Origin of the sequence: Rhizobium sp. S163 (assembly GCF_030380805.1) — a bacterium.
In the GTDB taxonomy this organism is placed as follows: Bacteria; Pseudomonadota; Alphaproteobacteria; order Rhizobiales; family Rhizobiaceae; genus Rhizobium.
The window spans coordinates 285,751-342,039 of sequence record NZ_JAUDSA010000014.1 but is presented as its reverse complement, the minus strand read 5'-3'; the positions used below and the strand labels follow the sequence as shown (position 1 = coordinate 342,039).

Sequence of the window (56,289 nt, the reverse complement as noted above, 5' to 3'; positions counted from 1 at the left end):
GAGCGGTCCGAAGACCTCTTTCGCCATTTCGGAATTCAAATCTTCAATGAGCCGCCACGGCCGCCGATGATTGTCGAGCCGGTCGCGACGCCCACCCCACCGCCGGCGCAACAGGTGAAGATCCCCATTCGCCTGATCAAAGCCCCTGAACCAGAAGTGGCCGCTCAGTTCCTGCGCATGTGGCGGGTGTCCGGGCCGACCGTCTGCAAGGCGTTGCGCGATGCCGGTATCGGGACGAGCGAATGGCGTGCGCCGTCGATGCGCAGCACCAGCCACGAATGCTATTTCCAGCGCATTTATAAAAAGAACGACGTTCGGCCTCTGAACTCGGTATTCCTGAGGGTTAAGGGTAGTTCGAGCGGAGACATCGTGGAAATCAAGGGACGGCTCGTCGGCCCGCCGACGAACGCTGAGGGGCAGCTGGACGTCGGTCATATGAAGATATTCGAGACACTGGTTCGCCAGGCAGGGTGGAGCGATTTTCAAGATGCGCTGGTGCCCATCCGCAGTCTTCGTGATTTCGAACACGAGCGGTTCGGAGCCTATTTCAGCTTCAGGCGCGACACCGAGAGCCAGGACAGCTACAATTTCATGCTTGTCGTTGCCGCCGGTTCAGGGCCGCAAACCCGCACCAAGGCGTACTTCTCGCCGGAGCGGTGGGTCGAGGCGCCGGATCCCGGGATCGCTGAGCTTTCTTTGCCGATGAGCCAGTCAGCATCGAAAAAAGGCGCCGACCACCTGCAGGGCTTGGCGTCCCGCTGATTTTGAGTGGCCGGCGGTTTGCTATAGTCTGCAGATCGCCCGCATCATCCGTATAATCGCTTGATCAAGCGCAGGGTCGACGGGCATCCTCTGTGATGACAGCTTGACGACCACTGTTTCGCTCTGCGGGTCGATCCATATCCACTGGCCGTGAATGCCGATCGCCGCCAGCTCTCCGGCGCCTGTCTCGTACCAGTAATTGCGATAGCTTCCGTCAGGAAACAGGTCCAGCTGGTCGCCCTTCTTCCATGCCTCGCGGCGCCTGCGCGACCAGAGGTCGCCGATGAAGTCAGCGGAAACGATCCCGTTACCGCGCCTGCGGACAAGATCCCCCACCAGTGCGAGATCTCGCGCGGTAGCCGAAATGCCGCCTGCTGCGCGTGCGGTACCGACACGGTCGACGGTTACCATGGCATCCGATTTTGCTCCGGCCGCCTTCCACAGGTGGTCGCTGAGCAGCGCTGCGAATCTTGCCCCGGCGGCCCGCTCCAGAACGATGCCGGCGAGATCGGTGTTCGGGGAGCGATAAGCGTGCCTCTCGCCATGCACTCCGGCACCTTTGCCAATACCGCAAATGAAGCGCTTGAGATCCGGCGCGGGATCGCCGGGTTTCTCAGGGTTCCATCCGGTGGAGCGGCGATAGCGATCGAAGCTGCCCGATGTATCGAGATAACTCTCCACAAAATCGACGCAGATTTCCATATCGAAGAGTTGCTGCACCGTCGCATCGCCGTAAGCTGAACCGGCGACCTCGGGCACATGGCGACTGATTGGGCTTTCGAAGGAGACTATGCCCTTGTCCGCGAGAATTCCGGCGAGCAATCCGGTCAGGGATTTGGAGACCGAGAATATAATGTGTGGGTCAGAAGGATCAGAATGCGGCGCCGACCAGTCGGCGATAACGCGCCCGTCTTTCATGACCACGAGTTCGTCGGTTTCACTCTCCTTTAGAAAATCCCGCAGTGACGAAGTTGCATTTCTTGTACCCGCAAAAGAGATGCTCGATAGCGCATCGAGGCCGATATGCGCGGCGCCTTCTCCGCAGCGCGTGCCTGGAATGATCGCTGAGGGGACGATCTCATTAACATGTTGGAAGGACCAGCGGCTGTAGGGGACGGTGCGCCAGTTGGCGAGCGTCACGTCTGCACGACTGACTTCTGTCACGGGCTTGTCTTCAGACATTCGTACTCAATCCCCGCCAGCAGTTACAGGTCTTCGAACCCGGTGAGTACGCTCACCCCGTTGACCCCGATTTCCGCGACAGCATAGCCGCCCTCCATGACGAACAGCGTCGGAAGACCGAGCCTTGCGATACGCGCACCAATCTTCGGGAAGTCCTCGGTTCTGAGCTTGAATTTGCTGATCGGGTCCTTCTCGAACGTATCGACGCCAAGCGAAACGACCACCACATCTGGCGCGTAGGAAAGCAGTCTGCCGCAAGCGTCCTCCATGGACTGGCTCCAGCTGGTCCAGTCGGTCCCGAAGCGCATGGGGTAGTTGATGTTGAACCCTTCGCCGGCGCCTATGCCGTGTTCATCGGCATGACCAAGAAAATACGGGTATTCCTGCATCGGGTCGGCGTGCAGATTGATGACCTGGACGTCGTCGCGGGCGTAATAGATTTCCTGCGTTCCGTTGCCGTGGTGGTAGTCGACGTCGAGGATCGATACCCGCTTGGCGCCGTTGTCGCGCAGCCATTGCGCTGCCACGGCGGCATTGTTGATATAGCAATATCCGCCCATGAAACCGGCGCCGGCGTGGTGGCCGGGCGGGCGGCAGAGTGCGAAGGCGGCGCGTTCGCCCGATTGCACCAGGCCGGCGGCCGTCAGCGCAACGTCATGCGAGGACTTGATTGCATCCCATGAGCCCTCGACGATGCCGCAGCCGGCGTCGAAGGAGTAGTAACCGAGCAGACCATCGATGAATTCCGGCACGACGTCACCGCGCAGACCCCGTGTTGGCCAAGTAAATGGCAGGGCGGTTCCAGTGCGACCTTCCGCGGTCCAGCGGTTCCAGATCGTCGGCAGGAAATCGAGATAATCCCTACGGTGAACCCGCGCCGCTGTCGTCAAATCATGCTCCGCCGGCTCGATGATCGCACCGAGCTCAACGGCTGCGACACGCGCTGCAATATATTCCGCCCGTGACGTCAACTCGAAGCCGGGTACGATATCGCCCGCCACAAGCTCAAGCTGGTTGGCGTGGCCGCGATGGCGGGGAGAAAAGACGGTCTTCATGCAAACATCCATTCGCTGGAAAATGTGGCACCCCACGCCATCAAGGCCGGGGTGCCGATATCGGGCTTACTTCTGCAGCTCGGTCCAGATCTTTGTATAGAGCGCCTGGACATCAGGCGAGCATGTCTGGGATGGCACGCCGACCGACGAGAATTCCGCCGGGATGGTGATCTCGGGCGCACCCTTCATGTCCTCCGGCATGAACTTGTCGGAGCCGGCGATGCCGTTTGCGTAGCGATGGAAACCGGAATTCATGCCGGCGTTTTCAGGGTCCATCATGAAGTTCTGGAACAGCTTGGCGTTCTCGACGTTCTTGGCGTCCTTGAGCACGGAGAGATTGTCGCTCCAGTTGACGAAGCCCTCCTTGGGATAGCCGAACTTGATCGCGGGGTTCTTGAGGCGCTGGCGGAAAGCCGAGCCGTTCCAGTCGCTAGATGCCGCGAAGTCGCCCGAACCCATCTTCTCGATGGTGCCGTACTCCATCGCCACCCAATCGGGCTTGGCTTTCAATAGTGTGTCGCGCACCTTCTTGAGTACAGCCAGATCGCCGGTGCACTTCTTGCCACCATTGTAGAGGACGGCCGCGTCGATGACGTCGGTCATTTCGGGGACGACGTTGACCTTGCCTTTCAGCTCGGCGGGTGTGTCGAAGATGATGCCCCAGGTGTTGATGTCACCCTTGTAGACGTCGGTATTGACGACGGTGCCGACGATGCCCATCGCCCATGGAACGGTATATTTGCGGCCGGGATCGAAATCGGGGTTGGCCCATTCCTTGGCCACGTTCTTGAAGTTTTCCATCTTGTCCGGATCGGTCTCAAGCAGCAGACCCTCGGAAATCCAGATCGGAATGTAGTTCTGCGAGGGCACGACCATGTCGAAGCCGGAGCCGCCCTGGCGCACCTTGGCGAGCGCCGTGTCGTTGGAATCATAGTCGGTGATCGTCACCTTGACTTTGTACTTATCCTCGAACTTCTTGATCATCTCGGGGCTGGTGTAATTGCCCCAGTTGTAGATGTTGAGCTCGCCCTCGGCGTGAGCAAGGCTGGCTGAGCCAAGAAGTGCCGCCGCCAGGGCGATTGTCGAAGTCATCCGTTTCATGCGCATGTTCCCTCTCTTGTTTTCAGGCACGTTTTCGATTGACGACAAAGAAGATGGAGACGACGAGGATCGACAGGCCGAGAAACAGCGTCGAGATCGCGTTCATTTCAGGCGTGATGGACCGGCGGATTTGGCCGAGCATGTAGGTCGGAAGCGTGTCCTGTCCTGCGGATTTCACGAATTCGGTAATGACGACATCATCGAGCGAGATGACGAAAGCCAGCATGAAGCCGGCGAGGATGCCCGGCCACAGCAGCGGCAGCGTGACATACCTGAACGCATTCCATGGCGTGGCGTAGAGATCCGCGGCCGCCTTTTCCAACGTCAGGTCCATGTTTTCGAGCCGCGCGCGGATTGGCAGGTAGGCAAAGGGGATGCAGAAGGCCGTATGGGCGGCGATCAGGTAGCCGATGCCGGCGTAACCGGTCCAGATCTTGATGCGGGCAAAGAAGATCAGAAGCGCCACTGCGGTGACGATCTCGGGGATCATCAGCGGCTGGTTGATGAAGGCATATTTCATTGTCAGGCCGCGATAGGGCGCGGTCCGTGTGGTCGCCAGTGCCGCCATCGTCGCTGCGATCGTCGAAACGACGGCGGCGATTGCGGCGATCTGCAACGAACGTAGCGATGCGTCGATCACCTGCTTGTTTTCGAAAGCCTTCTGAAACCAGCGGAGCGATATGCCATCAAACGAAGCGAGCGATTCGCCGGCGTTGAACGAATAAAAGACGAGAACGCCGATCGGCAAATAGAGCGCCGCGAAGCAGATCATCGCAATCGTGGTGAAGCCCCGCTGGCGCCTGATGGAGAAGGATCTAGCCATGCCGGTTCTCCTGCCCGCCGGCGTTTCGCACATAAAAGAGCAGGGCGATCATCACGATCATCATCAACGTGATCGACAGTGCCGAGCCGAGCGGCCAGTTACGTCCCTGTCCGAACTGCAGCTCGATCAGGTTTCCAAGCATCAGGTTCTTGCCGCCGCCGAGGATGCTGGGGGTGACGTAGGCACCGAGCGCGGGGATAAAGACGAGGATGGAGCCGGCGATAATGCCCGGCTTGACCAGCGGGATGATGATGCGTCGCAGGACCTTAGACGGCGTGGCGTAGAGGTCGTATCCGGCCTCGACCAGCCGGAAATCGATCTTCTCCATGCTGGCATAGAGCGGCAAAACCATCAGCGGCAGGTACACGTAGACCATGCCTGTCAGGATGGCACCGTCGGTAAAGAGCATCTGGATCGGCTTCGAGATAAGCCCAAAGCGCATCAGCAAGCCGTTGATCAAGCCTTCATTGCGAATGATCTCCAGGATCGCGAAGGTGCGGATCAATAGGTTCGTCCAGAAGGGGATGGTGATCAAAAGCAACCAGAGCTCGCGCGTTGTCTCTCGGCGTGTTGCGATGAAGTAGGCGGTCGGAAAGCCTATGGCGAGCGTAAGCAGCGTGGTGGCAAGCGACAGGACGACCGAGCGGATAAAAATTGAGATATGGGCGTCGGCCATGGATAGCGAACCGTCGAAAATGTCCTGCTGCAGCGCGACGTTGATCCAGCCCTCAATGGATGGCACCCAGACGACATCGCCATAAGGTCCTGGTGTCAGGAAGGAGTAAGCGACGACGATCAGAAGCGGCCCGCTCGCGGCCACGAGGATGATTAGCAGGGCAGGCAGCGAAAGAAGCCAGCGTGTCCGGACGTCCCGGTTCTTTTCCGCTTCGATCACATCCGCCACATGGGTCATGTCAGTTCCTCAGCACCCTGGCGGCATTGGGCTCGATCGCGATGCCGACCCTGTCACCCTGCGCGTAGCGCGCCGCCTGCAGCGGCTTGTTCTGCTCGCGCAACGTGAACATGGTTTCGTTGTCGGCCAGGCGAACATGGTAGTGCGTATCGGTGCCGAAATAGACAATTGTCTCGAGCGTGCCGGTCATCTGGCAGCGTTCATGATCCGTCGGTGTGCAAAGGGAGGCGTGTTCAGGCCGCAGTACCAGGGTGACCTCCCCATCATCGGAAAAATTGCTTGGTATCGTCGCCGAAATGCGGCCTGCAGCGGCGGTTTCCACCTCCGCGATCCCTGAATTCACCGCGCCAATCCGTCCCTTCAAAAAATTCGTCTCGCCGATGAAGTCGGCGACGAAGCGGTCGCTCGGCGCATCGTAGATCTCGCGCGGATTGCCGACCTGCAGGATCTTTCCCGCCGACATCACGGCGATGCGGTCGGACATGGTCAGCGCTTCTTCCTGGTCGTGGGTGACGAAAATGAAGGTTATCCCTGTCTCCGCTTGCAGGCGCTTCAGTTCGATCTGCATGTCCTTGCGCAGCTTGTAGTCGAGCGCCGACAGAGGCTCGTCAAGCAGAAGCACCTTTGGCTGCGGGGCGAGCGCGCGGGCAAGCGCCACGCGCTGCTGCTGACCACCGGAAATCTGGCTTGTTCGGCGGTTGGCAAGCGCTTCCATGCGCACCAGCTTTAGCATCGCCGCGACCCGATCCCGGATCTCCTGCTTGGGGCGCCCAAGCATGGTCAGGCCGAAGCCGATGTTTTCGGCGACCGTCATATGCGGAAAAAGCGCGTAGCTCTGGAAAACAGTGTTGATGGGTCGCTTGAATGGCGGCATCGAAGCGATGTTATCGCCATTGAGCATGATCTCGCCCGACGTGGGGTATTCGAAGCCGGCAATCAGGCGCAAGAGGGTTGTCTTGCCGCAGCCGGACGGCCCAAGAAGGGTGAAAAACTCGTTCTGCCGGATGGCAACAGATGCGTCGTCTACCGCGGAAAATGCATACTCACCAAAGCCGAATACCTTGGAAACACTGCGAATCTCAATCGCGTTCAATCCCGCCATATGCGGCCCACTCGTGGTTGCTGATACTGCTGTTCCCGCCTTTTCGGCTTTTGGCTAGGTGACCACACGCGTTCGGCGTTGACAACCAGATTTTACGCTTACGGTAGAAAATATTTATCAGTCGGAAAAACTAATGTATCCTCCGCAGATCGTCGTGACCGGTTTGATAGTGTCGAGATCATTGGGGTCGATTGCCTCGATGTCGCTATCGAGGATGACGATGTCGGCCAGGTAGCCCTGCCTGATCATGCCCTTGCGATCCTCCTTGAACTCGGCATAGGCGCCTTCGACGCAATAGGCGGCAAGCGCCTCCGACAGTGAGAAGGATTGATCGGGATCGCTGTCGCTCCACCGCTTGCGCGTTACGGCGGCCTTGAGGCCGACGAGCGGATCGATCGGCGAAACCGGCCAATCGGAGGCGAAGCAGATATGGGCTCCGGCGTCTTTCAGCGTGCGCCAGGCGTAGCTAACCGGCCAGCGTTCTTTGCCGATGCGCGATATGGTCGGCTCCAGAGGCAGTCCCGCGCAGCCGGGCGGATGGGGAGGCTGCATGGAGGCGATGACGCCGAGCTCGGCGAAGCGCGTGATATCGTCTGGATGCACAACCTCGATATGTTCAATGCGATGGCGGCTGTCGCGCATGCCGTTTTCGTCACGCGCTGCCGCGTAACCATCAAGCACCGCCCGCACGGCCCCATCTCCGATCGCATGCACGGCGATTTGCAGGCCCCGCCGATCGGCCTCTACTGCGACCGCGCGAAAAGCTTGCGGGGTGAACAGACCCTCGCCACAATCGCCGGGCTTGTCGGCATAGGGCTCGACCATGACGGCGGTGCCGCTTTCGATCACGCCATCGTAGAAGAGTTTGACTAGGCCGGAGGAGAGCCAGTCGCTCTTGAAGCGTGCCGCCATGTTTGAGGCTTTCTCCAGCATGTCGAGAGACATGAAGTTTTTAAAATGAAAAGGGATCTGCACGCGACAGGGCAGATGACCGTCTTCTTTCTCGATCGCCGCGAGGAGCTGCAGCTGATAGAGATTGCCGTCCATGTTTTGAACTGTCGTGATGCCGTGGCGCGCACAATAGGCGAGGCCCGTTCGCATCACGGCAATATCCTGCGCCCACTGTGCGTCATCAGGATAGGGTTCCGGTTCTCCGCCGGTTGAGAGCCCCAGCCGGTATCGATCGAAACCGCCGGCGGCCTGAAGCGGGCTGAAGGCTTCCATCTCCCGCAGTTCACCGGTGGCCAACCCGTCGGCCCCTATCACGACCTCGTTGCCAGGTCTAAGATCTGCGCCGTGGAGAATGCCGACCAGATCAAGGGAAGCGGTGTTTGCCCAGGCCGTATGGTGATCGGGCGCGAAGAGGACAAGCGGTTGATCCGGCAGGATGGAATCAAGATGCTGACGGGTCAGGGGCTCTGCTTGGCCAAGAATATTGTAGTCGACGCCTTGGGCAAAGAGCACCTTCTGCCCACGCCGATGCTGAGCATAGTTCCGGATAGTCTCGGTCAGCGCGGCCAGTCCCAGCACGCCCTTGAGCTGCAGGTGATCCAGTTCGGCTGCGCCGGAGAACAGGTGCATGTGATTTTCCGAAAAGCCTGGCAGGACCGTTTTCTCGCCAGCGTCGATTGTCCGGGTGTATGGTCCGCGATGGGCCTCGATCGCCTCGTTCGTGCCGACGGCGATGATTTGACCAGCGCCGAGCGCCAACGCCTGCGCGCTCGGGTGATCGGGATCTAGCGTGAGGACGCGGGCATTGATTACGATGATGTCGGCCGTCGATGTCATGGGATGCTCGCTTGTGAATATGTTATAGCAAGCTAAGCCGATGCCGAGCACGAATTCAACCGCCATTCGCAAACCGACTGCGGGCAGGCGAACCCCGATGTAGAGTGTCGATTTCCACTAAGAAGCGACCCGGCATTGGAGTGCGCGGCGAGCTTTCAATGCTCAATACGGTACCGCGCACACGGGGATAGGGGCAAAAACCTAGCGAATTCGCGTTGACTGCGTGTGCCCGAAACATGAGCGCGGCACACGCACCACCGTGTCGCAGACAGCGTCAATGCCTTGACGTTAGTTGTTGGAAGCGAGCAGCGCGATCGAACATGCAAGACCAAGAAGAGCCGCACTCAAGCCGAGCATGAACTCAGTGGGGTGGGGTATTTCTAAGCTAAGTTGATCTGTGCTGGGCGACGTACGTTGTCAATGATCGCGACGAGGCAGACTTTTAGGTACGCAAGCGCGTGGGTATCCTCGTACAGCCGGAGCCGGATGTCCGTGCTCAGCACTCATGGAGCTTTCGAACTGTTCCGCTAACAACCAGGTCAAGCTCGTCGAACATCGTCAGATCAGACAAGACGTCCTCCACCGGTCGCTATTGAATGGTCACCTCGATCAATCGAAAAGGAGTATGACGATGAACGCCCGTACACCGCTGGATCAGGATGTCCGCGATGGCAAGGAAACCAACCCTGAGGTCGACGACCTGCTCTTCCTGATTCCCGGAGGACTGCCCGATAACGTTCTCGACGAGGACCTCGATGAGGCTTTGCAGGAGACGTTTCCTAGGAGCAGGGGGCAGCGGGCCATAGCATTCCGACTTGCGGGGCGAGTCGCCGGCGATTGAGGGCCGCCATCTTTTCGCTGTCTACTTTCTATGGGGTTTGGCCGCCTCTGAAACGGAAAATTAGTGCTATAAAAATACAGGAAATTAGTGCTATAAAAATACAGGAAATTAGTGCCATAAAAATGCACTAACTTAGTGTTATAAAAATGCAGAGAATTAGTGCAGAGGTGCAAGTCCTCTAAAGGACGGCGATACGATGCGAACTGGGAACACCCCAAACGAACTTCTAGCTTCATCACTGAAACAATTGAGGGGGATCACCGAACAGGGAACGATCTCAGTACTTCGCAGCGAGAGCTTGTCCCGTGTGCATAAAGATCGGTTGGTGGAGGCCGGATTTATAGAGCCGATCATGAATGGATGGCTCGCCGTAAACTCGCGCCCTTCGGATCGCCGGCGCGTCGACGTAGCGTGGAGTACTATCTACTGGGAATTTTTAAAAAGGTATCTCAACGATCGATTTGGCGACCAATGGGTATTATCAGCGGAGACATCAACCGCGGTTTGGGCAGAAAACTTTTCTGTTGCGAAGCAGGTTGTTGTCCGTAGCCCTGAAGCCAACAATCAAACCACCAACATGCCCGGCGATACCTCATTCTTTATGCTCAGAATACCTGTGCCTGATCCTGTCGTGCTACATGATGGGATAAGGATTATGCCTAAGGAAGAGGCAATCATCAATCTTGCAAAGAACAGCTGGACGTCATTGGCCACTGACGTGATCGCGGTTCTCGGCTCGATCCGGGGAAGCAACTCGCTCCTCCGGGTTCTACTAAGCAATAACAGAAGCTCAATTGCTGGTCGGGTGGCCGGTGCGCTTCGTCATCTTGGACGAGCGAAGGATGCTGACCAAATCTTGGCGGGAATGAAATCTGCCGGCTACATGACCAATGAGGAAAATCCCTTCGACAACACAGCTCATATAGTCCTCGACGAAAAGAGGACCGCTGCACCAGCTGCCACCAGAATTAAGGCTCTTTGGGCAAAGATGAGCCAGACCGCGTTGAGCGGCACTAATATCGAGACCAAGGCGTTCAACGATATCGATTCTTACATGGACGAGATCGAAGAACGCTATGTAGCTGATGCGCTGAACTCCTTGTCGATCGAAGGCTACCACGTTTCGGAGGAACTGATCGAAAGGGTTCAATCCGGAGATTGGAACCCTGAGCAACATGCTGGGGATGCAGACGCTCGCAATGCGCTTGCGGCCAAAGGGTATCGCTTGGCTTTCGAAGAGGTCAAAATCGATATCAGGAAAATTCTTAATGGTGCGAACTCGGGCGAACTATTGTCTGTTCGACACCAAGATTGGTTTCGAGCGATGTTCAGCCCGTCTGTACAGGCCGGTTTGATCGAGGCCTATAAGTTGGCGGGCTACCGAAACCACAATGTATATTTGCGTGGTTCGTCGCATGTACCGCTCCCGCCCCACGCCATCGCTGATGCAATGGACGCGTTGTTCGAGTGTATAGAGAGCGAGCCAAATCCGATCGCGAAGGCAATCGTTGCTCCATTCCTGTTTACATATATCCACCCTTTTCCGGACGGAAACGGGAGAACCGGACGTTTTCTAATGAACGCGCTGATGGCCGAAGCACGCTTGCCATGGACGGTGGTGCCAGTCGAGGCACGGGACAGGTACATGGAATGTCTGGAAGCAGCGAGCCAGAATGAGGACATCGCACCACTAGCGAAATTCATCAGCGAGCTCGTGGCGGCTCCACCGCCTCCACGCCCCGCGTCCACGTATCACTGAGAAAACCAAAGCTCTCACGCAAATCTCTCGGCACTTCGGAGGCGGAATCTCGGTCGAGAACTTCGAATGCCGCTTCACCCCGTACCTCCTGCAGCCGAGCCATTCGAGAGAGAATGGAAATCGCCTGAAGCACCGTGCAGACATTGTCGAGCTGGGGGCGGAAGAAATAGCTGTCGAGAGGATATTCAACGACGGGGTGCGTCTTGATCACACCAGGAGCCAAAGAATATGCGATGCGGTCCCGCAGCACATCGGACAGAGGAACATAGCTGTAAATGATGTCGGCGTCCCAAAGGTCCAAGAACCTCCAATCGTGAACCGCGATTGCTGCGCCATCCGATGTTATAACAGGTGTCCGCCCACCACCCCAGCGTGACATCGCCTCGTTAAACACCGCATCTAGCAGGTGATGGTTTGGTTCAAGCGGTGTCAGATCGGCAACGCGGAGCGGGCGAGGGGTTACGTGCGCTCTACGGGTTTTGGTGGTTGTCCACATGCTTGGCGATCCATTGGTGCGAGTCGTACGACGATAGATCGGCCAGGACGGACGTGGAAGGTGAGGGCTATCTTGCCTGTCAAGCCGCCTTCAACATATCAGCGCTGACTGGCATCCCCAAGTGGAACCCCTGGACGCGATCTATTCGGAGATCTTTGAGGAGCGACATCTGGGCTGCAGTTTCCACCCCTTCAACCAAGATCGAATTGCCCCGGTTGCGGATGAGTGCGATCATGTCTTGAAGCATGGTAAGCCCACGCGGATTCGAGCAGTCATGCAGAAATGTTCTGTCGACTTTGACCGTTTGGAACTCGATCGCACGTAGCCAAGATAGGCCGGCAAATCCTGAGCCAAAATCGTCCAGCCATATTTCGACACCGAGCGCCCGCAGGTCGGCAATGCACCTGAATACCTCCGACTGCATTTCCATATCCAGCCCTTCCGTGATCTCCAGCGCCAGACGTGACCCAGATATCCCGCACTCTTTCAGAATATCCGACACGTTCGATGCGAAGTCAGCTGACTTTAGCTGGACGGGGGAGACGTTCACGCTGACTGTTGCCATTCGGTCAGTCATCAAAATGTCCCTGCAGGCCGTTTCAATCGCCCAGCGACCCAGTTCCAGGATCGCCCCCGTTTGTTCTGCAACCGGGATGAAAATCTTTGGCGAAACAGCCGTGCCATCTGGCATCTTGAAGCGCATCAACGCTTCGACCGCTCGCGCAACGCCATCGACATCGAAGATCGGCTGATAAACCAGGGAGACGAGATTGCGGTCAATTGCTGCGGCAAGAAGCGGGACAAGCTTCCCGACGCTGTCATCTGGACGAGGAAGCGACGGATCGAACACGCGAACGCAGTTGCGTCCGGTCGCTTTGGCTGCGTAGAGAGCCAAATCCGCCTCTCGAACAATTCGCTCGACTTTATCGCCACTTTGTTGCCGCGTAACCGCGACGCCGACGCTCACGGTCACCACTGAACGATCGTCAGGGCGCTCCGTGTGAGCGATCGCCAAGTCCTCGACTTCACGTCTTATCCGGTTTGCCATCACCTTCGCCATTTCTGGCGAGTCGATAGGCATGACCACGATGAACTCCTCGCCGCCGTACCTGCCGATCGTACCGTGCGAGCGTGAAACGACATCTCTGAGCGACGTGGCGATGACGGTGAGGCAGCGATCGCCTTCCTGGTGGCCATACTGATCGTTGAAACGTTTAAAAAAGTCCACGTCGATCAAGATCACTGCAAATACGCGACGATGTTTCTTCCAGCCTTCCCAGCATTCATCGAGCCGTCTGTCCAACGCTCTGCGGTTTTCGATGCCGGTCAGGTAGTCGGTGTTGGATAGCTCGAGAAGTTCCAACCCTCGCTCTGTCGCAGCCCATTGCTGATAGCGGGCCTCCGCAGCATTCAGCAGGACGTTGCTTCGTTCGACGTTCAATCGCCAATTCACGAATGACGTGAACAGGAAGCAGGAGATATAAAATAGGCCGAACGCCAAGCGATAGGTGGGAGTCGTCGGGAAGACCCAGTAAATGGAAATGAAAAATGCGAGGAGCACGATCCCCGAGGTAGCGACCGATAGCCGGAACGAGAAGCTGAAAAACAGGTTCGCGCCCATCATGAAGATAGCACCGAATATCATGTAGTAGGACATAGCTGTCGTGTCATGACTTGCCACTGCTGGCCAAAGCCAACCGATGTATCCGACGACTAAGGCCGAAGCGCAGGTGACGTCCAGCCAGATGGTCCGTGCATTGGCAATCCGCAGCACCTCGAACGCCAGCAGTGCTGCGAACGCGATGACGAGGCGGGCAGCAATTGTCGTTGGCGCAACGTCAGGGATAAGCCAACTGTCCGGAGCCGCGAAACCTACATAAACGCCGACTGCCACCCACAAGCCGTGGCGAGACCAACGACGCCGGATAGCATCTTTTTCGGTTTCCAACGATCTGCGCGCGTCTGCGAATGAGTACGCCATGTTTAGGTCGTGCGCCGGCACGTTCGCCGCAGTCACACTCACGCAAACCGACCGTAGTTATCGGTGGATATATGCACGCAATAGTTGATCATTAGTGTGCGCCCTTCAAACGTTACTGTCGGCTACTCGCGTTCAGCTAATTAAGAATTCGACGAATTTGCTAAATTAGAATCACAATCACAACGGCAAAATTACCCTCAGCGCGTGTGGAATCCAGTCGCTTTCTTTCTGGGCGGTGTTTATGATTAACCATACATCAATGAGGGTTCAAAATGGCACATAGCTTCGCGTTCGATGGGGAAAGCTTGATCACGGACGCGCAGTTCCGAGGGGGAAATGGATCTGCCACGATCCAGCAACCAGCGGAGTTGGTGGTTGCGAGAGCAGAGCTCGCTCTCATTCTGGAAACTGCACTGCAGCAGTTTCAGGGCGGGCTCGATCCGTCGTCAATCATAGCGCGATTGACTCGAGACCTGCATTCGTTGCGCCGTCGCTCGCACGTCGGCGTCTGGAACGAAATCACATTGATCGCTCAATCCCACCCGGTTGCCGATTTTCTGCATCAAGATCCCCTTACGCGGTGGTCGTTTGAGAAGCCCCGCGGATACTCGGGCGATGCACATCTCCTAGATTTCATCTATGGCACGGGAGACAGTTCAGCTGCGGTTGCCGCATCTTCTGATCTTGGCAAAGCGATCTACAGCCACACCAGAAATGCATCGTCGTCCATCGCGGTTCGCGATCGCCGTGACATACTTGCCGAACGTGTTGATAGCATCTCCAAGAAGTCCCCAGGGCCAATCGACGTGCTATCGATTGCGTCTGGACATCTGCGCGAGGCGGCAAAGTCCAAGGCGCTGAATGAAGGGGGGGTAAGGCGATGGGTCGCTTTCGATCAGGACCCGATCAGTGTCGGTACCGTCGCACGTGATTATAGGGGCACTGCCGTCGAAGCCGTGAACGGATCGGTCAAATCGTTGCTTGGCAACCGCCACGATTTGACGGCGTTCGATTTTGTCTATGCCGCTGGGCTTTACGACTATCTGCCCGCGCAGGTCGGCGTGAGGTTGACCCGAAAATGCTTGAGTATGCTGAAGCCTGGCGGGAGCTTCTTGTTTGCAAATTTCTCTGATGAGACCGCGGTGGACGGCTACATGGAGACGTTCATGAATTGGCCACTGCTGCTAAGATCAGAAGACGACATGTGGAAAATCGCCGGCGAAAGTGCGCACGGCGTCGATGTCGGAACGCGGGTTTGGTTCGGTGACAACCGTGATATCGTTTATTGCGAGATCACGAAACGAGATTAGATGAGGGTCAAGGCTGAGCGCTTGTCCTGATCGATGCCATCGTTGCCAAGGTGGGGTTCTAACCTGCCGCCTATGGTGCTGGATATCTACGAGGATGAGCGGTTGTAACGCAGCAACCTCTTGGTCGCGTCTCATGGTTGGCCGCAGGCATTTTAATGAAGAGCGGCTTCATTCGGAGAACGCTAGAGTAAGATCGGTAGTCCGATAAATGGGCGTTCTCCCGCGCTTACGACATATTTTTGATCTTGGGGCATGTGAATGGGTTCGCCGAAGTCGGAAATAAGTGCTGGCGATGACAATGCCTGTGATGCTAAATTCCAAGTGAAATCATGCGACGGATTCATGGATGAAGCGCGACGAACTCGGAGACCTTGCTGCTTTCCTCATCGTGGCTGAAGAGCGAAGCTTCACCCGTGCGGCAGCACAGCTTGGCACATCGCAATCCTCTCTCAGCCATACGGTACGCCGTCTCGAAGAGCGCATGGGTGTGCGGCTCTTGACCAGGACGACGCGCAATGTCTCGCCGACGGACGCCGGCGAAAAGCTGGTTGAGACGCTGCGGCCCGCCTTCAACGATATCCGCGGGCGCATCGAGGCTCTGAGCGCAATGCAGCAGAAGCCTGCAGGGACGATCCGCATCACCTCCAGCCGGCACGCTGCCGAAACCATTCTCATGCCGGCGGCCAAACGCCTGATGGCTGAGTATCCGGACATCAGCATTGAGATTTCGATCGAGCAGAGGCTGATTGATCTTGTCGCCGAGCGTTACGATGCCGGCGTCCGGCTGGGGGAGCGGGTCGAAAAGGACATGATCGCAGTCAAGATCGGGCCGCAATTGCGAATGGTGGTTGCCGGATCGCCTGATTATTTCAAGCGCCACCCAAAGCCTGACACGCCGCATGATTTGACACACCACACCTGCATCAACCTGCGGCTGCCCACTCTCGGTGGCCTATATGCCTGGGAGTTCGAGAAGGACGGGCGACCGCTCAACGTGCGCGTCGACGGCCAGTTCATCTGCAATGACGTGCCCATGATCATAGATGCTGCCATAAGCGGCCTGGGGCTGACATGCCTGCCGGACGACCATTTGGGTCCATTGGTTCAAGATGGAAAACTCATCGAAGTTTTGAAAGACTGGTCGCCGCCATTCCCCGGCTATCATCTTTACTACCCCAGCCGCCGGCTTGCCTCGCCCGCTTTCGCACTTTTGGTGGATGCGCTGCGCCATAGGTGACGCGCGCGACAGCGGCTCATGAAACGCGCATATAACACCATGCGCTCCGAGGCACCTAGTCGTGGATGGTTGGCTGGCCTATTTCGCTCAATGGAACGTCAACCAAAACGCTCACAGGAGTTCGACAGTGGATATTACGGCAAGTGGCGCGCAGGCATCGTCGAAGGGGCCGGATGACTATTTCACCGGTGCGGTACGCCTTGATGGGCGATTTAGTGGTAGTGGAAACCTGAGCGGAGCGACCGTTACTTTTGAGCCCGGTGCCCGGACCGCATGGCACACGCATCCTCTGGGGCAAACATTGATCGTATTGTCGGGGTCGGGCTTGGTTCAGCGCGAGGGCGGAGTGATCGAGGAAATTCGCCCCGGCGATATCGTCTGGTTCGAGCCTGGCGAAAGACACTGGCATGGAGCCTCGTCCAAATGCGCCATGAGCCATCTCGCGATTGCGGAAATGAAAGATGGGTCCGCGGTCACCTGGATGGAGAAGGTTACGGATCAGGATTACGCGGGGCCCGACGCATCATGAGACCACACGTCATCTGTCACATGATCACCTCGCTCGACGGCGGCCTTCATCCGAGCCGCTGGACGGCTAGCCCAGATGGCGATCGCGCCGGATGGTCGGCAACTTATGAGGCCATGCACAAGACGTTTGACGCCGACGGCTGGCTGGTTGGCCGCGTCACCATGGCCGAAATGTCAAAGGCCGGTCCGCATCCGCCGGAGGGACATTTTGACGTCGATCGATCGCTGCATATCGCCAACCCGAAAGCCAAGAGCTTTGCGATTGCTGTCGATCAGCATGGAAAGCTGCATTTCAACAGCGGTGATTTCGACGGCGATCATGTGATCGTTTTGCTCGGCAAGGATGTCTCCGATCTGCACCTCGCTGAACTCGTTGCCGACCGCGTGTCTTACATCGTCTCCGACAATCAAGAGATGGATCTTGCAAGCTTGCTGGAAATACTCGAACGCGAATTCAGTATCCGCCGGCTGCTTCTGGAAGGCGGAGCTGGTGTCAATGGCTCGTTCTTCGCGGCCGGATTGGTTGATGAACTGAGCCTGCTCGTGGCGCCAGCAATCGATGCGCGCAAGGGAAGCGACCGCGTCATCGAGTACGGAAACGATGGCCTGGCGGGAAAGTGCGAGCTTTCGCTGCTCTCGTGCGACAGACTGGACGACGGTCTACTGCATCTGAAATACGCCGTAATGGCTTCGGCCTAGCCTTCAGTGAGAGCGTTGCGCCGAGCTAGGCGCAACGCTCTCACTTTCCGAGGTCTGGATCACTTCAGCGCTTCAGCCATAAACGCACCCGCCCGTGCAGCGCCGTCAGCCGAAATCGTATGGCCGAGCCCGGGAACGATGATCGTTTCTACGTTCATGCCAAACGTCTGAAGAGCCGCGGCGGCACGCGTCGTTTCAGTCGCCGGAATGACCGGATCGGCGCTGCCATGCACCAAGAGTACCGGCGTCTTGACCGCGGGCGCGAGCGGAAGCGGCGAGGCGAGGCGACCGGAGAAGCCGACGACGGCGCCGACTGGCCAGCGCCCGGACGCCACGGCGTCGAGCGCCATGATGGTGCCCTGCGAGAAGCCGACCAGAACGACGCGCTCGAGCCGATCGGCGAAGCCGTTTTCCTTGATGATCGCCGAGATAGTGTCGTCAAAAGCCTGGCGCGCCTCCTTGATACGTCCGCTTCTGTTGTCCTCGGTCACACCCGACACGCTGAACCACTGGTAGCCCGCGCCGAAACTCGATGGGCTCGGCGCATTCGGTGAAGCGAACACCGCACTTGGAAGTGTGTCTTTCCAGGCATTGGCTAAGGGCGCAAGATCGGCGCCGCTCGAACCAACGCCATGGAGCATGATAACAAGCATATGCGATGCAATCGTCGACACGGCCATTTCCTCTCAGATCACGAATGGAAGCTGCGGGCCGACAGGCACGATGCCCGTCGGGTTCAGCGCCTTGATCGAGTAGTAGCCGCGTTTGATATGATCGACGCTGACCGTCTGGCGGATGCCGGGTATCGCAAGCATGTTGTCGACGTAACGGCTGAGGTTGGAATAATCCGCCAGCCGGCGCAAGTTGCACTTGAAGAGCCCGTTATAGGCAGCGTCGAAGCGGATGAGCGTTACGAAGAGGCGGACATCGGCCTCCGTCAGTCGCGTGCCGAAGAGGAATGGTCGCTGTCCTTCGAGGCGCGCCTCCAGTTCGTCGAGCATCGTGAAGACGTCGGCGAAGGCTTCCTCGTAGGCAACTTGTGTGGTCGCGAAGCCGGTGCGATAAACGCCGTTGTTGAGCTGCGGATAGATGCGCCCGTTAAGGGCGTCGATCTCGGTGCGCAGATCTTCCGGGTAGAGATCGATCGCGCGATCGGCAAGCGCGCCGAAGCCGGAATTGAGCATCCGCAGGATATCTGCCGACTCGTTGTTGACGATGGTGCGGCGTTCCTTGTCCCAAAGCACGGGCACGGTAGCGCGGCCGGTGTAATGCGGGTCGGCGCCGGTGTAGATTTCGTGCATATAGGTGGCGCTGTTAAGCTCATCGCGATTGGCGCCCGGATAATCGCCAAAACGCCAGCCCTGATCGGAGAGGGCCGGTTCGACGACCGATACCGAAATCACATCTTCCAGCTTCTTCAGTGCCCGGCCGATCAGCGTGCGCGAGGCCCAGGGGCAGATCAGCGCGACATAGAGATGGTAGCGGCCGGCTTCTGCCTTGAAACCGCCGTCACCGGTCGGCCCGGCACTGCCATCAGGGGTGATCCAGTTTCGAAAACCCGAAATCTGCCGGACGAAGCCGCCCTTAGCGTCAGTTGCCTGCACGGGGTGCCAATCGGCAGACCACTTGCCATCCACGAGCATGATTGAACTCCTGATCTGTTCTTGCGCGGTGTTGGAGTTTGATATGACACAATTCCAGATCGCTGATTATCCACTCATGAAGAGAATAATTCATTCCAAAATGGAAGCAATCACGACCAGCCCTTGTCCCATGCTGGTTGCCCGCGAAAGGCGTCGGCCAGGAAATCAACGAGCACCCTGACTTTAAGTGCCAGATGTCGGGCAGGAGGATAGACCACGTAAAGACCGCGCGGCTCATCCTCGAAATCGGACAGCAAGGGGCGCACCGCCTGAAGACGAAGTCGCGCGCCGGCAACGAAGCTTGGCACACGTGCGATCCCCAAGCCCGCTTCGGCTGCGGCAACGCAGGCCTCAGCATTCGAAAACTGAATGCGTCCCCGGACTTCGGCCAACAGCGGCTCCGAACCGGGCTTGTTGCGGAACCGCCAGGTAAGCGGATCGCGAAAGTTGGTATCGATGATGCAATCGTGAGCCGTGAGATCCGCCGGCGTCAGGGGTACGCCGCGTTCGTCGAGATATGAGGAGGCGGCGACGAGGACGATGCGCGCGGCGCAAAGCTTGCGCGCGATCAGACTGCTATCTTCGGGGCGCCCGATGCGCACGGCGGCATCAAATCCTTCGTCGACAAGATTGACCGTCCGGTCAGAGAAACTGAGGTCGAGGTTGATGTCGGGGAAAGCCATCGCGAACTGATTGAGGATGGGCGTGAGCTGCGTCGTGCCGAAAGTGATTGGCGCGGTAATCCGCAACCGGCCCGATGGTGCACGCGAGGCGTTGCGCACGGAGGCATCAAGCGCGTCGAATTCTTCAAGAAGCGATTTCACGCGCTCGTAATAGGAGCGTCCGGCCTCGGAAAGGGAAAGCGCGCGCGTCGTCCGCATGATAAGCTGTACGCCCAGGCTTGCTTCGAGGCGCGAAACCAGCTTTGAAGCCTGGCCGCTGCTGGTGCCGAGACGCACCGCTGCAGCAGCAAAGCTTCCCGTGTCGATGACGGCAACGAACATGCGGTCGCATTCGAGACGATCCAAGTAGCTGTCTCCCTGTCAACTCACCCACCCAACAGCCGTTCCCGACCAGGCAGAGAAGCCGGCGGCGCATGGCGCCGCCGGAACTAAGTATCAGCCGAAGACTTTGAAGCGATCGCTGTCGTCCATGAACGCCTTTTCGCCGAAGGCGGCTGAGTTGGCGCCGAACGGCATCTGCGCGCGCAGCTTCCACGAGGAAGGGATGTTCCAGGCGGCTGCAATTTCAGCGTCGGCCAACGGATTGTAGTGCTGCAGGCTGGCGCCAATGTCGGATCCGGCAAGCGCTGCCCAAACGGCAAACTGCGCCATGCCGCTCGACTGTTCTGACCAGATCGGGAAATTGTCGGCGTAAAGCGCAAACTTTTCCTGCAGGCCCTTCACGACGTCCTGGTCTTCGAAAAAGAGAACGGTGCCGGCGCCGGCGGCAAAACTGTTGATGCGCTTTTCGGTCGATTCAAACGCGTCGGCAGGAACGATCTTGCGAAGTGCGTCCATCACGAAGCCCCAGAGCTTGTCGCTTTCTGCGCCGTAGAGAACCAGAACACGCGAGCTCTGCGAATTGAAGGAAGACGGCGTGTGCTTGACGGCTTCCTGGATCAGCTTGGTGGTTTCTTCCTGGGAAATCGGCAGTGTCTTGCCGAGAGCATACTGACTGCGGCGCTTCTTGATGGATTCAATAAGAGTGTTGGTCATGTGGGGCGCTATCCTTTTTCATGTATACGGCCACCCTACCGCTGGGAGGAGCAGTCAAATGCGGCCGGAAACAAGGGATAGTCCATAGGAAGGGAGATGCATATTGCAATGCATCACACCCAAGAGATTTTTTTGCTCCCTCTCTGTCCAGTCGGCATCTCTCTCAGCATTTGTTGGGACGGATACAAATTATGCTTTGCGCACGAAATGCTTGCTGCTCAATCTTGGATGCCGGCAATCTGCGACGAGGTCTGCCTGAGACTAGGACTTCAGCGGCAGTTCGTCGCGTGCCAGTCGCGCCAATTCGTTTTCGTCTTGTACGCCAAACTCAAACCAATCAATCAGCGCCTTGGCTGTCGCCTGTCCACGGTCGCTGTTCGCGTCGCAATTCTGTTCGACGCACCAATGCGTGAGTATGCGATCCAGCATTTCCAGCGCTTCCGATGTCAGTGCTTCTTTCGGCCAGACTGTCTTTGTCATTATATTCGCCCCCGTTTCGCACCACCGTAACGCGAATCGACCGGGGCGCTATGACCGGCGAAGCACAGTTGCTTAAAATCTTCTTTGGTTGTCCGGCATCAACGCTGACGTTGAAATATTGGAACGACACAACCACACGTGCGTTAACCGATATCGGAGGTATTGCGTTATGGACCCGAAACGGTGGAGCCGGCCGATCTACTTCCAAGCGAGCAGATACGGCGAATTTCGAACGGTAACGAACACAAGCGAAGCTGCGACCGCGTTGAATACGGCGTGGCCGATCGATCGCGGGCGAAGTCTAAAAACCGCAAAACGCACCTGCCAGCAGGTTCTAAGCGGCAAGAGACCGCCCTCGGAGGCACGAAATGCGTTCATTGCAGCTGCGGTCGAGGCCAATGTCTACGTGAAGGAGCGGTAGCCGGAAGAAAAATGAGGAGAGCCTTATTTAGATAGAGTGCAAAGATAGAAGTTTAATGATGCATTCAATCCGATTTGAACAAGAGCATGCCACTATGGGTTTCGTAATCTCGAGTGGGACAATCATGCTGACGCTGCAGAACGCCATTCTTGAAATGATCGCCAAAGGCGAACCGCTGAGCGCAGTCATCCATGCGCTGTGTGTACGCGTGGAGGCAGCGATCCCCTGGACGGTTTGTTCGGTGCTGGCGGTTAAGGATGGCCACATGCATCCGCTCGCCGGACCATCGCTGCCCCCGGCCTATTCTCAAACGATCGATAATCTGGCCATTGGTCCTCTCGCCGGCTCCTGCGGAACGGCCGCCTATCATGGCGTGCCGGTTACGGTGACCGACATCGAAAACGATGCCAGGTGGCAGGATTTCAAGGCTCTGGTTTTGCCACTCGGCTTCAAGGCCTGCTGGTCGACGCCGATCATGAGCGGCGATTGCGTTCTGGCGACCTTCGCGTTTTATTTTCGCGAGAAGCGGGGTCCCAGCCAACTCGAGCGCGATGTCGTCGACGCATGCGTCCATCTTTGCGCGATTGCCCTGGAAAGAAACGAGCGCGCGCTCGAGCGTGAAGCGCTCACCTATACCGATGCGCTGACCGGGCTGCCCAATCGTGCGCGATTTAACGAGGTTCTCAAACAGCAGCACCGATCCGCAGATCGGAGCTGGGGCATGTTGCTTGTTGATGTCGACAATCTCAAATTGGTCAACGATACATTCGGCCACGGAGCAGGGGATGCACTCATCCAGGTCGTCGCGCGCCGAATGGCGGCCACCATGCCTAGCGAAGCGACTTTCCGATTGGGCGGCGATGAGTTCGCCATCATCCTGCATGATGGTCCTGAGCCTGACCTTGCCGCAAAAGCAGAAGACATCGTGCGGGAGATCAAGAGGCCGGCTCAGTGCGATGGTCACGTGGTCTTTCCCGCCGCCAGCGTCGGCGGCGCGATCGCCGAGATCGACGAGACGCCCGAGCAGGTTCGGCACAATGCGGACGTGGCCCTCTATCACGGCAAGGAGCGCAACCGTGGTCAATATACGCCTTACCATACGGGGCTGGGGACTGCACTCACGCGGCGCTTCCGCGCCATTCGCGACGTCAGTGTGGCCCTGGCGCAAAACCGCATCGATGCTCATTATCAGCCAATCCTGCGCCTGGACACCCGCGAGATCGTCGGTTTCGAGGCGCTTTGCCGGATGACGACTGCGGCCGGGGAAGTCGTGTCGGCTGCGAATTTCCATGATGCGACACTGGACGCGCAGGTAGCGTCTGAGTTGACAGAGCGCATGCTGTCACGTGTTGCAGCCGATGTTCGCCACTGGCTCGATTTGGGCTTGCCGTTCCAGCATGTCGGCATCAATCTGTCGGCTGCGGATTTCCATGCCGGCCATCTTCAGGAGCGGCTGTGCAGCGCGTTCGCCGCAGCGGGTATCCCGCTGAAGCATGTCATCATCGAGGTCACCGAATCCGTCTACCTCGGCCAGGGCGATCATGTCGTGGCAAACGAGATCAAGGCCATGCGATCCAGGGGGCTGCGCGTTGCGCTCGACGATTTTGGGACGGGCTTTGCGTCTTTGACTCATCTTTTGACCGTTCCCGTTGACATCATCAAGATTGACAAATCTTTCGTCGATCGGCTCGTGCCCGGTGATGCAGGCGCGGTGATCATCGAAGGCCTAATGGGGATCACGGAGAAGCTCGGCATCCGTGTGGTCGCCGAAGGAATAGAAACCGAGATGCAAGCCGAACATTTGCGGGCGCTCGGCTGCATGCTGGGGCAGGGCTACCTGTTTCACAAGGCGGTCGACCGTCATTCGGCCGCCTGGCTATTGCGGGAGTTTGGTCAGCATTACAAGTCTGACGGGCAGGCGATGTCACGTCTCGCCTAGCAAAGCCTTGGATCAATCCGCGCGCTTGAGATCCTGCCCATGGAAATCGCGAAGGGTCGTCCTGACGTCATCGATTTCCGCTTCTGCGCGTGCCACATCCCAGTCAAGTGCTGCCGCCGCAACCTTAGCCATGTCCTTCAGGCCAGCCATCGTCAAGGCGCCTTCGATCGCGATCGTCGTCCGGCGAAGGACGATATCGGAGAGATGAACCACGAACTCTTTTCTGGCGATCCAGTCGATCTCGAGCAGACTGTAGTGTTCGGCATTCGAGAGCCGCTCGCTGTCGCGATGGGGTGATGTTGCAGCGTGGTCGAGGATCGCGGACGCCGTGGTCCCATATCGCGACAGGAGCGTATCGGCGCGTTTGATATCAATCCCGCTCTTTTGAACTGCGCCGTCAATCCAGGCCCGGCGCTGAGCGGCGTCACCAGGAAACTGCCGTCCGCCCCCGATTGCCAGCTGCTGCGTCGATTGGCGGCGTGGGCGCTGCAGCCGACTGAGCACGAGATCGGCGACTTCCTCGGAGAAGCCACGGAACGTCGTCCATTTTCCTCCGACCAGGGATACAACAGCGAAGGGACGCTCGGCTGTTGCTTCCAACACCGGCGCGGAGTGATCGCGGCTGATAAGGCCCGGCGAGGCGGCATCAGAGGCCGGCAGCGGGCGAATGCCGCTATAGGTGTAGACAACCTGGTCGCGGCTGAAGCGTAGCGAAGGGAGAAGGGAGCGCACGCTCTCGATGAAATATTCTATTTCCGTCTCCTCACACCGGACGTTTTCCGGGTCGCTCGCCGGAATGTCGGTCGAGCCGACCATGGCAAGTCCGAGATAGTCGTAGACAAGGCAGATGCGGCCGTCATCGGCCTCGAAGTAGATCATGTGGCCATTGAGGCTTTTCACCAGTTCGGGGTGGTCGAGCAGGATATGCGAACCTTTGGTGCCGCCGATCAGCTTGGTTGGCGCTTTGAGCGAGGCGTTGGCATGATCGATCCATGGTCCGGCGGCGTTGATGACCAACTTCGGACGAACAGAAAACGTCTCGCCATTGGCGCGCTTGAAGGTCAGCACGCCGTTTTCCGACGAGATCAGCGCCGTGAAGTTGGTCGCCAGCGCGTGCTCGTTGGCCTGCAGGCCGTCCGTCACGAGTTCGTAGACCAGGCGTTCCGGGCGGCTGATCTTGGCGTCGTAATAGATGCCACCCGCGACAATGGCGGGCGTGACATGCGGCATCTCCTTGAGCGCCTTCTTTTTGAGGAGAAAGCGATGGTTCGGCATCACCCGGTTGCGGGCGCCGAAGAAATCGTACATCCGCAGCCCGATCTTCACGAGGACTGCGCCGCGGCTGCGCGGTGCCGTGGTCGAGCCGGTCAACGTCCTGAGCGCCGCCCATATGCCTCGTGTCCATGAAAAAACGGGAATGAAGGTCGGAAGCGGCTCCACGCAATGCGGCGCGTTGCGCAGCAACAGATTGCGCTCCAGCGTCGATTGCGCGACCAGCCCAAACTCGCCGGTCTCGAGATATTTCAATCCGCCATGGATCAGTCGCGACGGGGCCGAGCTCGTGCCGGACCCGAAGTCTGCCTTGTCCACGATCAGGCAATCGATCCCCTGCACGCAAAGATCGCGGAATGTACCCGCGCCGTTGATACCCGCGCCGAGAATGACGACGTCAATGTCCTTGACTGCGCCGAGATCTTGGAAACGAAGCGTATTGGCGGCGGAAATATCGATCATCTGAAATTGTCCTGCTAATGTCATTTGCAAACCGTGCCCGGCGGGCGCGGTTCATATATCAAGCCGTTGGCTTGCCTGCGGTAAGCTTGCTGATCTTCGGCCAGATGGGCGCCATGGCATCGGCGATTTCGCGGAAGAGGTCGTACCGTTCCTGGTAGGCAGCACTTCGCGCAGCATCCGGATAGCAGCGGTGTGCGATGGCCGCCGTGTCGCGTGGATCGTGCCGAGGGCTTGCATAGAGACCGGCGCCAGCGCCGGCGCAAAGGGCAGCACCCCATGCCGCCGCTTCGTCGGTTTCCGTCACGGTCGCCGGCATGGCGAGGATGTCGGCAAACATCTGCACCACGCGCTTGTTGCGCGAGATCCCGCCGGCAAGGCGCGCTTCGCTGAAGGTGAAACCATCACGCAAGGCGTCGACATGAATGCGGTGATTGAAGGCGATGCCCTCCAGCACGGCGCGCAGCATGTCGCCGCGATTGTGCCAGCCGCCAAGGCCGAAGAAACCGGCGCTAGCGGCCGCGCCATAGGGCGAGCCGAAGAGATAGGGGTGAAAGAGTGCTGTCAGAGGACGCTCGAAGGCTGCCTCGATCTCCGGAGCAAGCAGTGCGTGCACCGAACCCCCGGATGCCTCGACGCTCTGGCGTTCGCTGGCGCAGAGCGTATCGAGGAACCAGTCGTAGTTGGCCGTCGACGCCGGGGAGATCGACATGTTGTTCCATTGGCCGGGCTCGATGGCGTTGCGGCAGAACCAGCGGCGGTCCATGCGCGGATGCGACGACAGCGTCTCGTTGATGGAATAGGTGCCGGCAATGACGGCAACCACGTCGTCTGCATAGCCGCCGGAGCCGAGCGCGGAGGCAGTGACATCGTGCAGGCCCGCAACGACGGGTGTCCCGACCGCCAGGCCGGTGCGCGCGGCCGTTTGAGCGGTCACATAGCCGATGATCTCGTCGGAACGCGAAATCGGCGGCAAGGCGGAGGCCATCTCCTCGACGCCGAACAATCGAAGGGCATCGAAATCATAGTCCTGCGTGCGGACATTGGTGAAGGAGGTGCTCGCCTCGGTGCGATCGGTGCCGATCACGCCGCTCAGGCAGAACCGCAGCCAGTCTTTGCACGACAGGACATGGCCGATCTCCTTGTAGCGAGCCGGCTCGTGCTTCTTGATCCAGGCAAGCAGTGCTGATGGCGCCGATACATGCGGAACCTGGCCGGTCAGTTCAAGGGCTTCGTCGGCCAGCGGGCTTTCAAGCCAAGCCTCGACGATATCGACCGACCGGCTGTCGAGCGACAGCAGCGCCCGGCCGAGAGGGGCGTTGGACTTGTCGGTGAGGTAGATGCCGTCGCCATGCGCGGTAGCCGCGATCGCGGCGATGTCGCTGGCCGGGCGTCCGCTGAGTTCGATCGCCTCGCGTATGGCATCGGCCGTCTGTGTCCAGAGTTCGTACATGTCGCGCTCGACATGGCGCGCATGCGGTATGAACTGGGTCACGCGGCGGCGGGCAACGGCGATCGGCGTTCCGTCGACGTCGAAGATCACGGCCTTGGTGACGGTGAGGCCGCTATCTATTCCAAGCAGACTTGGCATTCAGGCTTTACTCCGGCTGATGGGGTCGCAGACGCGCCTTGTCCTCTCGCGCGATGATCACGTTGATATCCCGTGATCGCATGCGGTCGATGTGGACGGCGGGCGTCTTGTCGTCGACGATGATGACGTCGAATTCGCTAAGGGCTGCGAAGCGATGCAGGGCGCGCCGCTCGAATTTGGTGTGGTCGGCCAGAAGGATGCGCTTGGCGGCGCAGTCGAACATGGCGCGTTTCGTGTCGACCATTTCAGGCGACTGGTGAAATACCAGATCGTCGGTGATCGCCGACATGGAGATGAAGGCGACGTCGGCGCGCAGACGGTGGATCTCGTTGACGGTAGTGCGGCCGACGAAGGCGTTGCACCAGTTGTAATATTGCCCACCGAGCGCCAGCAATGTCAGGTCCTGCATGCCCTTCAAAGCGTTGATCAGCGTCAGCGAGTTGGTGATCGCGGTGATCGGAACCTTCGCGGGCAGGTGGTCTGCCATCGGCAGTACGGTGGTGGAATCATCGAAGAAGATCGCCTGTCCCGGCTCGACGAACTGCATGGCGGCCGCTGCGATCATGTTCTTTTCCGCCGATTGTCGGCCGGAGCGGTAGACGTCGCTGGATTCGATCAGGCTGGAGGCGGCTGCCGTCACCACGCCGCGCGTCTTGCGAAACAGGCCGCGGCTGACGAGGTCGTCGACATCGCGATGCGCGGTCATGAGGCTGATGCCGAAGCGATCGGTCAGATCCTCGATCCGCATCTGTCCTTCCGCCATCACAGCCTCGGCAATCATCTGCCGGCGCACGAGCTGACGCGTCTGTCGGCTGTCGCTTGGAAATTCGTCGATGGGGAGCGCGCCTGCGCCTATCTTCTGTGTCACGATGGCCTCTGCGCTCTAACGACTGATGTGCGCGTTGTATCGCGAAGATACGCAACTGTGGAGGAAAAAGGGGGCGCCTCCTTAAGGCGTCCCCTTCCGTGTCTTACTGCTCGAGAACGAAGGGCGCCGTGTACTTGTCGACGTTGTCCTTGGTGATCAGCAGGCAATCGAAGAGCTGCTTTTCGCTCTTTGCGCCGGTACTGCCGTTCTTGATGACGTTGTCAGCCTGCTTGACGGCTTCTTCAGAGAAGACGGCGACTGGCTGCAGGACGGTGTACTGCAGGTCACCGGCCTTGATGGCGGCTACTGCGTCAGGCGAACCGTCAAAACCGCCAACCTTGACGTTTGCGAGCTTGCCGGCTTCCTTCAGGGCTGCAATCGCGCCAAGAGCCATTTCGTCGTTGCCGGAGATAACGCCGATGATGTCAGGGTTTGCCTGGAGCATCGACTGCATCTTGTTGTGGCCCTGGGTACGATCCCAGTTGGCGACTTCCTTGGCCGACTTCACGAGATCCGGATACTGGGTCAGGACCGATTCGTAGCCGTTGGAGCGGGTTGCGGCGTTGTTGTCGGAGGGGGAGCCGAAGAGTTCGGCATACTTGCCCTTGTCGCCGACAGCTTCAACCCACTGCTGCGCACCAATGGCTGCACCCTGTGCATTGTTGGAAACGAGCTGTGCCTTGGCCAGGCCTTCCTGGTTGATTTCAGCATTGACGAGGATGACCGGGATGCCAGCGGCAACGGCCTTCTTGACGGCGCCGACCGAACCATCGGCGTTTGCCGGGTCGAGGATGATGGCAACCGACTTGTTGGTGATCGCGGTGTCGATCAGGTTGCTTTCGGTGTTGGTGTCACCCTTGTGCGCGCCGACGGTTGCGGTGTAGCCGAGCTTTTCAGCGGTTGCCTTGGCAACGTTGCCTTCTGTCAGCCAGTAGGGGTTGGACGGATCGTTGACGATAACCGTCATCAGGCCCTCTGCCCATGCGGAGCTTACGAAGATCGGCGCTACAGCAACAGCTGCCAGAAGAACGCGCATGCCCTTTTTAAACATAGTCTCTCTCCCATTGATGAGTTCGTGTGGTGCCGGCTTCCCGGCGGTGCTTTCCGCGTTGTTGCGGAGAAGGTCTGCAGCGTGCGTCAGGAGGATTTAACCCGACGCCCGTATTGGATGCTGTTCATGAGAACGGCGAGAACGATGACCGCGCCGGTGAAGACAGTCTGCCAGTATGCCGAGACGCCGATGATCACGAGGCCGTCCGACAGGAAGCCGATGACGAAGGCGCCGAGCATGGTGCCGCGTACGGTCCCCCGTCCGCCGGTGAGCGCGGCACCGCCGATGACCACGGCAGCAATCGCCGTCAGTTCATAGGTGGTGCCGGCGGTCGGACCGGCGGACGTCAGCTGGGAGGAAAGGACCAGGCCGGCAATGGCCGCGCAGACGCCGGAGAACACGTAGACGAGGATCTTGACGCGCTTGACGGGAACGCCCGACAGTTCTGCAGCGCGTTCATTGCCACCGGACGCATAGAGCCAGCGACCGAAAGCGGTCTTGCTGAGCACGATTCCGCAGATGATGGCGAGAGCTGCAAGCACGAGCACACCGATCGGAATGCCGCCGAGACGGTTGAAGCCGAGCCAGTCGAAGCCGGTATTGCCGAGTTCGGGGCGACCGCCAAGATTGTTATAGGTCAGACCGTTCGTCATCAGAAGCGCGATGCCGCGAGCGACGTATAGAACGCCGAGCGAGGCGACGAAGGCCGGAACCTTGAGATAGGCGATCAGCACGCCGTTGACGGCGCCAACAAGCGCACCCATCGCGCAGGTCAGGACCACGACCGCCCAGACCGGCGTGTAGAGGATGACGCCGAAGGTGGGAAGCTGCACGCCCTGCATCAGGAAGCCGGCGATACAACCGGCGAGACCCAGCGTAGAGCCTACCGAAAGGTCGATGCCGCCGTTCAAGATGACGAGCAGCATGCCGATCGCCAAGATCCCGAAGATCGCCACGTGCGAGGCCATGATCAGGAAGTTGTTGAGGCTGAAATAGTAAGGCGACAGGAAGGAGAAGACCGCGATGATGACGATCAGCGCGAAGAACGCGCGACCTTCCAGCAGCAGGCGAATGATATTGAAATCCCGCCGTGGCCCGTTCGAAACCGTCTTTTTGTCGTTTGCTTCAGTGACTGACATAATCAGTGCTCCATAATTCCGGGCTAGTGCGCGACCACTGCTTCGCCAGAGGCGGCCATGATCTTTTCCTTGGTGACGTCAGAGCTGAACTCGGCGGAAATCTTGCCGCGATGCATGACGATGATGCGATGTGCGATGCTCAGGCATTCGGCGACCTCCGAGGTGGAGTAGATCACCGCCAGCCCCTGCTTGGCGCGTTCGGCCAGAAGCTTGAACACCTCGGCCTTGGCGCCGATGTCGATGCCTCGGCTCGGCTCGTCGAGCAGGATGACCTTCGGATGCGTCGCCAGCATCTTGCCGATAACGACCTTCTGCTGGTTGCCGCCGGACAGCGATCCGATGGCGGCCGCGCCACCGTCGGTCTTGATGTGAACCTTACGGATCGAATCCGTGACCAGTTCGCGCTCGCGGCCACCCGAGGTGAAGAGCCCCCTGGTGAAAGCGCCGATGCTGGCAAGCGACAGGTTGGTGCCGACAGTCATCGTCTGCACCAGACCGTCGCGCTGGCGGTCTTCGGGCACGAGGCCGAGGCCACTTGCGATCCGGTTGGCAATGCTAAGGCCGGCGACGTCCTGGCCTTCGAGAAGAATGTGCCCGCCGCTGGCGTGCAGGCGTCCGGCCACGCATTCGAGAAGCTCGGTACGTCCGGCGCCCATAAGGCCATAGATGCAGACGATCTCGCCAGCGCGCACATCGAGCGACAGGCGGTCGACCGCGTTATAGGCAGCACCGGAAGGGCCGGGAACGGTGAGTTCCTTGATCGACAGCGCAACCTTGCCCATCTCGTAGCAATCAGGCGGGCTGCCGAGGTCGAAATTCTCGCCCACCATGTTGCGGACGATCCATTCGAGATCGATGTCCTTGCGTTCGGCATAGGCTGTCATGGTGCCGTCGCGCAGAACCACTGCATGATTGGTGATCTGCAGCGCCTCTTCGAGGTGGTGCGAGATATAGACGATCGATACGCCGCGGCTGGTGAGGTCGCGGATGACCTTGAAGAGCACTTCGACTTCGGTGGCGCTGAGCGCAGACGTCGGCTCATCCATGATCAGGATACGCGAATTAACCGACAGTGCACGGGCGATTTCCACGATCTGCTGCTGGCCGAGGCGGAGATCCTCAACGGGGGTCAGCGGATCGATGTCCTCTTCCAGCTCTTCGAGCAGCGCGCGGGTCTGACGCTCTTCTTCGGCGAAATCGACGGTTCCGGCCGTGATGATCTCGCGCCCCATGAAGATATTGTCGCGGACGCTCAAGTTGGGCGCCAGGCTCAGTTCCTGGTGGATGATCGAGATGCCGCATTCGCGGGCATGCGTTGACGACACGAAGTTGACGGTCTGTCCGTCGAGGATGATCTCACCCGATGTCGGGCGCACGACACCCGACAGGATTTTCATCAGCGTTGACTTGCCGGCACCATTTTCGCCGAACAGCGTGGTGACCTGGCCGCGATGGATGTCGAAGTTCACGCCCTTGAGGGCCTGCACGCTGCCATAGGTCTTGGCAACGTTGCGGGCGCTGAGGACGACCTCACCGATCTCACCTTTGATCTGGCGTTGGCTTGCCTGGCTCATTTGACTTCAACCTTGACGGGGGTGACGAGCCAGTTCTTCGGGTTGATGAGCTTGAAGACGCCTGTGACAGTGACCGTCTTGCCGGTCAGCTGAGCGGGGTCGATGCTTCCGAGTACTGCCTTCTTCATCTCGTTGTTGATTGCCGAACCGGCGTCCTGGTACTCAATCTGATTGGTGAACTGACCGAACTCGATTGCGCCCGTTGCATCGCGTAGATCGGTGCCGTTGATAGCTGGACCGGTCTGCATGCGAATGACGACTTCGGGAGGCAGCCCATCAACCTTCACTTCGTTAATGTTGCCCTTGCGCTCGCCGACGACGCCGGTAAACGACACAGGCAGAACCGGGCCGGTGGTCGTTGCGACGCCGTATTTCTCGCCCGCTGCCTTCTTGTCGGCGAGGGCGGCCGGTGCAAGCTCGGCAGCTGGGACCGCGCGCTTCTCGACATCAGCCGCGATCTTCGGGAACTGCTCCACGCCGTAGGTCTGCGAGGAGAACGCCTGCTGGCGCACGTCGTTTTCGGAGCCGATATGGACAACCTTTGTGTCCAGCGCGATCGCACCGACGACAACCACGACCGCCGCAATGCCGACCGCGATTTTCAGTTTGCCGCTCTTTGGCTGGGAAGCCGCGTAGTCCGTTTCTATGCTCATTTTCTGACAACCTTCGGCGCTAGGCCGGATTTCCTGTTGAGGGAAGGAAAGGGGATAAAGGATTATCGACGCCGCGACCTGTCGGTGGGGCGACAATCCAGTTTTCTGGCCAGTTCTCTGGTCAGTGTCTTGGTCGGCGCGTTGGTTAGGGAGTAGGCGAGTATGCCGGCAAGCGGCGGTCGCGCGTCGGGGCAAAAGTGCTGGCGTGACGCCAAGCCATATCCGGCAACAGAATTTCGCACCGTCGTGATCCTCCTCAATAACCCGGCGTTTGTTTCTCCTCCAACCGCCGGGCGCGTCACGCAGATACCGTGAAAGCCCGTAAGCTATGGTATCGCCGTGTTATCAATGGCAGTAAACATGTTATAAAGATTGCACCTTGTCAATCGGCCATTCGGTGGCGATTTCGATTTTCGCCGATGTTTGTAGACTCTGAGGATGATCGCATATGCGCCCGGTAAAGGCGTCTACAAGGCAACATTTTGTATTGCCTCGCATTCTTGTTTCGCGTGCTCGGTCCAAGCTCACGTGATCACAAGATATTGATATATATATTTTTATTAGAGTCGCTGGATGACATGCGCGTCGGTGCGGTGAGGCGCGATCGATTCACTTGCATGATGGCATTCAGCCGAACGCATCGCGCACCATGTCCATTTGATGATCGCCATTATATCTGAAAAAAATTGCGACGACAGAAAAAAAATTCATTTGCGGTGATAAGTTTGTGTTATATTCTTAGTGACACGAAATTCGGCGCTTGCCGGTTTCCGGTTGCTGTCCAATGTGAGGTCTTTCAGTCTGGTCTCGCGAGGAGCAATCGCAATGCGACGTACTTGCCTGAATGGCGGCGCTTGGCGCGGTCCGTCGGCGGTCGTCTGGGAGGAGTGATCATGAATGGGATGAGGATGCCGTATTCAGCGGCATGGATTATCGCGGGAATTGTCGTAGCCGACGAGGCTTTCGATGTCTGAACGTGGACAGATCATTATCGGTATCGATGCCGGGACCTCGGTGATCAAGGCGGTTGCCTTCGAGCTTTCCGGGCGCCAGATCGCGTCCGCTTCGGCGCGCAATCAATATGCGACGGGCGATGACGGTTCGGCGACGCAGTCTCTGACGCAAACCTGGGCCGACTGCGTGACCGCATTGCGCGGCCTCAGCGACAAGGTTGCGAGCCTTGCTGAGCGCACCGCGGCCATTTCCGTGACAGGGCAGGGCGATGGCACATGGCTCGTCGGTGCCGGCAACCGGCCGGTTGGCGATGCCTGGCTCTGGCTTGATGCCCGGGCGGCTCCCACTGTCACACGGCTTAGCGCTGGCGCCGGCAATCGCGCGCGTTTCGAAGCGACCGGCACCGGCCTCAATACGTGCCAGCAGGGTGCGCAAATCGCCCATATGGACCGCAATCAGCCCGAGCTTCTCGATCGCGCGGAAGTCGCGCTTCATTGCAAGGACTGGCTTTATCTCAATCTTACGGGCATCCGCGCCACCGATCCGTCGGAAGCGAGTTTCACCTTCGGCAATTTCCGCACGCGGCAATATGACGACGCGGCGATCGATGCGCTGGGCTTGTCGCGCCGCCGTTCGCTGCTGCCTGAAATCATCGATGGCACCGAGGTCACTCATCCGCTTTCCGCTGATGCGGCGCGGGCCTGTGGGCTTCTTGCCGGCACGCCGGTCAGTCTCGGCTATGTCGATATGGTGATGACAGCACTTGGCGCCGGCGTGCGCAGCGCGGGTCAGAATGCTGCCTGCTCGACTATCGGCTCCACCGGCGTTCATATGCGCGCCAAGGCAGTGGCCGACGTGCAACTCAATGCCGAGGGCACTGGTTATGTGATCGCCTTGCCAATGCCGGGGATCGTCACCCAGGTGCAGACCAATATGAGCGCCACGATCAACATCGACTGGCTGCTGCAGATGGCCGGCTCGCTGATGGCCGACGGTGGAAAGACCGTGTCTCATGCCGATCTGATCGCCCGCATCGACAGCTGGTTCGCCGAAAGCCGGCCCGGTTCAGTGCTCTATCACCCCTATATCTCGGATGCCGGCGAGCGCGGTCCATTCGTCAATGCCGCGGCTCGAGCTGGGTTCACCGGTCTTTCCATGCGCCACGGCTTTGCCGATCTGTTGCGCGCCGTCGTCGAGGGTCTCGGCATGGCGACCCGCGATTGCTACGCGGCGATGGGCGATATGCCTGAAGAACTCCGGATCACCGGCGGGGCGGCACGTTCGCGGGCGCTGCGTGGGTGCCTGTCGGCGGCGGTCAATGCGCCAGTCAGGGTGTCTCGGCGCGAAGAGGCCGGTGCCGCAGGCGTCGCGATGATGTCGGCGGTTGCGATTGGCGCCTACCGCAACATGGATGATTGCATTGCCGAATGGGTGACGCCGCTTCTTGGCGAGGCTGAAGCGCCCGACAGCGAGCAGGCCGAGCGCTTCGAGCGCCTGTTCAAGGCCTACGTGATGGTGCGCGAGGCGGTCGCGCCCGCCTGGGATCAGCTGGTCGCCACGCAATAGACGGAAATCCCGCGCCGGGCCGCGACTGATGCGCGGCCGCGCTGAATGAATGTGTTGATGCACAAAGCATCCGAAGGAGCATGTTGATGACTGAGTCCGGAATGGTGGATCTGTTCGTGATCGGTGGCGGGATCAATGGTGCCGGCATCGCGCGTGATGCGGCGGGCCGTGGCCTGAAGGTCGTTCTGTGTGAGAAGGACGATCTGGCGCAGGGGACATCGTCGCGCTCAGGCAAGCTGGTCCATGGCGGCCTGCGCTATCTCGAATATTACGAATTCCGGCTGGTACGCGAGGCGCTCATCGAGCGCGAGGTGCTGCTCAACGCCGCCCCCCACATCATCTGGCCGATGCGCTTCGTGCTACCGCACTCGCCGCAGGATCGCCCGGCCTGGCTCGTCCGTCTCGGCCTCTTCCTTTACGATCACCTCGGCGGCCGCAAGAAGCTCCCGGGCACCCGCACGCTCGATTTGCGCCGTGACCCCGAGGGTACGCCTATCCTCGATCAATATACCCGTGGCTTCGAATATTCCGACTGCTGGGTCGACGATGCGCGTTTGGTCGTGCTCAACGCAGTCGATGCCGCCGAGCGTGGCGCCGAGGTGCTGACCCGCACGGCAGCCATCTCCGCTAGGCGCGAGAATGGCGGCTGGAGCATCACCACCAAGAACAGCGTCACCGGTGAAACCCGCAATTTCCGCGCCCGCTGTATCGCCAATGCTGCGGGCCCCTGGGTGTCCGATGTCATCGGTCGCGTGGCCGGTGCCAACAGCAGCCGCAATGTCCGGCTGGTCAAGGGCAGCCATATCATCGTGCCGAAGTTCTGGGCGGGGTCCAACGCCTACCTCGTGCAGAACCACGACAAGCGCGTAATCTTCATCAATCCCTATGAGGGCGACAAGGCCCTGATCGGCACGACCGATATCTCCTACGAAGGCCGGGCCGAGGATGTCGCAGCCGACGAGAAGGAAATCGAGTACCTGCTCACCGCCGTCAATCGCTACTTCAAGGAAAAGCTCCGCCGTCAGGATGTGCTGCACAGCTTCTCCGGCGTGCGCCCCCTGTTCGACGACGGCAAGGGCAATCCGTCAGCCGTGACGCGCGACTACGTCTTCGATCTCGAAGAGACCGGCAACGCGCCGCTTCTCAATGTCTTCGGCGGCAAGATCACGACCTTCCGCGAGCTTGCCGAGCGCGGTATGCAGCGCCTGAAGCATATCTTCCCGCACATGTCGGACAATTGGACGGAACACGCAGCGCTTCCGGGCGGCGATATGCCGAAGGCCGATTACGAGACCTTCTTCAATGGCCTGAAGGAAACCTATCCCTGGATGTCACGCACGCTTGCCGGTCACTACGGCCGCCTGTATGGCACCCGCACCCGCAAGATCGTTGGCAATGCAACGGGTCTCGAAGGCCTTGGCCGTCACTTCGGTGGCCATCTTTATGAGGCTGAGGTTCGCTATCTCGTTGCGAGCGAATGGGCGCTCACCCCCGAGGACGTGCTTAAGCGGCGCACCAAGCACTATCTGCACCTGACCGAGGCCGAGCAGGTCGCCTTTGCCGATTGGTTCGCCGGCGCGAATCTCGTTGCGGCCGCCTGAGGATACCGATCATGGCATTGACCCTTTCCTTGAACACCAATCCGCTCGTCAATCGTTTCGCCGAGCCTGATGACCTGATCGAAACCGTGGCGCGGGATTTGCGCATTCGTGACCTGCAGCTCACCCACGAATTCATCAATCCGAGCTGGCAAGCGCCCGTCATCCGCAGGCTGACCCGCGACATGTCCGCAGCACTCCAGCGCACCGGCGTCCGGGTGACCTCGGGCATGACCGGGCCTTACGGCCGGCTCAATCATTTCGGTCATCCAGATGCAGATGTTCGTCGCTACTATGTCGACTGGTTCAAGACCTTCGCCGATATCACCGCCGATCTCGGCGGGATTTCGGTTGGAACGCAGTTCGCGATCTTCACCTACAAGGATTTCGACGATCCCGCGCGGCGCGAGGAGCTGATCAAGATCGCCATCGACTGCTGGGCCGAGGTTGCCGAGCACGCCAAGTCGGCTGGTCTGTCATACGTGTTCTGGGAGCCGATGAGCATCGGCCGCGAATTTGGCGAGACAATCGCCGAGTGCATGAAGCTGCAGGACCGTCTGAGCGCCGCCAGCATGGCCGTGCCGATGTGGATGATGGCCGATATCGACCATGGGGACGTGACCTCGAGCAACCCTGATGATTTCGAACCCTATGCGTGGGCGCGTGCCGTGCCCAAGGTCTCGCCGATCATCCACATCAAGCAGAGCCTGATGGACAAGGGGGGGCATCGGCCCTTTACGGCCGAGTTCAACGCCAAGGGCCGCATCCAGCCGCCGGAGTTGCTCAAGGCATTTGCCGAGGGCGGGGCCAAGGATAACGAGATCTGCCTTGAGCTGTCCTTCAAGGAACGTGAGCCGAACGACCGCCAGGTGATCTCGCAGATCGCCGAAAGCGTCGCGTTCTGGGCCCCCCACATCGACACCGGCGTCGCCGACCTGCATATCTGAGCGAAAGGCGAATCAAAAAAAGAGGCGGGATATGCGCGTGGGAAAATCGGGAGAAGACTGTCGATGAACGATCCGGAAGAATCACTTGCGGTGCGAGCCGCCTGGCTGCATTACGCTGGCGGATTGACGCAGTCCGAGGTGGCCAAACGTCTTGGACTGCCCTCGGTGAAGACGCACCGCCTGATCGCGCGCGCCGTGGCCGAAGGTGTCGTCAAGATCAGCATCGAAGGCGACATCATCGAATGCGTGGCGCTGGAGAACAGCCTGTCTGAGCGTTTCGGCCTGCAATATTGCGAAGTGACGCCCTATGTTGGTGAAGACGAGTCGATCTTTCGAACACTTGGCCTTGCCGGCTCCAACTTCCTGAAGCGCGAGATCGAGCGCGGCGACAATACCGTGATCGGGCTTGGCCACGGACGCACGCTGTCGACCGCAGTGCATCTTTTGCCGCGCGTCTCCGCCCGTGACCTGCGCTTCGTCTCGCTCCTCGGCGGCTTGACCCGAAACTACGCGGCCAACCCCTACGACGTCATGCACCGCATCGCCGAAAAGACCGGCATGCCGGCCTATGTCATGCCCGTTCCGTTCTTCGCCAATACGGCTGAGGACCGCGAGGTGCTGTTGGCCCAGCGTGGCGTGAAGGAAGTGATGGACCTTGCAAACACCGCCACGCTCAAGCTGGTCGGGCTCGGTACGGTCGACACGCATGCGCAGCTTGTGCAATCGGGCATGATCGAGGCGCGCGAGATCAAGGAAGTGGCGGCTGCCGGCGGTGTCGGTGAAATCCTCGGCTACTTCTTCGATGCCAACGGCCGCATTCTCGACACCGCGCTGACCGAGCGAACGCTCTCGGCCAACCTGCCGCAGCCGAGGACGGAGCGGTTGGTGGCGCTTGCCGGTGGCGGCGGCAAGGTTGAGGCGATCCGCGCGGTTCTGCGCAGTGGCAGCCTCCACGGGCTTATTACCGACGAACGCACGGCCGAAGCGCTTCTGCGCTAGCCGGATGATCAGATAGATGACGATAGGGAATAGGATTGCAGATGGCCAACTCACCGCGTTTCTGGATCGGCACCAGCTGGAAGATGAACAAGACGCTTGCCGAGGCGCAGAGCTTTGCGAGCGGCCTGAAGGCCGCGGATGGCGCGCGCGATCCGCGCATCCAGCGTTTCGTCATTCCGCCCTTCACGGCGGTGCGCGAGGTCAAGGCGATGCTGGCCGAGACTTCCGTCAAGGTCGGTGCGCAGAACATGCACTGGGCCGACGACGGCGCATGGACCGGCGAGGTGTCGCCGGTGATGCTCAAGGACTGCAACCTCGACATCGTCGAACTCGGTCACTCCGAGCGGCGGGAGTTCTTCGGCGAGACCGACGAAACCGTTGGGCTGAAGACCGAAGCGGCCGTCCGTCATGGTCTGATCCCGCTCATCTGCATCGGCGAGACGCTGGCCGACCGCGAGAGCGGCCGTGCCGCCGAGGTACTTGCAACCGAGGTTCGCGGCGCACTTTCCAAGCTGACTGGCGCGCAGAAACAAGCCGAGATCCTGCTGGCCTACGAGCCGGTCTGGGCGATCGGCGTCAACGGCATTCCGGCGACGGCTGAATATGCCGATCAGCGCCAGGCCGAAATCATCGCTGTTGCCGAGCAGGTGCTGGGTCGTCGTATTCCTTGCCTCTACGGCGGCTCGGTCAACCCCGGCAATTGCGAAGAACTCATCTCAAGCCCACATATAGACGGACTTTTCATCGGACGTTCGGCCTGGAACGTCGAAGGTTATCTCGACATCCTGGCGAAATGCGCCGCCAAACTTGACGCAAAACTCGAAGGAGAAAAAGCATGAAACTGGCGATTGCAGGAGACAGCGCGGGCGAAGGCCTCGCCAAGGTTCTCGCCGACCATCTGAAGGATCGCTACGAAGTGTCGGAAGTCTCACGCACTAGCGCGGGCGCCGATGCATTCTACGCCGGCCTTTCGGATCGCGTGGCGTCGGGCGTCATCGATGGCACCTATGACAAGGCAATTCTTGTCTGCGGCACCGGCATCGGCGTTTGCATTTCCGCCAACAAGGTCCCCGGCATCCGCGCCGCGCTGACGCACGACACCTATTCCGCCGAGCGCGCTGCACTGTCGAACAATGCCCAGATCATCACCATGGGTGCGCGCGTTATCGGACCTGAACTCGCCAAGGCCATCGCCGATGCGTTCCTGGCGCAGACCTTCGACGAAAACGGCCGCTCCGCCGGCAACGTCAAGGCGATGGACGAACTCGACGCGAAGTACAATCAGCGTTGATTGAATAAACCATACGGCCCGCGCCTTGCGGGCCGTACCTCCATGAGCGCGTTGACCAGGTCCGCGTTCATCGCGCAGCGGCCTTGCGCCGGCTGCCACGTTTCTCCACACGAATATCCAAACGCCACTGAAAACGACAATCGCCAGCCGCGTCGTTTCCATAAGCTCTTGACATCAAAGGGCGGCGAAGCCGGCTCTGATGATTTGAGACGGAGCGCCCTGTGGCACACGAATTTTCATTCCCGCTTTCTCGCCGCCAAGCAATGCTTGCCGGAGCAACGATTTCATTCGCGATGGCCACACCGGCCTTTGCCGCCAAGCAAAAGACACCACACACTGCAAAAGGAGCAACTCCCATGACCGGGAATTTTGTGAAGACAAAAGACGGCGTTGAAATCTTCTTCAAGGACTGGGGTCCGAAGGACGCCCAGCCAATCGTTTTCCACCATGGCTGGCCGCTTTCATCCGACGATTGGGACGCACAGATGCTCTTCTTCGTCAGCAAGGGCTATCGCGTCATCGCCCACGATCGTCGCGGCCACGGCCGCTCCGCCCAGGTAAGCGACGGTCATGACATGGACCACTACGCCGCCGACGCGTCCGCCGTTGCCGAACACCTTGATCTGCGCAACGCCGTCCACATTGGCCACTCGACAGGTGGTGGCGAGGTCGCTCGCTATGTCGCCAAGTATGGTCAGCCGCAGGGACGTGTCGCCAAGGCCATTCTGGTCAGCTCGGTTCCTCCGTTGATGCTGAAGACGCCAGCCAACCCCAATGGCACGCCGATGGAAGTCTTCGACGGCTTCCGCACGGCGCTGGCCGCCAATCGCGCCCAGTTCTACGTCGACGTCGCCACCGGCCCCTTCTACGGGTTCAACCGGCCTGGCGCCAAGGTCTCCCAGGGTGTGATCAACAACTGGTGGCGGCAAGGCATGATGGGCTCGGCCAAGGCGCACTATGACGGCATCAAGGCATTTTCGGAAACGGACCAGACGGAAGATCTGAAGGCGATCACTGTGCCGACGCTGGTGTTGCAGGGCGATGACGACCAGGTCGTGCCCTACAAGGACGCCTCGCTGTTGCAGGCGAAGCTTCTGAAAAACAGCACGCTGAAGGTCTATCCCGGTTTATCGCACGGCATGCTGACCGTGGATGCCGATGTGATCAACCCCGATCTGCTTGCTTTCATCAAGGGTTGATCGCCCATTGATCGATCACCGTGGCGTGCGTGGACGACTCATCTCGTCGGTCACGTACGCCCCGGTGCGAAATTTGGCTTTGCCGGAAGACCGATTGCGATTCTCGGATGTCTCTTATGCAAATTTATCTCTGCTCATTATCAGGGCAATGAGATACATAATTGGGCATTCAAAAAGGAGAAATGCAATGAATATCGCCAACAAGATTGTCGAGTACTTTCAGCTCGGCAGAGCATACCGCGAACTTTCCCGCCTTGACGACGCTGCCCTCAAGGACATCGGTGTTAACCGCTCCGATCTGAAGCGTCGCGTATACGGTCGCTGATCACATCACTACCTGATTGCTTCCGATGGGCCTGCTTAAGCGGGCCTTTATCGTTTTTAGGGCTTCGCAATACGAATTCAGGGCGTTCGATACTGCCTATCCGCCCCTGAAAAATGCCCCGTCATCGACGCCGCTCGCAGCCGGCTGACACATTCGCGTTAACCTTTTGTTAACCAATTCATCGTTAATAAATCTCAACGATTTCTTAACGTAGATGACCAAATTGCTAACAGACGCCCGCTCCATCCGTATCAAGGGCCGCTCGTTTCTGGCGGTGATGCTTTCGCCGGACCTGCCGCTCGATGACTGGCTGGTACGGCTGGATGATCTGGCCGCACGCTCGGCCGGTTTTTTCCTCGGGCGCCCGGTCGTGCTCGATATCAGTGAGCTTGATATTGACCGCGCGCAATTGAAAGAGCTGATCGCAGCGCTCGGCGAGCGCAATGTCAGCATTATGGGCATTGAAGGCGGGCGTCCTTCGCTGATCGGACCAGGTATGCCGCCGGCGCTCAAAGGCGGGCGTCCGGTTTCCGATTTCGAAATGCCGCAGAACGAGCCTGTTCTCGAAGCGCCACGCAAGCCTGACGCAATCGAGACGCGGCAAACTCCGCAGTCACTGGTTATCCGAGAGCCGGTTCGCTCTGGACAGTCGGTGATTTTCGCGGAAGGCGATGTGACCATCATCGGGTCGGTTTCATCGGGTGCGGAAGTCATCGCTGGCGGTTCGATCCACGTCTACGGTGCCTTGCGTGGACGGGCAATGGCGGGGTCGTTGGGTAATGCCTCGGCGCGTATCTTCTGCCGCAGGCTCGAGGCTGAACTGGTTGCCATCGATGGCATTTACAAAATGGCGGAAGACCTGGAGCCGGGGCTTCGCGGACAAGCAGTCCAGCTCTGGCTGGAAGATGACGCGATCAAGGCCGAGAAACTTAGCTGAGCCCAGGTTGGCCAGGATATTAGGAGAGAAAGATGGGGAAAGTCATCGTCGTCACTTCAGGCAAGGGCGGAGTTGGAAAGACAACCTCTACCGCGGCACTTGGAGCGGCTCTTGCACAGAGAAACGAGAAGGTTGTCGTGGTCGACTTCGACGTCGGGCTGCGTAACCTCGACCTGGTCATGGGTGCCGAGCGCCGTGTCGTTTACGACCTGATCAACGTCATCCAGGGCGACGCCAAGCTGTCACAGGCGCTGATCCGCGACAAGCGTCTCGAGACCCTCTTCCTGTTGCCTGCCTCGCAGACGCGTGACAAGGACAATTTGACGGCCGAAGGCGTGGAACGTGTCATGGCGGACCTGAAGCGCCATTTCGACTGGGTCATCTGCGACAGCCCCGCCGGCATCGAGCGCGGCGCGACACTTGCCATGCGCCACGCCGATGTTGCCGTCGTCGTCACCAATCCCGAAGTTTCGTCGGTTCGCGATTCGGACCGCATTATCGGCCTGCTCGATTCCAAGACGCTGAAGGCAGAGCGCGGCGAGCGCATGGAAAAGCATTTGCTGCTCACCCGCTATGATGCCAACCGCGCCGAGCGCGGTGACATGCTCAAGGTGGACGACGTCCTGGAAATCCTCTCTATCCCGCTGCTCGGGATCATTCCCGAAAGCATGGACGTTTTACGCGCGTCCAACATCGGCGCCCCGGTCACGCTCGCAGACACCAAGAGCGCGCCCGCCATGGCTTACTTTGACGCCGCACGCCGCCTGGCCGGCGAAGAAGTGGCGATGACAGTGCCGGGTGAGAAGCGTGGTATCTTCGGCAAGATTTTTGGAAGGAAGGCCGCATGAGCATTTTTCGGCTTTTTGGAAAACAGAGAACCGCACCAGCTGCCCGCGAGCGCCTGCAGGTGCTCTTGGCTCATGAGCGGTCCTCGACCGGCTCGGATCTGATTTCGGTTCTGCGTGAGGAAATCCTCGCGGTCATCGCCAAGCATGTGCAGGTCGACAGCGACCGTGTGCACGTCAAGATGGATCGCGATGAGCACATGTCGATCCTCGAGATCGACGTTGAAATCCCGCTGAACGCAGCCCGTGCTGCCTGAGCGAAAATAGGGCAGGCGGCATATCGGTGCCGCCTTTCCATGGCCAGAAGGTTGGCTTAGTCCCGGCCAATCGGCAAGCTACCAGTTATTCTTGGCCAGTTCCCACTCGCCATCAGCGCCGATTTCAACGCGCTTGTTGCCGCGGTAAAAGACCGGTTTGCCGGACTTCTTGTCGATCGCGAAGCGGCTCGGCGAAAACTTCGCCTTCTCCTTGCCGTCCAAGGCAAGCGTCAGCGCTTCCTTGAACTTCCCGTTTTTGCATAGTGCCATGAACTGGGCTTCATTCATCGGAGCACTCCTTATCGACGCATGCCGTTGTTTAACCGCCCTACGCGGCCGCAATGGTTGAGAGCAGTGACCTACTGCAGACACATGGCGTTCCGCAAGCCGAATGTCACCTCAGCGTCCGCCCGCGATCATGCGCCGGGCCGACGATGAACGGGGCGGATGGCTTCGCCCCATCACCGATTTGCCGATGTCCTGTCCCTATGAAGGCATGCTAGGTCGCCCCGATCAACCCGCCATTAGTCCGGTCACGCCTCGCCTCCAGTAGCCCGCAGCCAGCGTCTGGTCGCGTCCGTAGGCCAGCGTGTCGCGCCAATATTCGCGGATCTCCTTGGTGGCCTCGTTCTCGGAGGCAAACCAACCGAAGCCAGACAAGCCCGTGGGCCATTCCACGGCTCGGATCGCGCGAACCAACTCGCCGTGCTCGCCACTGGGAATGCCGTTGCGATGGATCCAGCGAAGTTCGATCCCCTCGGGATGAGCGATCGGCTGTTCGTCGGTCGCTTGCGCGACTTCGACGAAGGCGTGGCCGCGCGCATCAGCCGGCAGTCGTTCGAGGATGCGGCTGAGTGCCGGCAATCCGGTCTCGTCGCATCCCATGATGTACCAGTCAGCCGGTCTTACAGGACGGCCTAGCGGCCCCATGATGCCGACCACGTCGCCTTCCTTGGCGTGCATGGCCCAGGCGCAGCCGACACCTTCGTGCGCGCTATCGCCATCGCCGTGGACGACGAAATCGACGTCGATATAGCCTGCCTTCGCGTCCATCTTGCGAATGGTGTAAACGCGCGCCACCGGCTTTTGCTCTTCCGATGGCCAGAATGTCAGGCCGTTTGGCCCGGCGATCGGCCATACCGGCTCGGGAATGTCCGCCGTCGGAAAATACATGCGGATATGCATGCTGCTGGGGTTGTCGAAGCGCTCGAGGTTGCTGCCCGTCAGGCGCACACGTCGCATGCCAGGCGTGACCTGCCAGGCGCGCTCGACCCGCATCAGCCGGAAGGACGAGAGTGTCGTGTCGCCGGCGAGGTCGCCCGTCCAGACGAATTGCGGCTTTTCGCTCTTCGCATAGAGCTCGACGGCAACACCGAGAAGCTCCTTGGCGCGGCGAAGGCCCTCTTCATCAGGCGACGAGGCTTCCATCGTCAGCTGTTCGGATGTCATGTCGAAGCGCGCGGAGGCGAAAGGGAATTCGAAGGTCACGCTGTCATCGGTCTGTACGACGGCGGCATCGAAGCTCGCCAGCCGGTCGACGATCAGGTGCAAATATTCAGGCAGCTTCAGCAGGCGGATGTCAGTGCTGCAGCGTAATCGTGTGGGTTCGGTCATCGGGTATCACCTCGGGTAAACGACCGGGGAATGGCAAGCCATCCCCGATGGGACATCGGACACCCCGATCCCGCCCGTGGAATGATCCCGGAGCTCGTGTTGTTGCCATAACCTTTTGTACCTGCCCTGAAGTGCGCATGCACGGAACGGTATAGGCGACGTTTCGCCGGTTTTCTACACCCATGCCGGCTTTAGACGTCCGCAATCTTGCCAATCCGCAAGGAGGTGGGCGAATTCGGCTGACCGGTTAGTGAGGCATGTGCCGGGCATATGAGACTAAGTGCAACCGGCGTATCATTGCGCGCGACGCGCCATCCCTGATAAAGCCGGTTGCTGGAGGCCTAATCCGAGAACGCGGGAAAACGATCAATGGCGACACTGCGCCAAGTTGCTGAACGTGCGGGCTGCTCGACGGCGACGGCGAGCCGCGTTCTGAACCATAGCGGCCCGGTCAGCCCCGCGATGGTCGGCAAGGTGCGCAAGGCGGCTGGCGAACTTGGTTATCGCGCTCCTGGAGCGACCGCCAAGGGCGGCCGGCGACCCGTCATCGGCGTCCTCGTGCCAAGCCTCACGAACCCTGTCTTCGCCGCATCCCTGTCGGGTATCCAGAATCGCATGCTTAGCGCCGGTCACAGCGTGCTGATTGCTCAGTCCAATTATGATCCGCTGCAGGAAGCGGACGCCGTGTCGGGCTTGATGAGCGAACGGCCGACCGGATTGATCCTGACTGTATGCAACGGCCTGACCAGTCAGGCGCTACTGGTAGATCTGCCGCCGACAGTGCTCTTGCACAATCTGCCGACGGAGCGCCATCCGGCTGCCGTCACTGTCGATAATTTCGCGGCAGGCCGGGACCTTACGCGCTACCTGCTGCAGATGGGGCATGAGCGGATATTGTTCGTCTCGGGCAGCTTCGCCGCTTCCGACCGTGCCGCGCGCCGCTACCAGGGTTACATCGAAGCGTTGCGGGAAGTCGGGAAGCGGCCGCTTGCTGCCATGCAGATCTCCTTTGTTTCGGAATACGACCAGATAGATATCCTGACCGCCATCAGGGATGGTCGCCCGACCGCGATTATCGGATCCAATGACCTTCTGGCGCTTGGGGTGATCGCAGCGCTCCGTCGCGAGGGCCTCTGTGTGCCGCAAGACATGTCGGTGGCAGGCTTCGATGGTATCGTGATCGGCCGGCTGGTCGATCCGCCTTTGACCACGATGAACATGCCGGATGCGAGCATGGGCACGACAGCGGCGTCTCTGCTCCTCGACATGGTCGAAAACGCCGCGCCCGACCGACATCTGGAGCTTGCCTTTTCGCTAAACAAGGGCGGGACGGTCCGCGATCTGAACCAGTCATCCAAATAGGAAAGCCGCCGCACGAGGTGCGACGGCCAAGCATGATCATCAGGTCGAGCTTAGCTTAGCTGCGCGGCAGCATGCCTTCGACGTCGGCGGCTGCGTCGTCGAGTGCTTCCTTCGGTGCTGCCGACTGGTCGACGATGCGCGAGAGGTTGTCGACGATCGTCTGGGTGACGCGAACACCGTTGGAGCCCGGGAAAGCGTACCACGGAACCATCAGCGGCATCTGCTTCAGGCCGGCCTGGAACAGCGGATTCTTGGTGTAGAAATCGCCCAGATAGTCTGGCGACTTGGCGGCCAGTTCGTTGTTCGGAACGTAGCCGGTGCCGGGGACGACGACCGAGGCGCCGTAAGGACCTGCCGCGAACTTGGCGAACTTCCAGGCGGCTTCCTGCTTGGCGGCATCCTTGGTCAGGATCACGACGGCGTTGCCACCGGTCGGCAGGTGGCCCTTGGCGGGGTCGAGCAGCGGCAATGGAGCCGTGCGCAGGTCGAACTTGTCGCCAACGTTCTTGATGGTGTTGCGCAGCGCGCCTGTTGTCTGGAACTCGAAACCGACCTTGCCGGCCGCGAAGGCCTGCTCGCCGGCAGACTTCGTAAACACCGGCAGGCCGCCTTCCTTGACCATGCGCTCGATCACTTCGCCGGCCTTCTGGCCTTCTGGACCGTTGAAGGTGACTTTGCTCTCGTCTTCGCTGAGCATGGAGCCGCCAGCGCCGAACAGCAGCGCGGAGAACATCCAGTCGTCGCCCTGCCAGCGGAAGTCGATACCATCGACGCCGTTGCCGAGCGCCTTGATCTTACCGCCGAGCGCGATGACTTCGTCCCAGGTCTTCGGTGGGTTCTCGGGGTCGCCACCGGCGGCCTTAACGAGATCGGCGTTGTAGTACATGATCGGGGTCGAGGTCGCGAAAGCGAGGCCGATCTGCTTTCCCTTGACCTGGGCGAGCTTCAGGATCGTGTCCGAGAAGCCCTGCTCGGCCATGTTGCCGTCTTTCTTGACGAGCGGGCCGAGGTCGACGGCGACATCGCGCTCGTCGATCATGCGCAGGCGGTTCAGCCCAATGAAGGTCAGATCAGGCATTTCCGACGTGCCGACCTGGCGAAGGATCGTCTGGATGCCTTCTTCATAGGTGGCGGACGGGCTTGCGAACTGGATCTTGATATCAGGGTTTTCTTCCATGAACTTCTTCGAGATCGTGTCCATCACGTCCTTGAAAAAGCCTGGCATCGGATAGTGGACCGTCAGCGTCGTCTCGGCAAAAGCCGGCACGGTTGTCGCCATCGAGATGGCCGCTGCGGCGAGAAGCTGGGTGATACGTTTCATCGCTCGTTCTCCTGGATTGAGGCGACCGGTCAGCCTTTGAGACCGGTCATGGTGATACCCTCGACGAAGCGCTTCTGCGCGAGCAGGAATGCGGCGACGAGGGGAAGGGTAATGATCATGGTGGCGGCCATCAGCGCGCCGTAGTCGTCACCGGCCTCGGCGGCGCGGAAATACATCAGGCCGAGGGGCGGCGTGGCGTAGTCCTGCTTGGTGATGACGACGAGAGGCCAGTAGAGGTCGTTCCAGTGGGCGACGACCGAAAAGATCGAGAAGGCGGTGACGGCGGGCCAGGCATTTGGGACGATGACGCGCGCGACAATCCCGAGTTCCGACATGCCGTCCAGGCGTGCCGCATGGATCAGATCGTCGGGCATCGCCCGGAAGAACTGAAGGAACATGAAGATCGCAAAGACCGAGATCGAGAACGGAGCCACCAGCGCAGTGTAGCTGTTGAGCAGCGACAGACTGTTGAAGCCCACATAGAGCGGCAGGGCGGTTGCATGGATCGGCACCAGCAGGCCAAGCATGACGAGAACCATCATCAGCCGCGCCGCGCGGAACTTCAGCTTTGCCATGGCGTAGGCGCAGGGAATGGCGATCAGCACCTGGAAGAAGAAGATCAGCCCGCAGACCAGCACCCCGTTCCACAGTAGCGTTCCCATCGGTACGCGGGTCAGCGCCTTGGTGAAGTTGGCGACGTAGTAGAAGTTGGTCGGGATCAGCGACAGGGCGGAGGTGAAGATCTCGCTCTGCGCCTTGCCTGCCGTCGACAGCATGAAGACATAGGGCGCAAGGAACAGCAGCGCGCCGAAGGAGAGCAGCGCCAGGCGGCTGACGCGGCCGAGGGTCCACCGGTTGGCGGTCATCGTGTTTACGCTCATGAGTAGTGCACCCGACGGTCGAGAACATTGTACTGGAGGAAAGTGAGCACCATCAGGATGGCGAGGAACACCACCGTCATCGCCGAAGCATAACCGACGCGCAGATAGACGAAACCTTCCTGGTAGATGCTGAAGAGCAGCACTTCGGATGCATGGTTCGGCCCGCCTTGAGTGAGGGTCTGGACTGTTTCGAAGACCTTCACCGAGTTGATGATGCTGATCGTCGTGACGAACAGCGTCGTCGGTCCGAGCATCGGCCAGGTCACCAGACGGAACCGATCGAAAGCCGAGCGGGCGCCATCGACTTCGGCAGCCGCATAGAGCTCACGCGGAATGGCGGTGAGACCGGCGAGGAATAGCACCATGTTGAAGCCGACGGACTGCCAGACACCGATGATCGACAGGCTGTAGAGCACGGTGCTCGAGGCTGCCAGCCAGTTGGGGCCGGGAATGCCGACCAGCGCCAGCAGGCTGTTGATCGGCCCGATGGTCGGGTGGAAGAGATATTGCCACACGGTTGCCATGGCGACGATCAGCGATGCCACCGGCAGGAAGTAGACCGTGCGGAAGAAGCTGCGCGCGGTGGTCTCGCTTTCGATCATGAGAGCGACGACAAGGCCGAGGACGATCGAAACAGGGGCCACGATCGCCGTATAGCAGGTCGTGTTCCACAAGGCCTTGCGGAAGGCGCGATCGTTGATCAGGTGCGCATAGTTCTCGAAACCGACAAAGCGGAACTTGCCCATGCCGAGCTCAAAATCGGTGAAGCCGAGCAGGACGACGGCAACCACGGGCAGGAACACGAAAACAAAGATCAGGATGATGGCGGGCAGTGCCAGGAGCCAGGCGGTGCGCGCTTCGTTGCGTTCGCGTGCTGCCGTGGTCTTGCGGGTTGCAGGTGCGTCCATGGCGATACTAGCCATGAGCCTTCTCCAAAGTCGCTTCGATGGTAATCAGGCTTGCTTTCAGGCGGCTGCCGTCCTCTGCAAAAACCATCGCCTTGTCCGCCGACAGCGAGAGAGAAACAGGCATTCCCGCCGAGACACCGCTGGCCTCCGCCGGCGAGAGCTTGGCGATCATGATTTCGCCGATCGCATCGAGCTTGCAGTAGAGGATGACCTCGGAGCCGAGGAACTCGATGCGCTCGACCTTCGCCGCGAGACCGTCTTCACGATTATCCGCCAGACGGACGAATTCGGGGCGGATCGCCAGGCTGACCGGCGTGCGGGCTGCGATCGGAGTGTGCAGGCCGAGCCTGACGCCGCCGAAGGACACCATGCCGCTTTCGGCGAGCGCCGGCACGACATTGATGCGTGGCTGGCCGACGAAGCGGGCAACCTCGATATGCGCGGGGTCATCGTAAATGACCTGCGGGCTTGCCAGCTGAAGCAGGTTACCGCTGATCATCACGGCGACGCGGTCGGCCATCGACAGGGCCTCGGCCTGGTCGTGGGTAACGTAGACGGTCGGCACGCCGGCGCGCCGATGCAACTCCACGATCTCGCCGCGGGCGTGGACGCGCAGGTTCGCATCGAGGTTGGAAAGCGGCTCGTCCATCAGGAACACGCTCGGATGGCGCACCATGGCGCGCGCCAGAGCCACACGCTGGCGCTGGCCGCCCGACATCTGGCCCGGCTTTCGGTCGAGCAGATGGTCGATCTTCAGCGACTTCGCCATTTCGGCGACATCACGCGCGATCGCCGCGCTGATTGCGCGCTGGCCGGGAAGCATGGAGCCGACGAATGGCAGGCGCTGCGCACCGGAGAGGCGGCGCATGGCGAGCGGAACGGCAATGTTCTGGCCGGCCGTCAGATGCGGATAGAGCGCGTAGGACTGGAACACCATCGCGATGTTGCGATCGGCGGCCGCAATGGCTGACATGTCCTCGCCACCGATGATGATCTGGCCCTGGTCGGCGTGATCGAGGCCGGAAAGGATGCGTAACAGCGTGCTCTTGCCGCAACCCGACGGACCGACCAGCGCGATGAACTCGCCCGGCTCGACGTCAAGGCTGACGCCCTTGAGGATGGCGTTGCCGGAGAAGGATTTGGTGATGCCGCGAAGGGAAAGCGCGCTCATTGCGCTCGCTCCCGCTGCTTCTTTGGCGCTGCCTGCGGGTAGACCTCTTCCACGACATCGTCGAGGAAGTAGGCGGTCATCCCTGGTACGGCGACCAGTTCGGTGGTGACGTCGTCACCAAGCTCGTGCACGGCCGCACCCACCAGGCGCTCTCCCGGCATTTCACGTTCCATCGTGTCGAGGATAAAGGCTGTCGGCGGCGCCCAGACGACCGAGGTCTGGCCGAACTCGCCCTTCCACGTCCAGTGCAGGTGGCCACTGCCGAAGAGCGCGACGTCGTGAGCGGCGATCAGGTCGTAAAGCTTGCGGCGCTGCGTCGAGCGTACGCTCCAGTAGCCGGTGTCGCCTTCATTGGCGTCGTCTACGAATAGCGGTTTGTGCGCGAAGATTGCGACGCGGCGCTCACCGCGCTCGGCGAGCGTCTTCTGCAGCCAGTCGAACTGTGCCTGTTCTTCTGCATCCTCGAAGCCCATGAGCAGGCTGTTCAGACCGATGATGCGCCAGTTCCCGATATCCTGCGCGAAATAGTCAGGGCCGACGAGATTGCGCCAGCGGGCAAGACGCTCCGCATTGACCGGCTGGGCCGAGCCCGGGAGGTGTCCGACATCGTGATTGCCGGGAACGATCAGCATGGGGATCGACACCTGGCGCATCAGTTCCATGGAAAAGGTCAGATCTTCGTCCTTGTCGGCGCCGTCAACGCTGAGGTCACCGGTGTGCACGATGAGGTCAGCGCCGGTTTCCTCGATCCAGCGGACCAGGGGCGCCCAGTTGCCGTTGAAATGCGGCTTGTTGGGGCTCAGATGTGTATCGGTAATATGGATGATCTTCACGGCGCTTCTCCAATTCCACACGCCGGCCAAGCTGCGGCCAGCGACGTCTTCGGCGCCTCTTTAAAGCGATCATGTGTCGGGGGCGTAACACGGCTTTCCAACCGCGTTTCATTTTCGTCATCGAATTGTCACCGCGCGTCCGAGCCTTTTTCTAGGGCCCGTTCAGGACCGACACAGCGCAGGGATCATCCATTTGATGCAGTGGACCGCGGGAACGCGCCAACCGTCATCTAACTGTAAAGGAAACATTCTAACTAGCTGCTGGACAGATTGCACAGCTGTGCAACGGGAGTTGAGAGATGGTTCAAGGCGCGTTTTTGGAATTGCGGTCGGTTGCCTGCAGATATGGCAACACCCAGGTTCTGGAGGACATAGACCTCAATATCGAGCGCGGGGAATTCGTCGCCTTGCTCGGGTCATCAGGCTGCGGAAAGACGACACTGCTGCGCGTCCTCGCCGGCTTCGTGACGCCGTCCTCGGGATCGGTCTCCGTGCGCCATCGCGAGGTGACGCACCTGCCGCCCGACAAGCGCGGGATGGCGCTCGTCTTCCAGTCCTATGCGCTCTGGCCACATATGACGGTAGCGCAGAATATCGGCTATGGCTTGAAACTGAAGAAGGTCCAGCGCAGCGAAATCGACAAGCGGGTCTCCGCCATGCAGTCTCTTCTGGGGCTGGATGGACTGGGAGCACGAAAGCCGGCGGCCCTGTCCGGCGGTCAGCGCCAGCGCGTCGCGCTCGGCCGTGCCTTGGCGGTTGATCCCGAGATCCTGCTGCTTGACGAGCCGCTTTCCAATCTCGACGCCCGCATAAGGCTCAGCGTTCGCCACGAGCTCCGCGCACTGCAGAAGCGCCTTGGCATCACCGCCGTTCACGTGACGCATGATCGCGAAGAAGCGATGGTGATGGCCGACAGGATCGTGATCCTCAATGCCGGTCGGATCGCTCAGCAGGGCACGCCTGAAGACGTCTACAACAGGCCGGCCTCGGCCTTCGTCGCCGCCTTCATGGGCGCCGAGAACGTGATCTCGCTGACTGGCGCGCCTGATGGCAACGACTTCGTTATCGCCGCGGGCCCAACGAATGCCGCCGGCCATGTCGCTCTGATGGGGCGGGACCTCGTGCAAGGCACCGTCGAGGCGCGCTTCCGGCCGGAGGCGGCGCAAATCCTCGCTGCCGAGACAGCGGTTGTCGGGTCGGGCGTTAGGCTCGATGGCGAGATCGCAGCCGTGAGCTATCCAGGTGGCCATTGGCGCCATGCCGTTCGTGTCGGCGACCGCGAGATCATGGCGGACGCTACCCGCGCATTCGAGCCGGGCGAGCGCGTCCGCGTTCATGTGCCAGCCGAGGCTCTGTTTCTCTTCAATTCGCCGAGCACCGAGCCGGCAAACGCCATTTCCCAGGTTTCGCCCGGGAAAGTCCACGCCTGACCTTTTGATGCCTGACTTTCACAACCTCACATTTTCATAACAAGGAGAAGCCTGATGCAGAGATTGACGTATGCCGCTATCGCCGTTGCTCTCGCGACGTTGCCGGTAAAGGCCGAAGAGCTGACGGTCGCCACCGCAGGCGACCAGAACATGGTCGATTACATCAACCAGTATCTCGGACCGTTGTTCGAGAAGGCCAATCCGGGCGACACGGTTCGCGCCGTCGGCACCGGCCCCGGTGATGCAGGCTCGCAGAAGATCCTGGAGCGTTTCGACGCGCAGGCAGCAGCCGAAGCCAAGGTCTGGGACGTCGACGTTGCCGTCGTGCACGAAAAGTTCGCCGGCCCGATGGTCCAGAAGGGTTACCTCGAGAAATATCGCGGCAACATCGATACCGGCAAGCTCGTGACCCGCAGCAATGCGAAGAACGCCCTCGGCTCGGATGTTGATGGCTTCGTTATGCCGATGTTCAACAGCCAGACGGCGATCGCCTATAACCCGGCACTGGTTGCGAACCCGCCGAAGAGCTACGCGGAACTCGCCGAATGGGCAAAGGCTCATCCGAAGCAGTTCGGGTACAACGGCATCAAGGGCGGCGCTTCTGGCGTGTCCTTCGTTATGGGCTGGGTCTATGCCTTCGGCGGTGGCGATGCCAACAACCTGATGACGGGTCCGTTCAAGCAGGAAGAAACCACCAAGTGGGACGGCGCCTTCAAGAGCCTGGCCGACTTCACCAAGAACGCCACGCTGACGCCTGGCAACGCTGGCACGCTCGATCTTCTGAGCCGTGGCGAAATCGCCATGGGCCCTGTCTGGGTCGACATGTTCTACAGCTGGCAGGCCAATGGCCAGCTGCCGCCGGAAATGAAGCTGGTACTGCCGGCACCTGGTATGCCCGGCCAGCCGATGCACTATGTTGTTCCTGAAAAGTCCGGCCACAAGGCGCTTGCCGAGAAGTTCATCGCGCTCGCCACCAGCCCGGAAGTTCAGGCCGAAGGCATCGTCAAGCGCTTCAACTGGTATCCGGGTATCGACGCCAACTTCGTCAAGCCGAAGCTCGACGACGCGACCTGGAACAAGCTCTTCGTCGACATCACGCCTGACGATCTCGCCAACAACGGCAAGCCTTTCCCGATCGCGCCTTACAATACCGCGATCCTCGAAGCCTACGAAAAGTCCGTAAAGTAAGCCTGCGAACCGCCTTCTCTCCCGGGGGAAGGCGGTTCGATGGACTGGATGAGAGGTGGCACGCGGTGTCGTCTTCCTTTTCGGCGGCGCTCGTCTCTGTCACCGCCTCCTCTCATCCGCCTCGCTCGCGTCTCAAGGTCGTAACATGTCGAAACGCCTACTCGGTCTCCTGCTTGTCCTGCCCGCGCTGGCGGTCATTGCAGCCCTGTTCATTCTTCCGTTGATCATGTCGGCGGTGGGCGCCTTCAGGGTGGAAGGTGGAGCGCTCGGCTTCGACAATTTCGTCAAGACCTTCGACCTCTACACCAGCGACATCGTCTTCACCGTTGTTATCGTTGGCCTATCGACCGTGTTGATTGGCATCGGCGCGATCGCGATTGGCGGCTATCTGACGCTCGGCGAACATCCGCGTGCCGTCGCGATCCTCCGCTGGCTCTATCGCTGGCCGATGTTCATTCCGTTCATCGTCGTCGGCCAGATCCTGCGTACCTTCCTCTCCAAGAACGGCATGATGAACAACACTGCCGTCAGCCTCGGCCTGATGAACCCACTCGATGCCGTGAGTTTCCTCGACTGGCGCGGCATCGTCATCGCTTTCGTCTGGAAGCAGACGCCGTTCGTGGCATTGCTCGTCGCCGGCGCGATGGCCTCCATCAACCGCGATACCATCGAGGCGGCCCGCAATCTCGGCGCGTCGAAAATTCGGCTGCTGTTCGAGATCATCGTGCCGCAGGTCGCCGTCACGCTTACCGTCGGCCTGATCCTCTCTTTCGTCACCATGATGTCGGTGCTTTCGGTGCCTTTGATGATCAACGCGCAATCGCCGACCATGCTCACCGCCGACATCGCTTTCCGCGTCAACGCCTATGGCGACTATGGCGTTGCCAATGCGCTCGGCCTGGTCTCGCTGGTGCTGGCGTCATCCGTCGCCTGGATCTATCTCCGCCAAAGCCTGAAGGAGCGCGCGTGATGACGACGATTTCTGGATCACGAGCCTCTTTTGTTGCCCTGTGGTGGGTGCCGCGCGGCATCGTCTTCGGACTGATGGCCTTCTTCATCTTCGGCCCGCTCGCCAATCTGGTTTTGTGGACAGTTGCCGAGAAATGGTACTTTCCGCATAGCCTGCCGCTGGAGTACGGCTTCAGCTCGTGGGTGAAAGTCTTCGCGCCGCGGGGCGGGGCGCTGGATTCGCTGCGCAACTCACTTGTCGTTGCGGTCTTGACCGTCATCGTCTCGCTTCTTCTCGCCATCCCGGCCGGCTATGCGCTGGCGCGGCTGAAGCTGCCGCTGCGCAGCGTAATCCTGCTCGCCTTCCTCATCCCGCAAGCCTTCCCGAACCTTACGGTCTATGTGAACGTCGCGCGCATCTTCTACGAGATTGGCCTCAACGGGACGATTCCAGGTGTTGTCCTCGTGCATGTCTCGCACGGCCTGGTTTACGCGGTGTGGATCGCCACGGCGGCCTTCTCGGCGATCGATGCGGAGTTGGAGCAGGCTGCGCGCGTAACCGGCGCTGGCGCCATGCGCACCTTCTTCGATATCACCCTGCCGCTTGCCGCTCCCGGCCTGATGGCAAGCGCGATTTTCGTCTTTCTGGAAAGCCTTGATGAGTTCACCGGCAGCTACTTTGTCGGCGCGCCCGATGTGAACATGCTGCCGCTGCTGCTCTACACGACGGCCTCAGGTGGCAATTATCAGATCGCCTCGATCACGGCTCTGCTTCTCCTCATCCCGTCGCTTGTCTTCATGCTGATTGTCGAGCGGTTCCTGAAGGCGGATGTGCTATCACGTGTCGGACACTGAGGCTTAAACCGCTCAGTGGCGGCTAGTTGGTCGGAGCGACCTTGTAGACGTCGTCTCCGACAAAGACGATGACATAGCCGCCACGCCCGGCTGCCTTCGTCGCCCACGACGTCAGCTGGCTGGCGTATGGCTCCTCGCGCCACGACTGCGGGTGGTCGGGATCGACAAGCACCGTGAGTTGATCGCCCTGACCGTACACCATCATCTTCGCGACGACAGGGTCCCATTGCGGTCCAAGCTTAGGGTCTGTCATCCATGCGCAGAGAAAATCGCGACAGAGATCCGGACGGCCGTCGTAAATGAGGCAGCCTTGTCCCGTCACGCAGTTCACGCACAGGGCATTCGCAGGCTTCGAGAGCTGATCGATCTCCGGCAGCCGGCAGCACAAGGTGCAGGTGCCGCAGGCGCGGGCGTCCATGACGGATGTCACTTTATTGGTCATCGCTGGCAACGGTTCAAATCCCGCTTCCTTCGG

The 56,289-nt window shown here is 59.8% G+C and carries 55 protein-coding genes (2 of these 55 cut by a window edge); 25 read left to right on the top strand and 30 right to left on the bottom strand.

The annotated features are described in order from the left end of the window. Positions 1-762 carry the 3' portion of a DUF6030 family protein gene (locus QTL96_RS14475; RefSeq protein WP_289728144.1) on the top strand. 126 nt of this gene lie to the left of the window's left edge, so 762 of the gene's 888 nt are visible here — the last part of the coding sequence; the start codon falls outside the window, past its left edge; the stop codon is at positions 760-762. Positions 763-783: 21 nt separating this feature from the next. Here the strand turns inward: QTL96_RS14475 and QTL96_RS14470 are convergent, their stop codons facing one another. The 7 genes from QTL96_RS14470 to QTL96_RS14440 all read right to left on the bottom strand — a co-directional run bounded on the left by QTL96_RS14470 (position 784) and on the right by QTL96_RS14440 (position 8,726). After that, on the bottom strand, positions 784-1,944 hold the full coding sequence (locus tag QTL96_RS14470; RefSeq protein ID WP_289728143.1) for a serine hydrolase: 1,161 nt from the start codon (positions 1,942-1,944) through the stop codon (positions 784-786). A gap of 23 nt (positions 1,945-1,967) precedes the next feature. Beyond that, positions 1,968-2,999: a histone deacetylase family protein gene (locus QTL96_RS14465; protein ID WP_289728142.1), complete on the bottom strand. Its 1,032-nt coding sequence runs from the start codon at positions 2,997-2,999 to the stop codon at positions 1,968-1,970. Positions 3,000-3,065: 66 nt separating this feature from the next. Next, positions 3,066-4,100: an extracellular solute-binding protein gene (locus QTL96_RS14460; RefSeq protein WP_289728141.1), complete on the bottom strand. Its 1,035-nt coding sequence runs from the start codon at positions 4,098-4,100 to the stop codon at positions 3,066-3,068. 22 nt (positions 4,101-4,122) lie between these two features. Continuing rightward, entirely contained in the window at positions 4,123-4,923 is an 801-nt protein-coding gene (locus QTL96_RS14455; protein ID WP_289728140.1) for an ABC transporter permease, read from the bottom strand. Continuing rightward, complete coding sequence (locus QTL96_RS14450; RefSeq protein WP_112822743.1) at positions 4,916-5,836, bottom strand: ABC transporter permease; 921 nt, start codon at positions 5,834-5,836, stop codon at positions 4,916-4,918. The genes QTL96_RS14455 and QTL96_RS14450 overlap by 8 nt, the downstream gene beginning before the upstream one ends. 1 nt (position 5,837) lies before the next feature. Then, positions 5,838-6,938 carry an ABC transporter ATP-binding protein gene (locus QTL96_RS14445; RefSeq protein ID WP_112944129.1) on the bottom strand — a complete coding sequence of 367 codons (1,101 nt, stop codon included), beginning with the start codon at positions 6,936-6,938 and terminating at the stop codon, positions 5,838-5,840. A 117-nt stretch (positions 6,939-7,055) separates the two neighbouring features. Further along, positions 7,056-8,726 carry an amidohydrolase gene (locus QTL96_RS14440; RefSeq protein ID WP_289728139.1) on the bottom strand — a complete coding sequence of 557 codons (1,671 nt, stop codon included), beginning with the start codon at positions 8,724-8,726 and terminating at the stop codon, positions 7,056-7,058. 631 nt (positions 8,727-9,357) lie between these two features. On the opposite strand from QTL96_RS14440, the gene QTL96_RS14435 reads away from it, so the two are divergent. Beyond that, the gene (locus tag QTL96_RS14435) at positions 9,358-9,567 is read left to right on the top strand and encodes a hypothetical protein (RefSeq protein ID WP_289728138.1); all 210 of its coding nucleotides are present in this window, start codon (positions 9,358-9,360) and stop codon (positions 9,565-9,567) included. A gap of 352 nt (positions 9,568-9,919) precedes the next feature. Continuing rightward, entirely contained in the window at positions 9,920-11,326 is a 1,407-nt protein-coding gene (locus tag QTL96_RS14430) for a Fic family protein (RefSeq protein WP_289728137.1), read from the top strand. Here QTL96_RS14430 and QTL96_RS14425 read toward each other — a convergent pair. Both QTL96_RS14425 and QTL96_RS14420 read right to left on the bottom strand, forming a co-directional pair. After that, positions 11,271-11,822, bottom strand: a complete 552-nt coding sequence (locus QTL96_RS14425) for a hypothetical protein (RefSeq protein ID WP_289728136.1) — start codon at positions 11,820-11,822, stop codon at positions 11,271-11,273. The genes QTL96_RS14430 and QTL96_RS14425 overlap by 56 nt on opposite strands. A gap of 79 nt (positions 11,823-11,901) precedes the next feature. Continuing rightward, on the bottom strand, positions 11,902-13,803 hold the full coding sequence (locus QTL96_RS14420; RefSeq protein ID WP_289728135.1) for a GGDEF domain-containing phosphodiesterase: 1,902 nt from the start codon (positions 13,801-13,803) through the stop codon (positions 11,902-11,904). A 272-nt stretch (positions 13,804-14,075) separates the two neighbouring features. Here QTL96_RS14420 and QTL96_RS14415 point away from each other — a divergent pair, with 272 nt between their 5' ends. From QTL96_RS14415 to QTL96_RS14400, 4 genes are all read left to right on the top strand, one after another. After that, entirely contained in the window at positions 14,076-15,113 is a 1,038-nt protein-coding gene (locus tag QTL96_RS14415) for a class I SAM-dependent methyltransferase (protein WP_289728134.1), read from the top strand. Between the two features lie 346 nt (positions 15,114-15,459). After that, positions 15,460-16,350, top strand: coding sequence for a LysR family transcriptional regulator (locus QTL96_RS14410; protein ID WP_112822756.1), 891 nt, complete (start codon positions 15,460-15,462; stop codon positions 16,348-16,350). 127 nt (positions 16,351-16,477) lie between these two features. Continuing rightward, complete coding sequence (locus tag QTL96_RS14405; protein WP_289728133.1) at positions 16,478-16,879, top strand: cupin domain-containing protein; 402 nt, start codon at positions 16,478-16,480, stop codon at positions 16,877-16,879. Continuing rightward, positions 16,876-17,577 carry a RibD family protein gene (locus tag QTL96_RS14400; protein ID WP_289728132.1) on the top strand — a complete coding sequence of 234 codons (702 nt, stop codon included), beginning with the start codon at positions 16,876-16,878 and terminating at the stop codon, positions 17,575-17,577. Before QTL96_RS14405 ends, QTL96_RS14400 begins: the two co-directional genes overlap by 4 nt. A 59-nt stretch (positions 17,578-17,636) precedes the next feature. Here QTL96_RS14400 and QTL96_RS14395 read toward each other — a convergent pair whose 3' ends face one another. The 5 genes from QTL96_RS14395 to QTL96_RS14375 all read right to left on the bottom strand — a co-directional run bounded on the left by QTL96_RS14395 (position 17,637) and on the right by QTL96_RS14375 (position 21,418). Beyond that, entirely contained in the window at positions 17,637-18,251 is a 615-nt protein-coding gene (locus tag QTL96_RS14395) for a dienelactone hydrolase family protein (RefSeq protein WP_289728131.1), read from the bottom strand. Between the two features lie 12 nt (positions 18,252-18,263). Further along, the gene (locus QTL96_RS14390) at positions 18,264-19,220 is read right to left on the bottom strand and encodes a glutathione S-transferase family protein (RefSeq protein ID WP_112822733.1); all 957 of its coding nucleotides are present in this window, start codon (positions 19,218-19,220) and stop codon (positions 18,264-18,266) included. Between the two features lie 110 nt (positions 19,221-19,330). After that, positions 19,331-20,248, bottom strand: a complete 918-nt coding sequence (locus QTL96_RS14385; RefSeq protein WP_113199021.1) for a LysR family transcriptional regulator — start codon at positions 20,246-20,248, stop codon at positions 19,331-19,333. 90 nt (positions 20,249-20,338) lie between these two features. Beyond that, entirely contained in the window at positions 20,339-20,938 is a 600-nt protein-coding gene (locus tag QTL96_RS14380) for a nitroreductase family protein (RefSeq protein WP_112972791.1), read from the bottom strand. A gap of 261 nt (positions 20,939-21,199) precedes the next feature. After that, positions 21,200-21,418 (bottom strand): hypothetical protein, encoded by a 219-nt coding sequence (locus tag QTL96_RS14375; protein WP_289728130.1) that lies wholly within the window; start codon positions 21,416-21,418, stop codon positions 21,200-21,202. Between the two features lie 169 nt (positions 21,419-21,587). On the opposite strand from QTL96_RS14375, the gene QTL96_RS31280 reads away from it, so the two are divergent. Together QTL96_RS31280 and QTL96_RS14370 are read left to right on the top strand one after the other, a co-directional pair. Further along, positions 21,588-21,839: a DUF982 domain-containing protein gene (locus QTL96_RS31280; RefSeq protein ID WP_113199019.1), complete on the top strand. Its 252-nt coding sequence runs from the start codon at positions 21,588-21,590 to the stop codon at positions 21,837-21,839. Positions 21,840-21,960: 121 nt separating this feature from the next. After that, positions 21,961-23,778: an EAL domain-containing protein gene (locus QTL96_RS14370; protein ID WP_289728164.1), complete on the top strand. Its 1,818-nt coding sequence runs from the start codon at positions 21,961-21,963 to the stop codon at positions 23,776-23,778. Between the two features lie 12 nt (positions 23,779-23,790). Here the strand turns inward: QTL96_RS14370 and QTL96_RS14365 are convergent, their stop codons facing one another. The 7 genes from QTL96_RS14365 to QTL96_RS14335 form a co-directional block, all read right to left on the bottom strand. Beyond that, on the bottom strand, positions 23,791-25,512 hold the full coding sequence (locus QTL96_RS14365) for a glycerol-3-phosphate dehydrogenase/oxidase (RefSeq protein ID WP_289728129.1): 1,722 nt from the start codon (positions 25,510-25,512) through the stop codon (positions 23,791-23,793). 58 nt (positions 25,513-25,570) lie between these two features. Further along, positions 25,571-27,100 carry an FGGY-family carbohydrate kinase gene (locus tag QTL96_RS14360; RefSeq protein WP_289728128.1) on the bottom strand — a complete coding sequence of 510 codons (1,530 nt, stop codon included), beginning with the start codon at positions 27,098-27,100 and terminating at the stop codon, positions 25,571-25,573. Positions 27,101-27,107: 7 nt separating this feature from the next. Beyond that, positions 27,108-27,881 (bottom strand): DeoR/GlpR family DNA-binding transcription regulator, encoded by a 774-nt coding sequence (locus QTL96_RS14355; RefSeq protein ID WP_210297336.1) that lies wholly within the window; start codon positions 27,879-27,881, stop codon positions 27,108-27,110. Between the two features lie 190 nt (positions 27,882-28,071). Next, a complete protein-coding gene (locus tag QTL96_RS14350) occupies positions 28,072-29,019 on the bottom strand; it encodes a D-ribose ABC transporter substrate-binding protein (protein ID WP_018896948.1) in 948 nt (315 codons plus the stop codon). 86 nt (positions 29,020-29,105) lie between these two features. Beyond that, complete coding sequence (locus QTL96_RS14345; RefSeq protein ID WP_047503584.1) at positions 29,106-30,158, bottom strand: ABC transporter permease; 1,053 nt, start codon at positions 30,156-30,158, stop codon at positions 29,106-29,108. A 23-nt stretch (positions 30,159-30,181) separates the two neighbouring features. Continuing rightward, the gene (locus QTL96_RS14340) at positions 30,182-31,732 is read right to left on the bottom strand and encodes a sugar ABC transporter ATP-binding protein (RefSeq protein WP_289728127.1); all 1,551 of its coding nucleotides are present in this window, start codon (positions 31,730-31,732) and stop codon (positions 30,182-30,184) included. Beyond that, positions 31,729-32,385: a DUF2291 domain-containing protein gene (locus tag QTL96_RS14335; RefSeq protein ID WP_112944110.1), complete on the bottom strand. Its 657-nt coding sequence runs from the start codon at positions 32,383-32,385 to the stop codon at positions 31,729-31,731. The genes QTL96_RS14340 and QTL96_RS14335 overlap by 4 nt, the downstream gene beginning before the upstream one ends. A gap of 966 nt (positions 32,386-33,351) precedes the next feature. Here QTL96_RS14335 and QTL96_RS14330 point away from each other — a divergent pair. From QTL96_RS14330 to minE, 11 genes are all read left to right on the top strand, one after another. Further along, positions 33,352-34,905: an FGGY-family carbohydrate kinase gene (locus QTL96_RS14330; protein ID WP_289728126.1), complete on the top strand. Its 1,554-nt coding sequence runs from the start codon at positions 33,352-33,354 to the stop codon at positions 34,903-34,905. Between the two features lie 86 nt (positions 34,906-34,991). Beyond that, positions 34,992-36,506: a glycerol-3-phosphate dehydrogenase gene (locus QTL96_RS14325; protein WP_289728125.1), complete on the top strand. Its 1,515-nt coding sequence runs from the start codon at positions 34,992-34,994 to the stop codon at positions 36,504-36,506. An 11-nt stretch (positions 36,507-36,517) separates the two neighbouring features. Beyond that, positions 36,518-37,450, top strand: a complete 933-nt coding sequence (locus tag QTL96_RS14320) for a TIM barrel protein (RefSeq protein ID WP_289728124.1) — start codon at positions 36,518-36,520, stop codon at positions 37,448-37,450. A 63-nt stretch (positions 37,451-37,513) separates the two neighbouring features. Beyond that, a complete protein-coding gene (locus QTL96_RS14315; protein ID WP_112972800.1) occupies positions 37,514-38,449 on the top strand; it encodes a sugar-binding transcriptional regulator in 936 nt (311 codons plus the stop codon). Between the two features lie 41 nt (positions 38,450-38,490). Further along, complete coding sequence (locus QTL96_RS14310) at positions 38,491-39,288, top strand: triose-phosphate isomerase (protein ID WP_112822715.1); 798 nt, start codon at positions 38,491-38,493, stop codon at positions 39,286-39,288. After that, a complete protein-coding gene (locus QTL96_RS14305) occupies positions 39,285-39,740 on the top strand; it encodes an RpiB/LacA/LacB family sugar-phosphate isomerase (protein ID WP_111565101.1) in 456 nt (151 codons plus the stop codon). The genes QTL96_RS14310 and QTL96_RS14305 overlap by 4 nt, the downstream gene beginning before the upstream one ends. A gap of 263 nt (positions 39,741-40,003) precedes the next feature. Then, complete coding sequence (locus QTL96_RS14300; RefSeq protein WP_354669138.1) at positions 40,004-40,939, top strand: alpha/beta hydrolase; 936 nt, start codon at positions 40,004-40,006, stop codon at positions 40,937-40,939. Between the two features lie 187 nt (positions 40,940-41,126). Then, complete coding sequence (locus QTL96_RS14295; RefSeq protein WP_112822711.1) at positions 41,127-41,264, top strand: DUF1127 domain-containing protein; 138 nt, start codon at positions 41,127-41,129, stop codon at positions 41,262-41,264. A 214-nt stretch (positions 41,265-41,478) separates the two neighbouring features. Beyond that, the gene (gene minC, locus QTL96_RS14290) at positions 41,479-42,201 is read left to right on the top strand and encodes a septum site-determining protein MinC (RefSeq protein WP_112972803.1); all 723 of its coding nucleotides are present in this window, start codon (positions 41,479-41,481) and stop codon (positions 42,199-42,201) included. Positions 42,202-42,233: 32 nt separating this feature from the next. Then, positions 42,234-43,049, top strand: coding sequence for a septum site-determining protein MinD (minD, locus tag QTL96_RS14285; protein ID WP_112822707.1), 816 nt, complete (start codon positions 42,234-42,236; stop codon positions 43,047-43,049). After that, the gene (gene minE, locus QTL96_RS14280) at positions 43,046-43,303 is read left to right on the top strand and encodes a cell division topological specificity factor MinE (protein WP_112822705.1); all 258 of its coding nucleotides are present in this window, start codon (positions 43,046-43,048) and stop codon (positions 43,301-43,303) included. Before minD ends, minE begins: the two co-directional genes overlap by 4 nt. A gap of 78 nt (positions 43,304-43,381) precedes the next feature. Here the strand turns inward: minE and QTL96_RS14275 are convergent, their stop codons facing one another. Together QTL96_RS14275 and QTL96_RS14270 are read right to left on the bottom strand one after the other, a co-directional pair. Continuing rightward, positions 43,382-43,591: a hypothetical protein gene (locus QTL96_RS14275; RefSeq protein WP_112822703.1), complete on the bottom strand. Its 210-nt coding sequence runs from the start codon at positions 43,589-43,591 to the stop codon at positions 43,382-43,384. 225 nt (positions 43,592-43,816) lie between these two features. Next, on the bottom strand, positions 43,817-44,917 hold the full coding sequence (locus QTL96_RS14270; RefSeq protein WP_113199008.1) for a siderophore-interacting protein: 1,101 nt from the start codon (positions 44,915-44,917) through the stop codon (positions 43,817-43,819). A gap of 369 nt (positions 44,918-45,286) precedes the next feature. Here QTL96_RS14270 and QTL96_RS14265 point away from each other — a divergent pair, with 369 nt between their 5' ends. Further along, positions 45,287-46,279, top strand: coding sequence for a substrate-binding domain-containing protein (locus tag QTL96_RS14265; protein WP_113199007.1), 993 nt, complete (start codon positions 45,287-45,289; stop codon positions 46,277-46,279). A 55-nt stretch (positions 46,280-46,334) separates the two neighbouring features. On the opposite strand, the gene QTL96_RS14260 is transcribed toward QTL96_RS14265, so the two are convergent. The 5 genes from QTL96_RS14260 to QTL96_RS14240 are packed head-to-tail and all read right to left on the bottom strand — an operon-like array spanning position 46,335 to position 51,393. Continuing rightward, the gene (locus QTL96_RS14260; protein ID WP_112944102.1) at positions 46,335-47,600 is read right to left on the bottom strand and encodes an ABC transporter substrate-binding protein; all 1,266 of its coding nucleotides are present in this window, start codon (positions 47,598-47,600) and stop codon (positions 46,335-46,337) included. A 29-nt stretch (positions 47,601-47,629) separates the two neighbouring features. Next, a complete protein-coding gene (locus tag QTL96_RS14255) occupies positions 47,630-48,466 on the bottom strand; it encodes a carbohydrate ABC transporter permease (RefSeq protein WP_112944154.1) in 837 nt (278 codons plus the stop codon). Positions 48,467-48,477: 11 nt separating this feature from the next. Beyond that, positions 48,478-49,404 carry a sugar ABC transporter permease gene (locus QTL96_RS14250; RefSeq protein WP_289728122.1) on the bottom strand — a complete coding sequence of 309 codons (927 nt, stop codon included), beginning with the start codon at positions 49,402-49,404 and terminating at the stop codon, positions 48,478-48,480. Next, entirely contained in the window at positions 49,397-50,560 is a 1,164-nt protein-coding gene (locus tag QTL96_RS14245; protein WP_289728121.1) for an ABC transporter ATP-binding protein, read from the bottom strand. Before QTL96_RS14245 ends, QTL96_RS14250 begins: the two co-directional genes overlap by 8 nt. Further along, a complete protein-coding gene (locus tag QTL96_RS14240; RefSeq protein ID WP_289728120.1) occupies positions 50,557-51,393 on the bottom strand; it encodes a metallophosphoesterase in 837 nt (278 codons plus the stop codon). Before QTL96_RS14240 ends, QTL96_RS14245 begins: the two co-directional genes overlap by 4 nt. Positions 51,394-51,692: 299 nt before the next feature. On the opposite strand from QTL96_RS14240, the gene QTL96_RS14235 reads away from it, so the two are divergent. The 4 genes from QTL96_RS14235 to QTL96_RS14220 all read left to right on the top strand — a co-directional run bounded on the left by QTL96_RS14235 (position 51,693) and on the right by QTL96_RS14220 (position 55,814). Continuing rightward, positions 51,693-52,823 (top strand): ABC transporter ATP-binding protein, encoded by a 1,131-nt coding sequence (locus tag QTL96_RS14235; protein WP_289728119.1) that lies wholly within the window; start codon positions 51,693-51,695, stop codon positions 52,821-52,823. 54 nt (positions 52,824-52,877) lie between these two features. Continuing rightward, the gene (locus QTL96_RS14230) at positions 52,878-54,011 is read left to right on the top strand and encodes an extracellular solute-binding protein (RefSeq protein ID WP_113199000.1); all 1,134 of its coding nucleotides are present in this window, start codon (positions 52,878-52,880) and stop codon (positions 54,009-54,011) included. Positions 54,012-54,156: 145 nt separating this feature from the next. Next, the gene (locus QTL96_RS14225) at positions 54,157-54,981 is read left to right on the top strand and encodes an ABC transporter permease subunit (RefSeq protein ID WP_289728118.1); all 825 of its coding nucleotides are present in this window, start codon (positions 54,157-54,159) and stop codon (positions 54,979-54,981) included. Then, a complete protein-coding gene (locus tag QTL96_RS14220) occupies positions 54,981-55,814 on the top strand; it encodes an ABC transporter permease subunit (RefSeq protein WP_289728117.1) in 834 nt (277 codons plus the stop codon). Before QTL96_RS14225 ends, QTL96_RS14220 begins: the two co-directional genes overlap by 1 nt. A 22-nt stretch (positions 55,815-55,836) precedes the next feature. Here the strand turns inward: QTL96_RS14220 and QTL96_RS14215 are convergent, their stop codons facing one another. Together QTL96_RS14215 and QTL96_RS14210 are read right to left on the bottom strand one after the other, a co-directional pair. Continuing rightward, the gene (locus QTL96_RS14215) at positions 55,837-56,256 is read right to left on the bottom strand and encodes a hypothetical protein (protein WP_289728116.1); all 420 of its coding nucleotides are present in this window, start codon (positions 56,254-56,256) and stop codon (positions 55,837-55,839) included. Between the two features lie 13 nt (positions 56,257-56,269). Continuing rightward, positions 56,270-56,289 carry the 3' end of a phosphoglycerate mutase family protein gene (locus QTL96_RS14210; RefSeq protein WP_289728115.1) on the bottom strand. The gene runs 742 nt beyond the window's last position, so only the last 20 of its 762 coding nucleotides appear in the window; its start codon lies off the right edge, out of view; it ends in the stop codon at positions 56,270-56,272.

Coding starts and splice junctions, on each gene's coding strand:
- QTL96_RS14400 (WP_289728132.1), top strand. CDS start 16,876: ATGAGACCACACGTCATCTGTCACATGATCACCTCGCTCGACGGCGGC.
- QTL96_RS14355 (WP_210297336.1), bottom strand. CDS start 27,881: ATGATTGCCGAGGCTGTGATGGCGGAAGGACAGATGCGGATCGAGGAT.
- QTL96_RS14260 (WP_112944102.1), bottom strand. CDS start 47,600: ATGAAACGTATCACCCAGCTTCTCGCCGCAGCGGCCATCTCGATGGCG.
- QTL96_RS14415 (WP_289728134.1), top strand. CDS start 14,076: ATGGCACATAGCTTCGCGTTCGATGGGGAAAGCTTGATCACGGACGCG.
- QTL96_RS14465 (WP_289728142.1), bottom strand. CDS start 2,999: ATGAAGACCGTCTTTTCTCCCCGCCATCGCGGCCACGCCAACCAGCTT.
- QTL96_RS14425 (WP_289728136.1), bottom strand. CDS start 11,822: ATGTGGACAACCACCAAAACCCGTAGAGCGCACGTAACCCCTCGCCCG.
- QTL96_RS14435 (WP_289728138.1), top strand. CDS start 9,358: ATGAACGCCCGTACACCGCTGGATCAGGATGTCCGCGATGGCAAGGAA.
- QTL96_RS14330 (WP_289728126.1), top strand. CDS start 33,352: ATGTCTGAACGTGGACAGATCATTATCGGTATCGATGCCGGGACCTCG.
- QTL96_RS14215 (WP_289728116.1), bottom strand. CDS start 56,256: ATGACCAATAAAGTGACATCCGTCATGGACGCCCGCGCCTGCGGCACC.
- QTL96_RS14255 (WP_112944154.1), bottom strand. CDS start 48,466: ATGACCGCCAACCGGTGGACCCTCGGCCGCGTCAGCCGCCTGGCGCTG.
- QTL96_RS14440 (WP_289728139.1), bottom strand. CDS start 8,726: ATGACATCGACGGCCGACATCATCGTAATCAATGCCCGCGTCCTCACG.
- QTL96_RS14455 (WP_289728140.1), bottom strand. CDS start 4,923: ATGGCTAGATCCTTCTCCATCAGGCGCCAGCGGGGCTTCACCACGATT.
- minC (WP_112972803.1), top strand. CDS start 41,479: ATGACCAAATTGCTAACAGACGCCCGCTCCATCCGTATCAAGGGCCGC.
- QTL96_RS14445 (WP_112944129.1), bottom strand. CDS start 6,938: ATGGCGGGATTGAACGCGATTGAGATTCGCAGTGTTTCCAAGGTATTC.
- QTL96_RS14270 (WP_113199008.1), bottom strand. CDS start 44,917: ATGACCGAACCCACACGATTACGCTGCAGCACTGACATCCGCCTGCTG.
- QTL96_RS14265 (WP_113199007.1), top strand. CDS start 45,287: ATGGCGACACTGCGCCAAGTTGCTGAACGTGCGGGCTGCTCGACGGCG.
- QTL96_RS14325 (WP_289728125.1), top strand. CDS start 34,992: ATGACTGAGTCCGGAATGGTGGATCTGTTCGTGATCGGTGGCGGGATC.
- QTL96_RS14365 (WP_289728129.1), bottom strand. CDS start 25,512: ATGATCGATATTTCCGCCGCCAATACGCTTCGTTTCCAAGATCTCGGC.
- QTL96_RS14450 (WP_112822743.1), bottom strand. CDS start 5,836: ATGACCCATGTGGCGGATGTGATCGAAGCGGAAAAGAACCGGGACGTC.
- QTL96_RS14225 (WP_289728118.1), top strand. CDS start 54,157: ATGTCGAAACGCCTACTCGGTCTCCTGCTTGTCCTGCCCGCGCTGGCG.
- QTL96_RS14230 (WP_113199000.1), top strand. CDS start 52,878: ATGCAGAGATTGACGTATGCCGCTATCGCCGTTGCTCTCGCGACGTTG.
- QTL96_RS14310 (WP_112822715.1), top strand. CDS start 38,491: ATGGCCAACTCACCGCGTTTCTGGATCGGCACCAGCTGGAAGATGAAC.
- QTL96_RS14380 (WP_112972791.1), bottom strand. CDS start 20,938: ATGACCAACACTCTTATTGAATCCATCAAGAAGCGCCGCAGTCAGTAT.
- QTL96_RS14410 (WP_112822756.1), top strand. CDS start 15,460: ATGAAGCGCGACGAACTCGGAGACCTTGCTGCTTTCCTCATCGTGGCT.
- QTL96_RS14245 (WP_289728121.1), bottom strand. CDS start 50,560: ATGAGCGCGCTTTCCCTTCGCGGCATCACCAAATCCTTCTCCGGCAAC.
- QTL96_RS14335 (WP_112944110.1), bottom strand. CDS start 32,385: ATGAGCATAGAAACGGACTACGCGGCTTCCCAGCCAAAGAGCGGCAAA.
- QTL96_RS14305 (WP_111565101.1), top strand. CDS start 39,285: ATGAAACTGGCGATTGCAGGAGACAGCGCGGGCGAAGGCCTCGCCAAG.
- QTL96_RS14315 (WP_112972800.1), top strand. CDS start 37,514: ATGAACGATCCGGAAGAATCACTTGCGGTGCGAGCCGCCTGGCTGCAT.
- QTL96_RS14340 (WP_289728127.1), bottom strand. CDS start 31,732: ATGAGCCAGGCAAGCCAACGCCAGATCAAAGGTGAGATCGGTGAGGTC.
- QTL96_RS14460 (WP_289728141.1), bottom strand. CDS start 4,100: ATGAAACGGATGACTTCGACAATCGCCCTGGCGGCGGCACTTCTTGGC.
- QTL96_RS14235 (WP_289728119.1), top strand. CDS start 51,693: ATGGTTCAAGGCGCGTTTTTGGAATTGCGGTCGGTTGCCTGCAGATAT.
- QTL96_RS14320 (WP_289728124.1), top strand. CDS start 36,518: ATGGCATTGACCCTTTCCTTGAACACCAATCCGCTCGTCAATCGTTTC.
- QTL96_RS14350 (WP_018896948.1), bottom strand. CDS start 29,019: ATGTTTAAAAAGGGCATGCGCGTTCTTCTGGCAGCTGTTGCTGTAGCG.
- QTL96_RS14470 (WP_289728143.1), bottom strand. CDS start 1,944: ATGTCTGAAGACAAGCCCGTGACAGAAGTCAGTCGTGCAGACGTGACG.
- QTL96_RS14220 (WP_289728117.1), top strand. CDS start 54,981: ATGACGACGATTTCTGGATCACGAGCCTCTTTTGTTGCCCTGTGGTGG.
- QTL96_RS14430 (WP_289728137.1), top strand. CDS start 9,920: ATGAATGGATGGCTCGCCGTAAACTCGCGCCCTTCGGATCGCCGGCGC.
- QTL96_RS14360 (WP_289728128.1), bottom strand. CDS start 27,100: ATGCCAAGTCTGCTTGGAATAGATAGCGGCCTCACCGTCACCAAGGCC.
- minD (WP_112822707.1), top strand. CDS start 42,234: ATGGGGAAAGTCATCGTCGTCACTTCAGGCAAGGGCGGAGTTGGAAAG.
- QTL96_RS14420 (WP_289728135.1), bottom strand. CDS start 13,803: ATGGCGTACTCATTCGCAGACGCGCGCAGATCGTTGGAAACCGAAAAA.
- QTL96_RS31280 (WP_113199019.1), top strand. CDS start 21,588: ATGGACCCGAAACGGTGGAGCCGGCCGATCTACTTCCAAGCGAGCAGA.
- QTL96_RS14275 (WP_112822703.1), bottom strand. CDS start 43,591: ATGAATGAAGCCCAGTTCATGGCACTATGCAAAAACGGGAAGTTCAAG.
- minE (WP_112822705.1), top strand. CDS start 43,046: ATGAGCATTTTTCGGCTTTTTGGAAAACAGAGAACCGCACCAGCTGCC.
- QTL96_RS14295 (WP_112822711.1), top strand. CDS start 41,127: ATGAATATCGCCAACAAGATTGTCGAGTACTTTCAGCTCGGCAGAGCA.
- QTL96_RS14390 (WP_112822733.1), bottom strand. CDS start 19,220: ATGCTCGTGGATGGCAAGTGGTCTGCCGATTGGCACCCCGTGCAGGCA.
- QTL96_RS14250 (WP_289728122.1), bottom strand. CDS start 49,404: ATGGCTAGTATCGCCATGGACGCACCTGCAACCCGCAAGACCACGGCA.
- QTL96_RS14345 (WP_047503584.1), bottom strand. CDS start 30,158: ATGTCAGTCACTGAAGCAAACGACAAAAAGACGGTTTCGAACGGGCCA.
- QTL96_RS14300 (WP_354669138.1), top strand. CDS start 40,004: ATGCTTGCCGGAGCAACGATTTCATTCGCGATGGCCACACCGGCCTTT.
- QTL96_RS14375 (WP_289728130.1), bottom strand. CDS start 21,418: ATGACAAAGACAGTCTGGCCGAAAGAAGCACTGACATCGGAAGCGCTG.